Source organism: Acidovorax sp. SUPP2539 (assembly GCF_030158975.1).
Taxonomy (GTDB): Bacteria; Pseudomonadota; Gammaproteobacteria; order Burkholderiales; family Burkholderiaceae_C; genus Paracidovorax.
Window position 1 is genome coordinate 393,389 of record NZ_BQXJ01000004.1, and the last position, 57,671, is coordinate 451,059.

The 57,671-nt window shown below is 63.5% G+C and carries 44 protein-coding genes (2 of these 44 running past the window's edge); 37 read left to right on the plus strand and 7 right to left on the minus strand.

Features of this window, described 5'->3' with window-relative positions:
- Nucleotides 1-364, minus strand: the 5' end (the start) of a protein-coding gene (locus AVTE2539_RS16490) for an acyl-CoA dehydrogenase family protein (RefSeq protein WP_284412507.1). It extends 764 nt beyond the left edge of the window; only the first 364 of its 1,128 coding nucleotides appear in the window; the start codon lies at nucleotides 362-364; its stop codon lies beyond the left edge, outside the window.
- A gap of 389 nt (nucleotides 365-753) precedes the next feature.
- Between AVTE2539_RS16490 and ssuD the strand changes: the two genes are divergently transcribed.
- The 14 genes from ssuD (at nucleotide 754) to AVTE2539_RS16560 (ending at nucleotide 20,015) form a co-directional block, all read left to right on the plus strand.
- Complete coding sequence (ssuD, locus tag AVTE2539_RS16495) at nucleotides 754-1,911, plus strand: FMNH2-dependent alkanesulfonate monooxygenase (RefSeq protein ID WP_284412170.1); 1,158 nt, start codon at nucleotides 754-756, stop codon at nucleotides 1,909-1,911.
- Nucleotides 1,908-3,107 (plus strand): acyl-CoA dehydrogenase family protein, encoded by a 1,200-nt coding sequence (locus AVTE2539_RS16500; RefSeq protein WP_284412172.1) that lies wholly within the window; start codon nucleotides 1,908-1,910, stop codon nucleotides 3,105-3,107. Before ssuD ends, AVTE2539_RS16500 begins: the two co-directional genes overlap by 4 nt.
- An 18-nt stretch (nucleotides 3,108-3,125) precedes the next feature.
- The gene (locus AVTE2539_RS16505; RefSeq protein ID WP_284412174.1) at nucleotides 3,126-3,440 is read left to right on the plus strand and encodes a hypothetical protein; all 315 of its coding nucleotides are present in this window, start codon (nucleotides 3,126-3,128) and stop codon (nucleotides 3,438-3,440) included.
- A 99-nt stretch (nucleotides 3,441-3,539) separates the two neighbouring features.
- Nucleotides 3,540-4,151: a hypothetical protein gene (locus AVTE2539_RS16510; RefSeq protein WP_284412176.1), complete on the plus strand. Its 612-nt coding sequence runs from the start codon at nucleotides 3,540-3,542 to the stop codon at nucleotides 4,149-4,151.
- Nucleotides 4,144-5,088 (plus strand): nucleotidyl transferase AbiEii/AbiGii toxin family protein, encoded by a 945-nt coding sequence (locus AVTE2539_RS16515; RefSeq protein ID WP_284412178.1) that lies wholly within the window; start codon nucleotides 4,144-4,146, stop codon nucleotides 5,086-5,088. Before AVTE2539_RS16510 ends, AVTE2539_RS16515 begins: the two co-directional genes overlap by 8 nt.
- A gap of 109 nt (nucleotides 5,089-5,197) precedes the next feature.
- Entirely contained in the window at nucleotides 5,198-6,061 is an 864-nt protein-coding gene (locus AVTE2539_RS16520; protein ID WP_284412180.1) for a DUF5131 family protein, read from the plus strand.
- A 36-nt stretch (nucleotides 6,062-6,097) separates the two neighbouring features.
- Nucleotides 6,098-7,381 (plus strand): three-Cys-motif partner protein TcmP, encoded by a 1,284-nt coding sequence (locus AVTE2539_RS16525; RefSeq protein WP_284412182.1) that lies wholly within the window; start codon nucleotides 6,098-6,100, stop codon nucleotides 7,379-7,381.
- A 92-nt stretch (nucleotides 7,382-7,473) separates the two neighbouring features.
- The gene (locus AVTE2539_RS16530; RefSeq protein ID WP_284412184.1) at nucleotides 7,474-8,223 is read left to right on the plus strand and encodes a three-Cys-motif partner protein TcmP; all 750 of its coding nucleotides are present in this window, start codon (nucleotides 7,474-7,476) and stop codon (nucleotides 8,221-8,223) included.
- A gap of 51 nt (nucleotides 8,224-8,274) precedes the next feature.
- A complete protein-coding gene (locus AVTE2539_RS16535) occupies nucleotides 8,275-13,155 on the plus strand; it encodes an AAA domain-containing protein (RefSeq protein ID WP_284412187.1) in 4,881 nt (1,626 codons plus the stop codon).
- The gene (locus AVTE2539_RS16540) at nucleotides 13,152-14,723 is read left to right on the plus strand and encodes a hypothetical protein (protein ID WP_284412189.1); all 1,572 of its coding nucleotides are present in this window, start codon (nucleotides 13,152-13,154) and stop codon (nucleotides 14,721-14,723) included. Before AVTE2539_RS16535 ends, AVTE2539_RS16540 begins: the two co-directional genes overlap by 4 nt.
- Nucleotides 14,724-14,740: 17 nt before the next feature.
- A complete protein-coding gene (locus tag AVTE2539_RS16545) occupies nucleotides 14,741-15,844 on the plus strand; it encodes a hypothetical protein (RefSeq protein ID WP_284412191.1) in 1,104 nt (367 codons plus the stop codon).
- 317 nt (nucleotides 15,845-16,161) lie between these two features.
- A complete protein-coding gene (locus tag AVTE2539_RS16550) occupies nucleotides 16,162-16,344 on the plus strand; it encodes an AAA family ATPase (RefSeq protein ID WP_284412198.1) in 183 nt (60 codons plus the stop codon).
- A gap of 15 nt (nucleotides 16,345-16,359) precedes the next feature.
- The gene (locus AVTE2539_RS16555) at nucleotides 16,360-18,132 is read left to right on the plus strand and encodes an ATP-dependent nuclease (RefSeq protein ID WP_284412201.1); all 1,773 of its coding nucleotides are present in this window, start codon (nucleotides 16,360-16,362) and stop codon (nucleotides 18,130-18,132) included.
- Nucleotides 18,133-18,134: 2 nt separating this feature from the next.
- Entirely contained in the window at nucleotides 18,135-20,015 is a 1,881-nt protein-coding gene (locus AVTE2539_RS16560) for a UvrD-helicase domain-containing protein (protein ID WP_284412203.1), read from the plus strand.
- A gap of 59 nt (nucleotides 20,016-20,074) precedes the next feature.
- Here the strand turns inward: AVTE2539_RS16560 and AVTE2539_RS16565 are convergent, their stop codons facing one another.
- Nucleotides 20,075-20,626: a hypothetical protein gene (locus AVTE2539_RS16565; RefSeq protein WP_284412205.1), complete on the minus strand. Its 552-nt coding sequence runs from the start codon at nucleotides 20,624-20,626 to the stop codon at nucleotides 20,075-20,077.
- Nucleotides 20,627-20,803: 177 nt separating this feature from the next.
- Nucleotides 20,804-21,571 (minus strand): hypothetical protein, encoded by a 768-nt coding sequence (locus AVTE2539_RS16570; protein WP_284412207.1) that lies wholly within the window; start codon nucleotides 21,569-21,571, stop codon nucleotides 20,804-20,806.
- A gap of 302 nt (nucleotides 21,572-21,873) precedes the next feature.
- On the opposite strand from AVTE2539_RS16570, the gene AVTE2539_RS16575 reads away from it, so the two are divergent.
- Nucleotides 21,874-22,125, plus strand: coding sequence for a PDDEXK family nuclease (locus AVTE2539_RS16575; protein ID WP_284412209.1), 252 nt, complete (start codon nucleotides 21,874-21,876; stop codon nucleotides 22,123-22,125).
- An 873-nt stretch (nucleotides 22,126-22,998) separates the two neighbouring features.
- Here the strand turns inward: AVTE2539_RS16575 and AVTE2539_RS16580 are convergent.
- Complete coding sequence (locus AVTE2539_RS16580) at nucleotides 22,999-23,481, minus strand: Hcp family type VI secretion system effector (protein ID WP_272563871.1); 483 nt, start codon at nucleotides 23,479-23,481, stop codon at nucleotides 22,999-23,001.
- A gap of 630 nt (nucleotides 23,482-24,111) precedes the next feature.
- Between AVTE2539_RS16580 and AVTE2539_RS16585 the strand changes: the two genes are divergently transcribed.
- The 19 genes from AVTE2539_RS16585 (at nucleotide 24,112) to AVTE2539_RS16675 (ending at nucleotide 50,072) form a co-directional block, all read left to right on the plus strand.
- The gene (locus AVTE2539_RS16585; protein ID WP_284412211.1) at nucleotides 24,112-26,097 is read left to right on the plus strand and encodes a serine/threonine protein kinase; all 1,986 of its coding nucleotides are present in this window, start codon (nucleotides 24,112-24,114) and stop codon (nucleotides 26,095-26,097) included.
- On the plus strand, nucleotides 26,097-26,912 hold the full coding sequence (locus tag AVTE2539_RS16590; RefSeq protein ID WP_284412213.1) for a PEGA domain-containing protein: 816 nt from the start codon (nucleotides 26,097-26,099) through the stop codon (nucleotides 26,910-26,912). The genes AVTE2539_RS16585 and AVTE2539_RS16590 overlap by 1 nt, the downstream gene beginning before the upstream one ends.
- A gap of 1 nt (nucleotide 26,913) precedes the next feature.
- Nucleotides 26,914-27,396 (plus strand): TssQ family T6SS-associated lipoprotein, encoded by a 483-nt coding sequence (locus AVTE2539_RS16595; RefSeq protein WP_284406363.1) that lies wholly within the window; start codon nucleotides 26,914-26,916, stop codon nucleotides 27,394-27,396.
- Nucleotides 27,397-27,423: 27 nt separating this feature from the next.
- Nucleotides 27,424-29,613 carry a type VI secretion system-associated FHA domain protein TagH gene (tagH, locus tag AVTE2539_RS16600; RefSeq protein ID WP_284412216.1) on the plus strand — a complete coding sequence of 730 codons (2,190 nt, stop codon included), beginning with the start codon at nucleotides 27,424-27,426 and terminating at the stop codon, nucleotides 29,611-29,613.
- Complete coding sequence (locus AVTE2539_RS16605; protein ID WP_272563866.1) at nucleotides 29,610-30,398, plus strand: PP2C family protein-serine/threonine phosphatase; 789 nt, start codon at nucleotides 29,610-29,612, stop codon at nucleotides 30,396-30,398. The genes tagH and AVTE2539_RS16605 overlap by 4 nt, the downstream gene beginning before the upstream one ends.
- A gap of 29 nt (nucleotides 30,399-30,427) precedes the next feature.
- On the plus strand, nucleotides 30,428-30,997 hold the full coding sequence (gene tssJ / locus AVTE2539_RS16610) for a type VI secretion system lipoprotein TssJ (RefSeq protein WP_284412219.1): 570 nt from the start codon (nucleotides 30,428-30,430) through the stop codon (nucleotides 30,995-30,997).
- Nucleotides 30,998-31,002: 5 nt separating this feature from the next.
- Nucleotides 31,003-32,337, plus strand: coding sequence for a type VI secretion system baseplate subunit TssK (tssK, locus tag AVTE2539_RS16615; RefSeq protein WP_284402176.1), 1,335 nt, complete (start codon nucleotides 31,003-31,005; stop codon nucleotides 32,335-32,337).
- Nucleotides 32,338-32,345: 8 nt separating this feature from the next.
- Nucleotides 32,346-33,686, plus strand: coding sequence for a DotU family type VI secretion system protein (locus AVTE2539_RS16620; protein WP_284402174.1), 1,341 nt, complete (start codon nucleotides 32,346-32,348; stop codon nucleotides 33,684-33,686).
- Between the two features lie 2 nt (nucleotides 33,687-33,688).
- Entirely contained in the window at nucleotides 33,689-37,315 is a 3,627-nt protein-coding gene (gene tssM, locus AVTE2539_RS16625; RefSeq protein WP_284402172.1) for a type VI secretion system membrane subunit TssM, read from the plus strand.
- Nucleotides 37,297-38,016, plus strand: a complete 720-nt coding sequence (tagF, locus tag AVTE2539_RS16630) for a type VI secretion system-associated protein TagF (RefSeq protein WP_272563861.1) — start codon at nucleotides 37,297-37,299, stop codon at nucleotides 38,014-38,016. The genes tssM and tagF overlap by 19 nt, the downstream gene beginning before the upstream one ends.
- Nucleotides 38,017-38,090: 74 nt before the next feature.
- Complete coding sequence (gene tssA, locus AVTE2539_RS16635; RefSeq protein WP_284412222.1) at nucleotides 38,091-39,098, plus strand: type VI secretion system protein TssA; 1,008 nt, start codon at nucleotides 38,091-38,093, stop codon at nucleotides 39,096-39,098.
- 313 nt (nucleotides 39,099-39,411) lie between these two features.
- Nucleotides 39,412-39,951 carry a type VI secretion system contractile sheath small subunit gene (tssB, locus tag AVTE2539_RS16640; RefSeq protein WP_272563859.1) on the plus strand — a complete coding sequence of 180 codons (540 nt, stop codon included), beginning with the start codon at nucleotides 39,412-39,414 and terminating at the stop codon, nucleotides 39,949-39,951.
- An 18-nt stretch (nucleotides 39,952-39,969) separates the two neighbouring features.
- On the plus strand, nucleotides 39,970-41,466 hold the full coding sequence (gene tssC, locus AVTE2539_RS16645) for a type VI secretion system contractile sheath large subunit (protein ID WP_284412224.1): 1,497 nt from the start codon (nucleotides 39,970-39,972) through the stop codon (nucleotides 41,464-41,466).
- A 195-nt stretch (nucleotides 41,467-41,661) separates the two neighbouring features.
- Nucleotides 41,662-42,456 carry a type VI secretion system accessory protein TagJ gene (locus AVTE2539_RS16650; protein ID WP_284412226.1) on the plus strand — a complete coding sequence of 265 codons (795 nt, stop codon included), beginning with the start codon at nucleotides 41,662-41,664 and terminating at the stop codon, nucleotides 42,454-42,456.
- Nucleotides 42,457-42,464: 8 nt separating this feature from the next.
- A complete protein-coding gene (gene tssE, locus AVTE2539_RS16655) occupies nucleotides 42,465-42,989 on the plus strand; it encodes a type VI secretion system baseplate subunit TssE (RefSeq protein WP_284412228.1) in 525 nt (174 codons plus the stop codon).
- A gap of 66 nt (nucleotides 42,990-43,055) precedes the next feature.
- Entirely contained in the window at nucleotides 43,056-44,930 is a 1,875-nt protein-coding gene (gene tssF / locus AVTE2539_RS16660) for a type VI secretion system baseplate subunit TssF (RefSeq protein WP_284412231.1), read from the plus strand.
- Nucleotides 44,927-46,057 carry a type VI secretion system baseplate subunit TssG gene (gene tssG, locus AVTE2539_RS16665; protein ID WP_284412234.1) on the plus strand — a complete coding sequence of 377 codons (1,131 nt, stop codon included), beginning with the start codon at nucleotides 44,927-44,929 and terminating at the stop codon, nucleotides 46,055-46,057. Before tssF ends, tssG begins: the two co-directional genes overlap by 4 nt.
- 37 nt (nucleotides 46,058-46,094) lie before the next feature.
- Entirely contained in the window at nucleotides 46,095-48,860 is a 2,766-nt protein-coding gene (gene tssH / locus AVTE2539_RS16670; protein ID WP_284412236.1) for a type VI secretion system ATPase TssH, read from the plus strand.
- A gap of 207 nt (nucleotides 48,861-49,067) precedes the next feature.
- On the plus strand, nucleotides 49,068-50,072 hold the full coding sequence (locus AVTE2539_RS16675; RefSeq protein WP_284412238.1) for a DUF2325 domain-containing protein: 1,005 nt from the start codon (nucleotides 49,068-49,070) through the stop codon (nucleotides 50,070-50,072).
- 139 nt (nucleotides 50,073-50,211) lie between these two features.
- On the opposite strand, the gene putA is transcribed toward AVTE2539_RS16675, so the two are convergent.
- A complete protein-coding gene (gene putA / locus AVTE2539_RS16680) occupies nucleotides 50,212-54,012 on the minus strand; it encodes a trifunctional transcriptional regulator/proline dehydrogenase/L-glutamate gamma-semialdehyde dehydrogenase (RefSeq protein WP_502868936.1) in 3,801 nt (1,266 codons plus the stop codon).
- A 65-nt stretch (nucleotides 54,013-54,077) separates the two neighbouring features.
- Here putA and AVTE2539_RS16685 point away from each other — a divergent pair, with 65 nt between their 5' ends.
- The 3 genes from AVTE2539_RS16685 (at nucleotide 54,078) to rlmD (ending at nucleotide 56,465) form a co-directional block, all read left to right on the plus strand.
- Nucleotides 54,078-54,554, plus strand: coding sequence for an Lrp/AsnC ligand binding domain-containing protein (locus tag AVTE2539_RS16685; protein WP_272563850.1), 477 nt, complete (start codon nucleotides 54,078-54,080; stop codon nucleotides 54,552-54,554).
- 112 nt (nucleotides 54,555-54,666) lie between these two features.
- A complete protein-coding gene (locus tag AVTE2539_RS16690) occupies nucleotides 54,667-54,981 on the plus strand; it encodes a hypothetical protein (protein WP_284406375.1) in 315 nt (104 codons plus the stop codon).
- Nucleotides 54,982-55,025: 44 nt separating this feature from the next.
- A complete protein-coding gene (gene rlmD / locus AVTE2539_RS16695; RefSeq protein WP_284412242.1) occupies nucleotides 55,026-56,465 on the plus strand; it encodes a 23S rRNA (uracil(1939)-C(5))-methyltransferase RlmD in 1,440 nt (479 codons plus the stop codon).
- A 34-nt stretch (nucleotides 56,466-56,499) separates the two neighbouring features.
- On the opposite strand, the gene AVTE2539_RS16700 is transcribed toward rlmD, so the two are convergent.
- Both AVTE2539_RS16700 and AVTE2539_RS16705 read right to left on the minus strand, forming a co-directional pair.
- Nucleotides 56,500-56,880 carry a hypothetical protein gene (locus tag AVTE2539_RS16700; protein ID WP_284412245.1) on the minus strand — a complete coding sequence of 127 codons (381 nt, stop codon included), beginning with the start codon at nucleotides 56,878-56,880 and terminating at the stop codon, nucleotides 56,500-56,502.
- Between the two features lie 157 nt (nucleotides 56,881-57,037).
- A protein-coding gene (locus tag AVTE2539_RS16705; RefSeq protein WP_284412247.1) for a Bax inhibitor-1/YccA family protein crosses the window boundary here: on the minus strand, nucleotides 57,038-57,671 show its 3' portion. It continues 59 nt past the right edge of the window; the window shows 634 of its 693 coding nt (coding positions 60-693); its start codon lies beyond the right edge, outside the window; the stop codon is at nucleotides 57,038-57,040.

Sequence of the window (57,671 nt, forward strand, 5' to 3'; positions counted from 1 at the left end):
ACTCGCGCCAGCCCGCGTGCACGCTGGACACGGTGCGGTCGTCCAGCGGGTTGAGCGCGTTGCCCCAGAACCAGCGCCGCCGCGCCGTCTGCTCGAACCACGGCTCCCACTGCGCGGGCCGCGCGAACAGGCGCACGGTGGCCAGCATCAGGTGATGAAAACCGAACACGTGCGCGATGGAGCTGTCGGCCTGCGCCAGCAGCCGCACCACGTCGAGCGTCTCGCGCCAGTCGGCGCCACCGCCGCCGAACGCGGCCGGAATGCTCAGCGCCAGCAGGCCGCTCTCGCGCAGCGCGTCGCGCTCGGCCTTGGGCGTGCCGCCGCGCTCGTCGCGCTCCACGGCGGTGGCGGCAAAGCGCTGCATCAGGCCCTGCGCGAGCTCGCGCGCGCTGGCCGCGGGGGGCAGGGAAAGGGCGGAATTCACAGTAGGACTCACGCGGTGCCTCGTCGTTTTCTTGAAGGGGTGCTCGTTGCGGCGCGGCATGCAGGCAGGGCTGCTGCGCCAGCAGCATGTTGACGGCGCACCGGCACCGCTTCAACGACGCGATCGGCATATCGATCCTCGCTTTGCTTCTGTGGCAGCAACACACGCAGGGCCCCGTGCCTGGCGTGGCCGGGATGCAGCACCGTTGGTGATCGGCTGCTGCTGCAGCAGCAGAAACGGCGCCCTGCGCGCCGTTTGCGCAGGCGGATCCACTGGCACGCAAACTGCTGAACCGCTGGCTCGACGACAGGCAATGCCAAGGCGCTTCCATGCAACTCTTCTGGTTTCTTCCCACCCACGGCGACAGCCGCTACCTGGGCACCTCGCGCGGCGCGCGCACCGTCAGCCACCACTATTTGCGGCAGGTGGCGCAGGCGGCCGACGAGCTCGGCTACGAGGGCGTGCTCATTCCCACAGGCCGCTCGTGCGAAGACGCGTGGGTGGTCGCGTCGGCGCTGGCGGCGCAGACCGAGCGGCTCAAGTTCCTGGTGGCCATTCGCCCCGGCATCATCTCGCCGACGGTGTCGGCGCGGCAGGCCGCCACGCTCGACCGCTTCAGCGACGGGCGCCTGCTCATCAACGTGGTAACGGGCGGCGACCCCGACGAGCAGCACGGCGACGGCAGCTTTCTCACGCATGCCGAGCGCTACGAGGTGACCGACGAGTTCCTGCGCATCTGGCGCGGCGTGGCGGCCGGCGAAACCGTCAACTTCTCGGGCCAACACCTGCGCGTGGAGAATGCGAAGACGCTGTATCCGCCGGTGCAGAAGCCGTACCCGCCGCTGTGGTTCGGCGGCTCGTCGGACGCGGCCATCGCGCTGGCGGGCGAGCAGGTCGACGTGTACCTCACCTGGGGCGAGCCGCCGGCCGACGTGGCCGACAAGATCGCCCGGGCGCGCGCCGCGGCGGCGCGGCACGGGCGCACGCTGCGCTTCGGCATCCGGCTGCACGTGATCGTGCGCGAGACCAGCGAGGCCGCCTGGCGCGCGGCCGACGAACTCATCTCCTACGTCACCGACGACACCGTGGCCGCCGCGCAGAAGGCCTTCGCGCGCTTCGACTCGGTGGGCCAGCAGCGCATGGCCGCGCTGCACGGCGGACGGCGCGACCGGCTGGAGGTGTCGCCCAACCTGTGGGCCGGCGTGGGCCTGGTGCGTGGCGGCGCGGGCACGGCGCTGGTGGGCAGCCCCGAGGAGGTGGCCGCGCGCATCCACGAGTACGCCGCGCTGGGCGTGGAGACCTTCATCTTCTCGGGCTACCCGCACCTGGAAGAGGCCTACCGCGTGGCCGAACTGCTGTTTCCGCTGCTGCCGCTGGACCTTACGCGCCCGGCGGGGCAAGCGAACATCACCGGCCCGTTCGGCGAGGTGATCGCCAACGACATCGTGCCGCAGCCGGTCCCGGCGCGCGGCAAGGTGGCGGCATGAAGCACTTCGGGGCCGAGGCCGGCGACGAGGCCGTGCCCTGGCACGCGGCCGCGCAGCGCGTGACGCAGGCGCTGGCGGCCACCGCTGTCGAGCGCGACCAGCGCGGCGGCGTGCCCAAGGCTGAGCGCGACCTGCTGCGCGAGAGCGGCCTGCTGATGCTCAGCGTGCCGGCGCAGCTCGGCGGCCTGGGTGCCAGCTGGCGCCAGACGCTCGACGTGGTGCGCGGTTTTGCGCGCGTCGACAGCGCGGTGGCGCACGTGTTCGCCTTCCATCACCTGCTGCTGGCCACCACGCAGCTATTTGCGCGGCCCGCGCAGTGGCAGCCCTGGGTCGAGCAGACGCGCACGCAGCGCTGGTTCTGGGGCAATGCGCTGAACCCGCTGGACAAGGGCACGCGCGCGCGCAGCGTGGGTGGCGAGGGCGGTGGCCACCTGTTCACCGGGCGCAAGAGCTTCTGCTCCGGCGCCGGCGACTCCGACATGCTGGTGGCTTCAGCGCTCGACGCCGACGACCGGCTGCTGATCGGCGTGGTGCCCACGCGGCGCGAGGGCATTGCCGTGCTGGGCGACTGGGACAACATCGGCCAGCGCCAGACCGACAGCGGCAGCGTGCTGTTCGACGAGGTGCGCGTGGAGGCGCACGAGCTGCTGCGCGACCCCGGGCCGCTGTCCACGCCCTTCGCCTGCCTGCGCCCGCTGCTGGCGCAGCTGATCCTCGCCAACATCTACCAGGGCCTGGGCGAGGGCGCGCTGGCCGAGGCCAAGGCCTTCACCTTGCAGCAGGCGCGCCCATGGCTCGCGTCCGGCGCATCGGCCGCCAACGAAGACCCGTACGTGCTGGCGCACTACGGCGACTTCTGGCTCGCGCTGGAAGGCGCGCGCAGCCTGCTCGACGGCGCCGCCGCCGCCTTCGACCAGGCCTGGCTGCGCGGCGATGCGCTCGATGAACACGAGCGCGGGCAGGTCGCCGTCGCGGTGGCCGCGGCCAAGGTGGCGAGCACGCGCGCCAGCCTCGAGGTGGCGCACCGCATGTTCGAGGTGACCGGCGCGCGCGCCACCACTGCCGCGCTGCGGTTGGACCGCTACTGGCGCAACCTGCGCGTGCACACGCTGCACGACCCGGTCGACTACAAGGTGCGCGAGCTCGGCGACTGGGCGCTGAACGCGCGCCTGCCGGTGCCGAGCTTCTATTCCTGAAGACCGACAGCCGATGCCATGAAGGGCCTGCGACGCGATGTCGCAGGCCCTTTTTTTTTGGCGCGTGCGTGTGCGGCTGTTGCTGCACAGGCGGCAGCTTCTCGCGCGTGTTGCTGGCTGGCGTTCATTCGGTGCACGCATACCGATGTGCGCGCGGCAACTAAGGCCGCCGGGCTGCTGATCGATCAGCAACCAAACCGCAGCCTGCTGGCGATACAGCATGCGCCGCAACTGCGATTTTTGGCTAAGTCGTTGATTCCAAAGAGAAAAGAAAGTGGCACGCGATTCGCATACATCGAGCGTGCCGCGAATTGCTTGCGGCTTCTGAACTGAGGTCATATATGCTTTGCGTGGGATAGGGGCTTCAAGAGCGCGAGCAGGCAAGCTGCCGAAAAACGCTAAAATGCATGGAATTTCAATGAAAAATTAGCCATGCCTGCCACCCTCCAATCTCCTGCTGCCTCTTTGCGAGGCGCTGCTGCGCACCTCGCTGGCGAGCTTCAGGCGGGGCGCGTTTACCGCCGGGAGGATCTCGCGCGCCTGTCCACGGCGGTGGACCGGCATCTGCGTGAGCTGGTGGCTACCGGTAAGCTGAAGAAGCTGGCCCAGGGCCTGTACCACGCACCGAAACAGTCCAGCTTTGGTCCGCTGCCACCGGCCGATGAGCAGGTGGTGGGTGGCTTTCTGCGCGACAAGGATTTCTTGGTGTTCTCTCCTTCGGCTTACAACGCCGTGGGTTTGGGTACAACCCAGCTTTACAACCGAACGCTGGTTTACAACCACAAGCGCCACGGCGTTTTCAAGCTCGGCAACCGGCAGTTCGACTTCCGGATGAAGCCGCGCTTTCCCAGGAAGCTGACGCCGGAGTTCTTGTACGTGGACCTGCTGAACAACCTGGACGAACTGGCGGAGGATCGCGATGCGGTCTTGCGCCAGGCGCGCAGCAAACTGCTTTCATTCGATCCCAGTCGCTTGCAGCGCGCAGCAGACAGCTTTGGCAGCGTGGCCACTCGCAAGCGCCTGCGGGAGTGGACGGGTGGCTGAGTTCCTGCACGAACGACGGGACTTCGATCAGTTGCTGGCAGTGGTCGCCGACGAGCGTGGCGTTGATCCCGTGCTGGTCGAGAAGGACTACTGGATCATGCATTGCTTGTGGGGCCTTCAGGTGCAGGGCTTTCAGTTTGAGCTGAAGGGCGGCACGTCCTTGTCGAAGGGCTTCGGTGTCATCCACCGCTTTTCGGAAGACATCGACATCCGCATTGAACCGCCCGACGGCATGGACGTGAAGACGGGACGCAATCAAGACAAGCCTGCACATGTTGAATCACGGCGTGCGTACTACGACGCGCTGGCAGCCCGGATCTACATCCCGGGTATCGACAGCGTAGAGCGTGATACCCAGTTCGACGACGACAAGATGCGCAGTGCCGGCATTCGCTTGATCTACGCATCGCGTGTTCCCGCGCTGGCTGGTGTCAAAGATGGCATCCTGCTGGAACTCGGGTTCGATGACACCGCCCCGAATCGGCCAGTCACGATCTCGTCGTGGGCGCTGGATGTGGCCGTGGATCGTGGGGTGGCAGCGGAGAACAATCGTGCAATGGCCGTACCGTGCTATGCCCCCACACACACCTTCGTCGAGAAGCTGCAGACGATCTCCACCAAGTACCGTCGACTGGACGAAACCCAGGCATTCCCCGCCAACTTCCTGCGGCACTACTACGACGTGCATTGTCTGCTGGGGCTGGAGGAGGTTCAGGCGTTCATGAGGACGCCCGCTTACCAGGAGCGCAAGGCGCTGCGGTTCCGCACCGGCGATGAACAGGCCATTGCCCGCAATCCGGCTTTTGTGCTGGCCGACACTGGGCAGCGCCAGCGCTTTGCGCAGGAATACCGCAAGACAGCCGCGCTGTACTACCAGGGACAGCCGGATTTCGATGTGCTGGTGGATCGGATCCATCAACACATTGATGTCATGTGAGGGCGAGGAATTGACACGCCAATTTGCGGACTCCGTGCCTTCCCATCACAGCACGGCTGTGCTGTACAAAAAGACAGTGCATTGTTACAATGCACCAAGAGAGTGAACAATGGGAAAAGACACCAGTATTGAGTGGACGCACCACACCTTCAATCCATGGTGGGGTTGCGTGCGCGTGTCCGATGCGTGTGACCATTGCTATGCCGAAACCTGGGCGAAGCGCCTCGGGGAAGACGTTTGGGGCGCAAAATCGGAGCGGCGTTTTTTTGGAGATGCCCATTGGAAGGAGCCCCTGAAGTGGGACCGGGAGGCCAACGAGAGCAAGACCAGGCGGCGCGTGTTTTGTGCGTCCATGGCGGACGTCTTCGAGAACCGCAAGGATCTGGTTCTGCATCGGCTGCGCCTTCTGGACCTCATCGCGGCAACACCACATCTTGATTGGCTGCTCCTGACCAAACGAATCCACTTGGTGCGCAAGCAACTGCCAAAGGGCTATGAGCTGCCTTCCAATGTTTGGCTGGGCGCGACCGTCGAGAACCAGGATGCCGCAGTCAAACGGCTGAAGTATCTTTTGGAGTTCGATACGCCGGCCGTCCGCTTCTTGTCATGCGAGCCTCTGCTAGGACCCCTGGATCTACGCCAGTGGTTAAAGCCGGGCGAGGGCAGTACGCGGGTGGACTGGGTGATTGCTGGCGGTGAGTCGGGGCCAGGTTCGCGTCCCATGGATCCGCAGTGGCCGGAAGACCTCCGCAAACAATGCAATGCAGCCGGCGTCGCGTTCCATTTCAAGCAATGGGGGCATTGGGCACCCCTTGAGCAAGCCGCTGACGCCGTTACGGGCCGTACCCCGATCCACATCGTCAGACGCGATGGCTCAGAGGTCAAACTCGCCGCTGTCGGAAAAGGCAAGGCTGGCCGCTCCTTGGGCGGCCGCCATTGGGATCAGTTTCCGAGCCCGAGAAACACGGTATAGCGTCGATCCACTTCAGTACTGCAGAAAGGCTTGCGCTTGGCAGAGAGTCACTACGATTGGAGGAACGGACCGGCAGAGATCGATCCGCACAGTGTGACGAAGCATGAGGTGCTAGTCGGCTACCTGATTCGGTACTTCGAGCAGCGCACACTCAATGCGCGGGGACGAGAGCGGCTGCGCATCACGCTGGTCGATGGATTCTGTGGGGGCGGGCTATACACGCTCAAAGGGCGAGGCACGGAAATCCTCGGATCTCCGCTTCGCATGCTGGATGCGGTTCGGGAGGCCGGTGTCCGAGTCAATGCCCAGAGAACGAAGCCCATTGAGTTGGATGTGCGGTACATCTTCATCGACAAGGATGCCCGCGCGTTGTCGCACCTGAAACAGGTATTGCACGATAGAGGATACGGCGCGCAAATCGGCCAGTCGATCCACGTCATTCATGACGACTTTGCCTCGGCATCGCCGACGGTTTTTCGGTTGATCCAGGCTCATACGCCCCTGGCCCACACGGCGCTTTTCTTTCTGGACCAGTACGGGTACAGCGAAGTGCCGGCGCCCCTGATTCAGCAGATATTTGCCGAGTCGCCGAAGAGCGAAGTGGTCCTGACGTTCCATGTCTCGGCTTTCGCTACCTACACCAACGATGAGTTCACAGACAAGGTCTCTGGCAAGCTGGCCATCGACATTCGCTCGGCGTTGGGGGGGAGAACGATCGAGCAGATCAAGGAAGAGGACTCGGCGGACTGGCGGCGCTTTATTCAGGCCGCGCTGTACCAGGCATTGGTGAAGGATTGCGGAGCGGAGTACTTCACGCCCTTCTTCATTCGTGGGGAAGGGAGTGGTCAAGGAGAATATTGGCTTGTGCATCTTTCGCGGCACCCGCGGGCGCAGGATGTCATGAAGCAGGTGCATTGGGAACACCAGAACCATTCCATTCACTACGGCGGCGCGGGCCTTGACATGCTCGCGACCCACATGATGGGTTTCCGTCAGGAGTTCGAAGGGGGATTCGTGTTCGACGATGCAGCACAGAATCTGTCCGCCGATGTGTTGCCTCAGCATTTAGCGAAGAACATTTTCAACCGGGCGCAGCCTGTGCAGATCGGCGAGCTCTATGCCTCGACTTGCAACACGTCACCGGGCACGTCGCTCATGTACAAAGACGCCCTTCAAAGGTTGTCTGGCGAGAAAGACATCGTCATTCGGTCCGAAGACGGAACGGTCCGACGGCTTGCACGGTACATGCGGGATACGGACTGGGTCGAACGAAACCGGCAGGGCTCCCTGTTCGTCGTTTCGCAAAGGGGTAGGTTGTGAGTTTTTACCTCGCTCACAACGATGACCCTTTGCCACATCTGCCGGTGGAATTGGGACGAGCCGGCGAGGGTGTTGGCCGGTGGGTGCCAGAGATGAAGCACACATTTCTGGCCAAGTACGTGGAGGGCACGAGAAGGGCGCGGGAGAAGTTCAAGCAGCGCGTGTATGTCGATCTGTTCTGTGGTCCAGGGCGCATTCAGGTCAAAAGCGAACCGATGACCCGTCCTGGTGGCGCACAGATCGCATGGCTGCATTCGCTTCGGGACAACGTGGCCTTCACCTCGTGTCTCGTCGGCGATCTGGACGCGTCGCGGGCATCGGCCTGTGCGGAGCGGCTGCAGGCGATGGGCGCGACGGCAACAGCTTTGCCGGGGGCGGCTGAGTTCACGGTGGATCAAGTGCTTCCCATGATTCCAAAGGGCGCTCTGTGTCTTGTGTACCTTGACCCCTACAACCTGCAATACCTGTCGTTCAGCGTGATCGAGAAGCTGGCGCGGCTAAAGTTTGTTGATTTCGCAGTCCATTTCAGCACCATGGATCTGCGGCGCAATGTACTGATGGAATACAACCCGGAGCGTGCGCGCTTTGATGCAGCGGCGCCTGGCTGGCGTGACCATATCGACCCGGTGGCATTTGTGCGCGGTGACGCGGACGAAGCGTTCTTTGAGTACTGGTGTGGGCTGGTGCGTGGTCTTGGGTTTTCGATTAGTCGGCGCATGCCACTGGTGCGCGACGAAGGAAATAGACCATTGTACCACTTGGTGTTTTTCAGCCGTCATGAACTGCCCAATAGGATCTGGGGCGACGTGGCTCAAGGTCCGAACCGTGAGTTCGACTTCTAGGTAAGGGCGGCACTCCTCAATTTTTTTCTGCCGAGTGCGGCGAACATAAGAATGAAGATCGACATCATCAGCAGTGACGGCATCCACGCCTCGGAGAAGGAGGCGCTGGAGCGCATGCGGCAGGCATTCAATGCGTCTGAGTTCAGCCTGAAGTGGCAGGGTTACGCCGGTTTCATGATGATGGACACGACCTACCGGGATCGCGAGATCGACCTGGTGCTGCTCACCCATGATCGCTTGCTGCTCATTGAGCTCAAGAAGTGGCGGGGCAAGATCGAGCCGATGCAAGACCACTGGCTGCGCGACGGCGACGACATGGGGCGCTCTCCAGTCAAAGTGCTCGCCGACAAGTGGAAGATTCTCTCGTCCAAGATCCGCAACCGCCTCACCGAGCCGGCCAGGTCCGTTTACATCGACTACCGCGTTGTGATGTGCGGAACAGCAGATTTCTCAGCGATCCCGGATGATGAAAAGGCCTTCGTCCTGACGCTTGACCAGTTCCTGAAGATCGCCAAGCAGGGCGGCTATCGACAGGAGTTTGGCAACCCCTGCGCAGGTAAGCCCAATCAGCATCTGCAGACCTTCACGCAGTTCTTCCGTGGCCGGGACTTCAAGCCCGCGGGTTTTTCGTTCGGCAACTTCCAGATCGTGGGCGAAGCGACTTTTCCGCATCCGCAGGGCCTGTACAAGGAGTACAAGTCGGTCAAGAAGGACGACCAGCGGCACGAAGCCTTGCTGCGGCGCTGGGACTTCTCCGCGCTTACCGGCATCGCCGACACCCTTGATGAGCGGGCGCGCATCGCGCTGCGCGAGCACAAGGTGCTCGGTTTCATCCATGAGCAGTGCGAGCAACTGGATGGTGTGGTGCTGCAACCGCTGTCCCATCCCACCAGGGACGACATCGACGCGGACTTCTGCGAACTCTACCGACTGCCCTCGCGCCAACTGCGGCTCAACGAGTTCGTGCACCGCCACGGGCAGGACCTGTCGTTCGTGGACCGCCTGTCCTTGATCAAGGTGCTGCTGTCGCACTTTGCGGAGCTGCACGATGCCGGTGTGGCGCATCGCGATGTCAGTGACCACAGCCTTTGGCTGGAGCGGCCGTCGAAGGTGTCCATCTCCGGCTTCCTGACCGCCTACTTTCCCGAGGCGGGCTCGGTCGGGCCGCTGCGAGACAACCTGCGTGCGGGCAAGGCCGTGCTACCCGAGGATTCCGAACTGGGCGAGGGCGAAGCGAGCGACGCATTTCGGGGCGATGTCTACCTGCTCGGCGCGGCCGTGCACCACGTGCTTTTCCTGCGCCTACCGCGTCAGATGGAAGGCTTGTTCCTATGGGAGCCTCCGGAGGGGACCGACTGCGATCCCGGCCTGGCCGCCTGGTTCGCCCGAGCCATGGATTGGGTTCCATCGGCGCGCTTTGCGAACGCCCGCGTCATGCTGGACGCCTTGAACGCTCTGCCGGTCGGCCGATTGTCAAGGGCCGAGGTCGATCTGCACGCCTTCGAGGCCTACCGCAGCGAAGTCATGCCGATGGTGGCCTATCCACTTGAGGAGAACATCAAGCAGGGCCACAGCCATCTCTACCGCTCGACCGTGGGCGGACGCCCAGTGTCGGTGAAAGTCTGGTACGGACGCCGACCCGATCCGAAGCGCCCCGAGGAGACGCATGCGCTGAAGATGTTCCTGGACAAGGCCCGCCTTGTGCAGAGTCAGCCCTGCGCCTCGCTGGCGCCAGTGGTGGACTTCGGGATATCGGACGCGGGTACCTTCCTGGTCCAACACTGGGTGGAGGGGCAGGGTCTGCTGGAAGCCGGTGCAACCCGCCCGGCGGCGCGCGAGATCCTCGCGCTGTGTCACCAACTGGTCAAGGCCACGCTGCATCTGCATGGGCTGGATCTGCAACACGGCGACCTGCACCCTGGAAATGTCCTGATCGACGGTACAGACGTGCGCTTCATCGACGCCATCGACATGGTGCAAGGTGGCGCTGCCGGTCCTCACAACCCAGCTTATGCGCCCGTGGACCACGAGTCAGTGTCGCCCGAGCAGCGCGATTGCTATGCCGTGGCAAAGATGTGTGGGGAACTGCTGGACGGTGTTGCGTCCTGGGAGGGGATTGATGCACTCCCCTTGCGTGAGGAGATCCAGCGCTGCCTAGACAGAGAACTGCGTGTGCATGCGCTCGACCGCATCGACGACGCTCTCGCACGGTTGCTTCATCCGCCATTGCTCGACACCGGGCCGCGGCTGGTCGTTCAGATGCGCCAACTCACCTCGCGCACGCCGTTGGCAGGCGACAACGGTGCGTTCCATGTGGGGGTGGCGATCGAACGGGTGCGCAATAGCCGGCAACAACCCCACGTGGAAGTGTCGCTGTCGGGGGTGCGTCGGCGCCTGCTGATCCTGCTCAAGCCTACGACGCTCGACTTTGCGTCGCTGCGCGTGCACGACATGCCACACAGCCAGTTCGTGCGCATGGCCACTCAGGCAACCGCAACGCTGAAAGCAGAAATCCATTTCGAGCCCGCGCCGGCCGACGATGCCAGCGACTTGCTCACGACGCTGGAGGCGATAGCGGAGGTCCGCGAGGCCATCGACGCCGTCCGCTACCAGCTCCTCGGCCTTGACGCGCCCGAGGAGGAGGTTGACGCCGGCGAAGAGGATCTGGGCGTGCCACGCGCCGCCCCTCGGACCGAGGCGTTGTGGCGAGCTATCCTCAATGCCGAAGAGGCTACGCTGCCCGAAGTCGAGATCGCCGCGCCGGTGGCGCGAGAGCTGGGGCGCCGCGACAAGCTGCGCATTCCGTACCGCAAGGAAGGCGAGGCGCTCGACTACGAATCCGACGCGAAGGTCGAGGCCTTGCAGGAAACCAATGGTGAACTGGTGAAGGTCGGCGACATCGACATGCGCGAGACCACCCAGGCCATCCTGGTGATCGACAACCCGCGCATCCGCATGCAGACCGGCGTGGGCGATCGCATCAAGCTGCGCAGCCAGCAGGATCTTTCCTCGTTCCGCCGCCGGCATCTTGCCGTCACCCGCATCCTGGGACGCGAATCGGTACTGCCCGACCTGGTCGACTATTTCGATCCGGTGCAATGCCCGCTGCCACAAACCCTGCAGGCCTCCCCCACCGACGCAGAGTTGGATGCCTACAACCGTCACAACGAGTCGGGGCAGTTGGTGTTCTCCCTCAATCGGCAACAGCGGGATGCCTTTGCGAAGCTGTGGTCCCAGGGGCCACTGAGCCTGCTGCAGGGGCCGCCGGGCACGGGCAAGACTTCCTTCATCGCATCTTTCATCCACTACGCGATGTCCCACGGCGCACAGAGCATCCTGCTGGCAAGCCAGTCGCACGAGGCGGTGAACAACGCGGCCGAGAAGGTCATCGAGCTGTGCCAGCGCACTGACCTGCCGCTGGACGTGGTGCGCTTCGGGGCCGAGGGCATGGTGTCCGAGCAACTGCGGCCGCACCATTCGGCGTCCATCCTGCAAGCCTACCGCGATCTGTTCCGATCCGAGATGCGCCAGCGCGTTGTGGCGCTAAGTCGCAACCTGGGCTTGCCCAGTGCATTCGTGGAGGATTGGTTCGACATCGATTTCCACCTCGGACGCCTCTTGAGAGACATCGAGCGGCTGGCGCGCAAGCGCTCGGAAGCCAATGCGACGGGAGAGGACATCGCGTCTGGGGCAGCGCGCATCGGGCAACGCACCGAACGTCTGCGCACCTTGGCTCGCGAGAAATTCGACGTGCACGAGGTGGCCGATCCAGCCGAGACGATTGCCCAGCTACGGCGCGCCGCGATGGAGGCCCACGGCGTGACCTCGGCCGATGCCGTGTCCAAGCTCGATCAGGTCATGGCGATGGCCCAGGAATGGGTAGACCGGTTGGGCACGCTGCGAGGCAATTTCGAGGAATTCCTCGCCAAGACGCGCTCTCTGGTGTGCGGCACCTGCGTGGGCCTGGGGCGCTCCCAGTTCGGGGTGGCCCGCAACCGCTACGACTGGGTGATCGTCGACGAGGCGGCCCGGGCCACGCCGGGCGAACTGGCCGTCGCGATCCAGTCGGGGCGCCGAGTGTTGCTGGTTGGGGACCACCGGCAGCTGCCGCCGCTCTACACCGAGCCGCTGGTGCGCCGGATCTCCGCGGACCTGCAGTGGCTGGACCGATCCGTGCTCACCCGCAGCGACTTCGAGCGTGCCTTCGAGTCCGACTACGGCCGCCAGGTCGGTGCGACCCTGCAGACCCAGTACCGCATGGCGCCGCCGATCGGCGAACTGGTGTCTGCCTGTTTCTACCCGGTGCCGCTGCAGCCCGGCCGCGGTGATCCGCCGCCATGGTTCGATCAATTGCCCGAACGTATCGGCGCGGTTGTGACCTGGGTCGATACGTCGGACGCCGGGCGCGAATCCCACGACCGGCCCAGGACGCCCGGCTTTGACAACCTCTATGAGGCGCGCGAGATACTGGATCTGCTGCGCTCGATCTGTACCAGCGGACCCTTCGTGCAGTCCCTGATGGACCACTGCGCCGAGGACGAGAAGCCCATCGGGGTCATCTGCATGTACGCCGCGCAGGAGCGCCTGCTGCAACGCATGCTCAGCGAACAGGACTGGGCCACCGGCTACCGGCGCTTGATCAAGATCGACACCGTCGACAGCTACCAGGGCAAGGAGAACCGGATCATCATCGTGTCCACCACGCGCAACAACGGCCGCTACGAGCAGGGTTTCCTGAGCAGCAACGAGCGGGTGAATGTGGCGATCTCGCGCGCCATGGATCGCCTGGTGATCGTCGGCGCAGCCCGCATGTGGCGCGAGCGCCACCAGCGCTCCCCCATGGGACGGGTCCTCGCGCACATCGAGGCGCATCGCGACGACAAGGCGTTCACGATGGTCCAGGCATCCGCCTTGGAAGGGAGTCCGGCATGATCACGCTCGAGGAACAACAGCTGCACGAACACCTCGCAGTCGATGAGATCACGTTCGCCATTCCCGCGCAGAGCTTCGCGATCTCGTGCGCCATCAGTGCCGAAGAAGCGCTGCCGGTGGTGACGGAGTTCGCCCTGCGCATCGCTTACGTCTGCGGCACGCTCAGTCCCGCGCAGATCCAGGATTTCTTTGGTTTCTCGAAGAAGGAAACCGATGCGGTGCTCAAGTCCTTGCTCGATGAGCGGCTGCTGCAATGGAACGACGAGCACCTGGAGCTCACTACTTACGCGCTGGCGCGCTTCCAGGACAGCTCGGACAATCTGCCGCGCTTCTTCAAGATCCAGGACTGGAGCGCCGAAGTCGTGTTCGACCTGATCAGCTTCAGCCCGGCGGGCCGGCCGAGCCGCCTGAAGCGGGTGCGTTCGCAGATCGAGCTGGCGACACGCAACCTGGATAAGCAATCGCGCACGCGGCAGTACGCGGAGCAGTCCTTCCAGCAGAACTTCCGCCAGATCTGTACCAGGGAGAAGGCTGAGATCTACAAGATCAGCGCCATCGACGCCGGCGAGCGCTTCAGCATTCCCCTGCAGTGTACGTTCCACCTCGATCTGAGCGGGCAGACGAGCATTCGGCGCGACATCGATGATGAGAGCTTCGGCAGCCGGCTGGAGATCGCCGAGGCGATCACCGACGCGCTGGCCAGCCAGGAGCGGGGCGACAACGAGCGCTTGCGGGACTTCATCCAGACCTTCGATGACACTCTGCTGCAGCGCTACGTGACAGGGGATGCGTTCGATCTGCGCCGTTACGCCCAAGAGGCCCATCTGACGCGGTCCGTGCGCCCTGAGGACGACCGCGTCACGCCAATGCTGGGCGCGCTGTACCTCCCACGCAATGCCGCCTTGCTGCTCGAACGCATTCAGGCTGCGATGGCGCAGCCGAACTCACGGGTTGAGCCTGAGCCGCCTTCCACGGAAGGGGCTGAAGCCGACACCAAGGAGGCTTCAGAAACGACGCATCCTGCGCAGTGGGAGGCCCTGTGGTGGGCGCCGCAGTCGCCGTTGTGGGCGCGCACGCGCAGTGCGCGCGACCTGGCGCAGAAGATCGACGGGCTGCTGGCCCCCCAAGGCGGCGAACGCACGTCGGCTGGGCTGCAGGTCGTGGTACCGACCGCACGCCGCCCCCCAAGGGAGCGCCTGGCCGTCTACCAGGACCAGTTCAACCGCCTGCTAGCGGCAGATGTGGTTTTGATGGATGGGAGCTTGGAGCTGTTGATCGTGCCGGACGTCTTGGTTTGTGCCATGTTTCATTTCAACTTGGCTCACAACGCGACGGCCGTGCCGATCGGTTTCATGTCGTCCACCCCTGAGCACATTGCATCCGCGGGGGCGCTGGTTTCAGCACGAATGCGAGGCCGCTCGGACAGCGTCACTGCGGCGCGCGAGGAGGGCGGTGCGGCTCTGATCGACGGTCTGGCGCAACTGGTGGCACGTCTGACACCGCCGCGCGAAGTTGACGCGGACGGGTCCACAAAGGGTGGCCGCGCTCGACTGACGCTGAAGAAGTAGCGAGAGAACGCTGGTTCATGACCCTCAACCTGGAATACGTGGAAGAGACGACGCAAAAGCGCCTAGCGCTCAGCGCGGGGGAACTCGTGCCGCTCGGCTTCGATGACCTGGTAGTCCTCCACGGAAAACTGCGCGAGCCCATCGTTTTCCCACTTCGAATCCGGGGTGCTCGAGTTGCTTCAACGGAATTCGAGCACTTGCAGATCGCGGAGAAGCTCAACGTCAAGGCGGAACTGCAAAGCCACCTTGGATCCACAGTACTGGGCCTGGTCAAGGGCGGATGGTTGCCCTCGGGACTGATCCTGGATGAAGACACGCTCTTGTTGCCGGATCGGTGCACGGTGGCGGCGCTGCGCAGCCGATTCGTCGGGGGCGAACCCAAGGAGGGAGTGCCGCCGGACTTCCTCGACTTTGCTCGCAACAAGGCTCTCAAAGTCAATCCCATGCTGTATGCCATGGAAGGTACCTCAGGTAGCCGCAACCCCGACGCTGCAGAACTGTCGGCGTTGTACGACCGAGCGGCACTCAAAATTGGAGAGGCCCTGCCCAAGGCTGTCATGTTTCCGGGCAAGGAAGATGCGCTGCAGGGTGTCCTTGGATTGCTGCGAGATCAGGCGCAAGGATTTGCCGCGCGGCAGCGCTTCCTTACAAAGGCGGCTCCCCTGCTAGCCACCCCCGTCGGTCGCAAGCGACTCCCTGACCTATGGCAGCAACTGCTGGAACTTGCCGAACGGCATGGCGTGGCACGCGCATCGATGCTGGTGTGCGCGCTTTTCAGTGCTAGCGCCGCGCACCCCGCGATGAATCCGGCCATGGGGGTCCTGAAGCCACGCCGCCAATACACGGAAAGGAATGCCTTCAACGCATTGGCGGATCTTCGTTCCTTGGACTTGTTGATCGCTGCAGGGACAGATTTTCCAGACAAGAGGGTGGCACTCCTAACAGAAGACCGAGCGCTGGCCCTGTACTGGGTGGGCATGCAGACGCACAGCCATCGCAGGGATGGGACCAGCATCCACTACGCCATGAACCCGCACACTGCAATGTTCGCCCGCCTGAGCGATCAGGAGGTACAAACCGTGCTGAAAATGCTCTCGGATGGTGGACGGGCTTCGGCCTAAGGCCTCAATGCTCGACAACGGCCTGAAGAAGGCCGCGGCGCTCCAAAGAAGTTCACACTTCGTTCCCGTGAGCTGATTCGCCGTCAGCCTCGCGATGGAGTGGGGGCAGTGCTCGCACGACTCCAGCCACCGTATATTGGTGGCGGTGGTGCCACGTGTTCAGGCCATCCTGGCACCTGGAATCTCGATGAGCCGGGACCAGGTCCCCGACTTCCGGCACATCCTCATTTCAGGGAAATCCCGTTTGGGCGTTTGGGCGCCTTGTGACTCGGTCATACTGGACGCCGAAATTACATTCGGCTACATCCATATTCCGCATGCATATCGAGCGATTGCACCTGAGCGGCTTTCGGTGCTTCGGCCCACAAGAAAGCACCATTGCGCTGAAGCGCGACCTCACCGCATTCATCGGCGTCAACGGCGCCGGTAAGACCGCAGTCCTGTTGGCTTTGGCTCGGCTCTTTGGCGTGACCTCTGACCAACGTCGCCTCCGCCGATAGGACTTTCACATTCCTGTGACCGAACTCGTTCCTGCACCGCAGCGTAGCCTGTACGTCGAGGCCGTCGTTGCGTTCCCTGAGCTCGACGCGAACGCGAACCTCGCAGCGGTGCCAGAGTTCTTCCAGCAAATGGCCGCCGACGAGCAGGGCCACCTCAAGTGCCGCCTGCGGCTGCAGGCGACCTGGACGGACGATGGCTCGCTGGAGGGCGCGGTGGAGCAGAAGCTGCTGGCAGTGCGCACCTTTGGAGCATTCAAGGAAGACGAGTGCTTCGAACTGAAAGCCGTGGACCGGGCGAGGATTCAAATGATTTACGTACCGGCCACGCGAGACGGCGGCTCTCAGGTCACGGCCTTCCTCAAGGGGCGCCTGTGGCGCGCTATCAACTGGTCGCAGGGCGTCAAGGATGCACTGGTCCATGCTGGAGCAACGATGAACGGCGTCTTCGTCGGGGAAGCAGCTGTCGGTCGCATCGCCGCGGCCGTCAGTCATCGTTGGCAGCAGGTCCATTCCGCGGGCACGGACACCACGCCGGCCTTTCGGCCTGTGGACGTGCGCTGGCAGGAGTTTGTGCGCAGAGTGGAAGTCATGTTCTACCCCGATGAGTCGGGTCGTGAGCGTGGTCTCGACGACCTCAGTGATGGGCAGCGCTCCCTGTTCCACCTTGCCATGACGGCGGCGATCCTTGACGTGGAAGCGCAGGCAGCGGCCGATCCGGCCGCTGCAGGCTTCCTGGTCGACACAGTGTCGCTTCCCGTCCTGACACTGATCGCGGTGGAGGAGCCTGAGAACACACTGGCACCGTTCTACCTGTCGCGCATCGTGGGTCAGATCCAGGAACTCACTCACGGCCATCGGGCGCAAGCCATCCTGTCGAGCCACTCCGCGAGCATCCTGTCGCGCATCGAGCCCGAGGGCGTGCGGCATTTCCGCTTGAATTCGGTGGACCGCACTGCCATGGTTCGCGCGCTGCAATTGCCTGTTGGCGTGGAGGAAGCGTCCAAATTCGTGCGTGAGGCGGTCAGGAGCTATCCAGAGCTCTACTTCTCCCGTTTCGTTGTGCTGGGCGAGGGGGCTACCGAAGAGGTAGTGTTGCCCAAACTGGCGGAAGCGATGGGGTTTCCGATCGACCGGTCGTTCGTGGCCATCGTCCCGCTTGGTGGACGACACGTTAACCACCTGTGGCGGTTGCTCGCGGATCTCGACATTCCGCATGCGACCTTGCTCGACCTGGACTGGGGCAGGAGCGGAGGAGGGTGGGGGCGCATAAAAACGGCCTGTCAGCAACTGTTGGCCTGCGGCTTCTATCCACGCCAGGTATTCGGCACAGAGCTTCACCCCGAAGGACCATTGGCAAATTTTGCTGTGTTCGATCAGAACGCTGCGGGGAATGTGCAGGGAATGAGCATCGATGGGTGGCTCAATTGGTTGCGTCAATTGGGCATCTTCTTCTCAGCCCCGCTCGATCTGGACCTCTCGATGTTCAACGCCTTTCCCATTGCGTATCAGGCGCTGGAAGCTGGCGAGCGCGGACCTTCTGCTGCTGGCAACCCCAGAGAGGCCGTGCTTGGCGAGGATGGGGTGCATGCCTTGTACGACGTGAATTGGGATTTTTCACTTCGCTGGTACCGCTATCTGTTTCTCGGTCGAGGCAAGCCAACGATGCACGTACGGGTGCTCTCGACCGTGCCGGCACAGCAACTCGCCGCAGGCGCCCCCGAGGAACTGCGGGCGCTGCTGAACTACGTGCGCGCCAAGCTCGAACCCGTGGCGCCGGGCGGCGTGTGACGATGGGGCGCGTTGCACCGGACGCATGGCGCCCGCGAGGCATCCCTGATCTCGAGCCCCAAGCCTGGCGGGCACTCAGGCATGTCGGCTCTGCGTCGGTCGTTGCCGGTCCGGGTTCCGGAAAGACCGAGTTCCTAGCGCAGCGGGCCGTCTATCTGCTGGAGACGGGGCTGTGCCCGCCGCCCTACCGGGTGCTGGCCATTTCATTCAAGGGCGATGCGGCAGCGAACCTCGCCGCTCGCGTGCGTCAGCGTTGCCCGCCGGAACTGGCCAGCCGTTTCGTGTCGATGACCTTCGATGCTTTCACGAAGGGATTGGTGGACCGCTTCCAGTCTGCGATCCCCGCGTCGCGCCGGCCGACCAAGCCCTACGACATCGCCTTTCCGACACGACGCCAGATGGAGGGTTTCCTGGATGGCGCACGCTTGGCGGCACCGCAACCTTGGCAGTTTGAAATCGCGGGACTTGGCCCGCTGACCTTCGAGCCGGAGGTTGTAGGCAGTCGGATTTTGGAGATCGAACGGGTTGCACCTCAGAACGGCATCGAGTTTGCTATCGACCGCTGGTGGTACCAGCAACTGGTCGGAGCAGCACGCTCCACGCTGACATTTGTCGGTATCAACCGCCTTGCGGAACTGCTGCTGCGATCGAACCCGCACATTCGCACGGCAATGCGAACGACCTACCCATTCGTGTTCGTGGACGAGTTTCAGGACACGACCTACGCGCAGTACGACTTGCTCCTGTCCGCCTTTGCGGGCCATGCGATGGTCACGGCCGTCGGGGATCACAAGCAGCGGATCATGGGGTGGGCGGGCGCGCGAACCGATGCCTTCGAGAGGTTCGAGGCCGACTTCCGGGCGCAGCGATTTCCGCTGCTATTCAACTTCCGCTCATCGCCGGATCTCGTGCGCATCCAGCACGTGGTGGCGCGCGCGCTGGATGCCGGTGCTGTGCTAACCCAGGCGCAGGCCGTGCGCCAAGTGGATGGCGATGTGGCCCAGATCTGGGCCAGTCGCACGCGTGAGGCCGAGGCAAGCCATCTCGCACGATGGATTGCATCCGATATGGCGCAGCGCGGCAAGCAGCCCCGCGACTATGCGTTGCTGGTGCGTCAGACAGCGGACGTTTTCGAAGGAGAACTGAGCGAGGCTTTTGCGGCTGCCGGAATGAGCATACGCAATGAAAGCCGCTCGCTGGGACGCACGACGGTGCAGGATCTGCTGGCGGACGAGATCAGCCAGGTCGTGCTTGCATTTCTTCGGTTGGGAGCAAGCCGACGAGAACCTGACGCGTGGCAATGTGCTTCCGGTGCGCTTCAGATCCTTCGTGCGCTTGATCCCGATGATGAAGCGGGCGCAACCCGGAGCGAGGCGAAGCTCGCAGGCTTCCTGGCGGACTTGCGCAGCGATATGGCCGCTATCTCGCCGAATCGAGCGAGCGCGGTGGATCTTGTTGTCAAGGTGTTCGAGTTTCTGGACGGAGATGCCATCTCGCGGACGTTTCTGCAGTACGCCCATGGCGATTTGCTACAGATCATGGCCGAAGCCTTCGCGCAGCACTTCGGGAACAGCGCTCAAACGACACAGGACTGGCCGGCTTGTCTCGCCGCGTTCGCTGGTATCGGGCAAATCCCTTTGATGACTGTGCACAAGAGCAAGGGCCTCGAATATGACACCATCGCGTTCCTGGGTCTAGATGATCGAGCTTGGTGGAGCTACGTTCCCGGCAATCCGGAGGGTATCGCCACTTTCTTTGTCGCTTTGTCGCGCGCCAAGCAGCGCGCGATTTTCCTTTTCTGTCAGGAGCGGGGGCAGCGCGAGAAGGTAGCGGACCTGTTCGCATTGCTTGCACAGGCTGGTGTACAGGAGATCGCGATTTAACATGCGCGAAGGTACTTCGCGCGTTCGGTCGGTGGCCATGCGCCACAGCGATTGGCCGTCTAGAAATTCGATTCGTACCTCTTGTGGATGCGCCGTTCCAAGCGGATGGCCAGCTTGTCATTGCGCTCCAGCTCACGCAGTTCCGATTTCGGCAGCAGCACTTCGTGCTGCAGGGCGCGTTGACCGGCATTCAGGATCTCGAAGCGTCGTCGGGTGAGGAAGAGGAACTGCTTGACGTCATTGTCATCGACTAGTTGTCTGCGGATGTTGTCGACTTGCCGGTTCTTGTAGGTGCGACTCGCATCTGGCAGAAAACTGATGTGGGTGAACGGCCTCACGCGTGGAACGACATCAAGCAGTTCCCCTTCTGGCGATTGCCAAACGGCATGAAACTCTGCCTCGATGAAAACCCCCGGTAACTCCCAAATCGCCCAACCAATGATCTGCTGCCCACCGTGTCTGGCGGCCTGCTCTGAAACGACATTGAAGCAGTCGTTATGCGGTTTGTTGAGCAACGGGCGGCACGGCGTTATCAGGGGTGCCGTGTCTGCAACCAAGTAGGCGCAGAATTCCTGGGCATGGGAAGCCGAAATGTTTGCGGCGATGAGCATCTACAGGTCTTCAATCTTTGAGGGCATATTACCCAAGGAGCTGTGGTCCCTAATCGACGAGTCCTATTCGGTCCAGAAGGAAATTTCTGGACGGCCTACATATGCAGGCTGCACTCAGAGCTCCGAAGTTGAGGGCTGCGCCTTGCATCTGCGATGGAGCCTCGGTCATGAACAGTTTCACGTGAGTGATTTCGTGGAACCGCCATCTTCCTCATCGTCGAAATCAAGGTCCGTTATCGCTGGGTAGAGAAGGCTGTTGCGGTTCGGGCTGTAGCGCGCACCTTCATGCGCGCCGTTCTCGAGCGCCTCTCGCTCCCAGCCTTGCGCCACAAGGTGCTCGATCAGTTCGCGCGTCAGGTCTTCCGCACCGTCCTGTCCGAAGATTGTGTGGGCCCTCTTGTCGAACGACTGTGCTCTGTCGATTGCTTGGCGCAGCTCTTGGAGCGGATAGCCAAAAATGACCCGTCTTCCAATCTCGGGGTGGTCGGTATCCACTGCAAAGCTTTCGCCGTTGAGCGCAAAGCTGCCGTCCCAGTCGATTTCAATGTTCCGCCCGGCGTCCCTGATATTGCGTGGCAATGCTTCCCCTTGCCAGATCAAGCAAATGGCCATGTCCTCATTGGCGTCGAGCATCCACGCATCGCCTTGGCTGGTAAACAGCACCAGCGGCACTGTCACCATTTCCGGTCCGGTGATGATGATCCTGGTCTCGCCCGCGTGAGCGGCGCGGACGATGATGTCCAGCTCTGCGTTGAGCTTGCCAAAGCCAGCTCGTTCCTCGGTTTCCTTCAGGCAGAGCGTGACGTGGTGCCAGTGGTCGTAGCCCGCACTACGCGCAACGCGGTTCAGCAGGTCGGCATGCTTGCCGCCTCCTTTACGCTGAAGCTTCTTAGCTTGCTTCTTGAGATCGTCCACTGTAGCGGTGGACGTGGAGATGTATCGCATGACAGATTCCTTGTCTGTGACGCGAATCAACGGTGCCCACTGCCGGAATTCGCCACAGGGTTGGGAATCGGCCAAGGATGGATTCAACGTTATCCCGTGAGGGTTCGCCATGGTGGGCAGCAGGCGACAACGGTTCGCCGGCTTGCATCTTACAGCAGCATGAGTTGGGCGCACCACCTGCCCAGCCTTGAGGCTGTGGGGCTGTGGGGCTGTGGGGCTGTGGGGCTGTGGGGCATGGTCGGCTTCCGGCCTTGCATTCACTAGGCACCAGACCCTGCCTAAGGTCGTTGGGCTTGTGCCGAGTGACTGAGAAAATACGAACCTGGCAGAAGACAGCATGGGCGCGGGGGCTGTTCGTAAGCAACAGCGGTTTCACCGAAGATGGCTTGGCCGCCTTCGGACGCGGGAAGCGCGTCGTCTGCATGGATGGTGTCGACCTCTTCGACGCGCTTGATCGCGAACTGCCGCCCAACCTCGCGATCGACCGAAAGGTTCGGCGTGCGGCGGAAACCGGCGTTCCGTTCGAGAGGATTCGCGACCTCTTCTCGCGTTGATGCTGCAACTGTAAGCCGCGCTACGCGAACCCGGCATCTCGCGGCTTTCAACGGGTCACATTCGCGCTCTTTGTGGGGTCACGACAGATGCTCAGGCGAGATTCAGCGCGTAGTGGCGAGCCATGTCGAAGTACTCCGCCATACGCTCGGCTATGCCTTAGTTTTCGAGCTACTTGCGTGGGGTAATTTTGGGGTAGTTTCATCGCCAAACCGTGCCAATCCACGCCCATAGTGCGTTCCGGCGTAGAACTGCGTAGATGCACTAAGTGACTGTCAGAGAAGGAAAAATCACTCCTTCCGCGCTAGACCGCATTTGCCTACCTACACAATGGGCGTGTGCGCCAGTAGAGCGTCATGACGTTTGCCTCGGTCTTGACAGTTCTAAGGAATGATGAAGGTGCGATTCGGCCCTTCTTATGGTTCCACGCCGGGGTCTTCGATCGGTATGATCGAGGCCGATTGATGATCGTGTCGCCAGAGTCGTCTCCCCGCGAATCGCTGCATCTCCCGCGCCAGAAAAAGATGTTCAGTTCTGACGGTAAAAGTGACGGTAAAGGCCCTTCTCAGTCAACGCCAATCCCTTTAACCATGCGGGTCTGCGTGACCTGTTGATGATCGAGTGGGAGTGAACTGGCGGCCCCTCGATGACATATGGAGCGAATGTCCCATTGCCAGGGGCATCTAAACCGCTGGCGGTTGGTTCTGATTTGCGTCTTTGACTTTCATTCGGGGCGCAATTTATAACGGTCAGACGTGTATGGATATAGCCCACGATAAGGTGGGTCCGACTCCGAATAATGGATCGCTGAAGAAAAAAGCAAGCCATAAAAAAAGCCACACGAATGTGGCTTTTTTTGTTGGACAAGAAGGGTATTAGGCTTCCTTGTTTTCCTTGATGTTGAAGCCCATTTGGCTTTCCGCACCCTTGCCGCCTTGGTTGGTTTGTTCCCAGTACTGGGTCTTGACCTTGGCTGCCTGAAAAGCATAGTTCACCAGGACAGAGTCGCTGCCATCGGTACCGCTGACGGTCACGCTGGTCACCATCACGTCGGTCAGGGTGATCTTGCCGAATTCGATTTGCGTGCCACCGGCCTTGCAAAGAGAGATTTCCACTTGGCCCAAGTGCTTGCCGGTGGAACAGTGCTTGAGCACGGCCGGATAGCACTTGTCGATGGAGGCCACGATGTTCAGGTCATGGAAAGTGACCTTGCCGGCGCCGGCACCACCGCCGCTGGCCATGGAGTTCGGCTGGGTGGCACCCCAGGTGAACGAGTTGATGTCAGTCCAGCCCTTGTGGTTGGAGTCTTGCGACTCACCGCTGGCGCCTTCGACCTTCATGAACATATCGACTGACATTATTGCTTCTCCTGTAGTTGCGATGTTTGGTACGCAAAGTCAATGAAAAGTCTGCGGGCCCTTCAACAGACGGGACGCGCTGACCTGAAGAAACAGTCACTGTGTAGAAAGGCAGCAAGAGGAGAAGATAAATGCCTGTGCGGGCGATCTCCCTCTGGACCGCGATTGCGATGCCGATCCGTGATCTGTTTATCTGCCGGCGATCATAAGAGTGCCGCGTGTCATTTCGGTGATACAAGTTCGGACTAATTGGCGCCTCAAAGAAACAGAAGAAACAATTTGTTTTGTGGTTTGAATTGGCTTCAATAGGTAACGGGTTTACCGCATGTGAAGGTAGACTCGCCACTTCCAAAAAATGGGCGTGATGACAAGGGGTCTTGTTTTGGATGCTGCGATCTGAGGGGTCTACAGCGTCCCGGGCCTATCGCTGTTCTATGATGCTGCGGCAGCACGCCAGGGCTAGGCCCGGGTCGTGCGTGCAGGAACCCCGTCCACAATCCCGCTTGGCCTGTTTGGCGGCAAGTGCCCCTGCTTTTCATCTCTGCCTTGGGGCTCGGTGCGCAGGGCACTCAGAGTTGACTTGATTCGTTCTTCAACTTCCACGACATAGATGCGCAAAAGCGTGAAAACATGCACAAGGAAATAAGTGGTTCGGCGAACTGCCTGGCTCCCGGTGTCCAGGTTGGTGAATACCGACTGAGCGATGTCATTGGAGAGGGCGGCTTCGGCATCGTCTACCGGGCCAGAGACTTGAGTCTTGATCGCATCGTGGCGATCAAGGAGTACATGCCATCGACGTTGGCGGGCCGCAAGGAGTCCAATCAGATCCACGTCCGCTCCCAGCACCGCGGTGCTTTCGATGCGGGGCTGCGCAGTTTCATCAACGAAGCGCGTCTGTTGGCGAAGTTCTCGCATCCTGCGCTGGTGCATGTCTATCGCTTCTTTGAGGCGAACGGTACTGCATACATGGTCATGCAGTATTACGAAGGCCAGACTTTCCGGACGTTTTTGAACCAGCAGCCGAAGGCCATGGACGAACAATGGCTGTCGACCATCATCGCCCCCATCCTCGATGTGCTGGAGATGTTGCACGCTGCGGACTGCTACCACCGGGACATCGCGCCGGACAACATCTTCCTGCAATCTTCCGGCATGCCGGTGCTGCTGGATTTCGGTGCAGCGCGTCGAATCATCGGGGACATGACCCAGGCCCTGACCATGGTCTTGAAGCCGGGCTTTGCGCCCATCGAACAGTACGTCGATGACGGCGCCATGCCTCAAGGCGCCTGGACGGATATCTACCAGTTGGGCGCGTTGCTTTATCTCTCGATCACCGGTCGCCCGCCCGCGACGTCGGTGGCTCGGATGATCAACGATCCGGTGTCCACCCTCGTGCCTGAAAACTGTCCAGGTTTCAGTGCCAGATTCCTCAGTGGCGTGCACCACGCTTTGGCGATCAAACCGCAGGACCGCCCGCAGTCCATCGGCGATCTGCGGCACCTCCTGGGTTTGAAGACGGTCACCTTGTCGTGGCCCAGCTCCGGTTTGATGGGTCTCAGTGTGGCCGAGGAAAGTGATCCTTCGATGGATGCGCCCGTGCACGTCCCATCGGCGTTTGCGGCTCCAGCGGCGTTTGCGGCTCCAGCGGCATTTACTGCGCCGCAGCTTCCTGCTGAGGCCGTTGCGCCGGTCGCTCCTCACCCTGATGCGCGGCATGGCGCCGTGCCCAGCGAAGCACATGCCCCTGTTGTGTCCGGCTTGGACACCGCACACCAGCACCGCCCATCCACCGAAGTTCGGCCCTCCAAGGCGGCCAGTGCGCCGGTGCATGCGCCGCCATCGCCCTCTGCAGAGTCATCTGCCAAAGCGCATTCCCGGAAAACCAAGCCTGCAGCCAGCCAGCAAGGTGCCGGGCACACTCCGCTCACCAAGCGCCCCGTGTGGCTGATTCCTGCATTGGGCTTCGCTGCGTTGGTTGTTGTGGCAGGCGGCGCATGGTGGATCACCAGCGGTGATGACGCCGCAAAGACAGCGGCCGTGGCCCAGGATGCCCAGGAATCGGACCAGTGGATGCTGGCCGCCCGCATCAATACGCCCGATTCGTTGCGGACTTATTTGAGTCTCTTCCCCAATGGGGCGCACCGTGCCGAAGCCGAACAACGAATCGCTGCGCTGACGTCGGCCGTGGCGCCGGCCTCCGCTCCCGTGGCGCAGCAGGCCCCGGCTTCGGCGCCCGTGGTCGCCGCATCGGCACCCATGGTGGTGGCGGATGTTGCGCCCGCGAAGGTGCCTCCCGCATCCGTGCCAACGCCGGCGGCTTCGGCCCCGGCAGCGCCGAGTGCTCTGCCCACGCCTGAAGAGGCGGCGCGTGTGCCTGCGCAGGCGACCCGCACGGCAGATGCCGAGAACAAAGGCAAGATTATTTTGCGCGTCATGCCATGGGGGAACGTGTCGGTCGACAGGGTTCCTGCCGGAACGACTCCACCATTGACCCAGTTGACCCTGTCCGAGGGGCTTCACCGCATCGACATCTCCAACCCGGTGGCACCCACCGTGACACAGATGGTGTTGGTGAAAAAGGGCGAGTCGGTCGTTTTAACGCACAAGTTCGAATGATGCATTTCAGGCCATTCATTGCGCTTGGACGCGTTGCTTGTCTGGTGGCGCTGATTCACGCGCCGTTGCTCCACGCCGCTGCAGATTGCGACGAAAAGGCTGCACCAAGCAGGGCTGAAACGTCCCCGGTCAACACCGGGCGGCAATATCTGGGTCAAGGCATTGCGCTGTTTGACGCCAAAGATTTTCAGACCGCCGAGCGGGCGTTTCAATCGGCCTTGTTTGCCGGCCTTCCGGATGGACAGGAGCGCGCGTCGGCGCATAAGTATTTGGCATTCATCTATTGCACGAACGGAGAGGGCAAGCGCTGCGAATCGGAATTCGACGCGGCGTTCGCGGTACGCCCTTCGTTCAAGATCGATGGTTATGAACTCAACAACACGCCCTGGCGCAGCGCTTATTTCCGTTCGCAGGCACGATGGGCCACCCGCTGCGGTAAACCGGTGCTGGATGCCTCTGCAGACCCTGGGACAACACCGGGCACTGCCCGTGCCGCGGATGCGGTCGCCGCAGCCGCGGTTCCCGCATCCCGGGTGACTGCCGCTCAGACATCGAATTCCGTGCCGGTCAGCGCGCTGTTCAAGACCGCAGAGAAAGACGCCGCATTCAATGTCCGCATTCGGCTGTCGCCCTGGGGCCAAGTGCAAGTCGATGGCAAGGCGATGGGGGTGAGCCCTCCATTGACGCAGTTGAAGTTGCCGGCTGGCTCCCATTCGCTGGAGTTGTCTAATCCAGGCTTTGAAACCGTTAAGAAAGTGATCACGGTCATCGATGGTGAGACGTTCACCATCGAACATGATTTTGATGCGAGGTAGCATGAAATACAGATTTCCTTTGATTGTTGGCCAGTGCATGCTCGGCCTGTTGCTGACTGCCTGCCAGACGCCCCCCCAGGGCGCGGCGACGCCGGGGGCGGATGCCGCAACCCAGCAGCCTGCCGTGCCTGAACCTGCCAAGCAAGATCCGGTGGCAGCCAAGGAACAAGCGCTGGCGCGTGCTTTGGATGTGTACGCAGATGGTCGTTACGACGATGCGATTGCTGCGTTGACCCCTTTGATCGGCGCTCCTGAACTGCCACTGGCCTCCCAGGTGAAAGTGCTCAAGTTCATCGCTTTCAGCCACTGTGCGATGGGCAGGCTCAGGCAATGCCGTCAGCATTTCGATCTGGCGCTCGAACAAGATCCCACCTTTCAGCTGACCGAGGCGGAAAAGGGGCACCCCGTTTGGGGCCGGGAGTTCAATGCGGCGCGCGCTGCGGCAGCCCGTGCAAAGCAGCGCAGCAATCGAAAAGCCCCTTAAGCAAAGCGGATCAGTCAGGCACCGTCCATGGATAAAGTCGAACTCAGAGTCGTTCAACAGGCCGATCTTGCAGTAGATCGGACTTGGTCTGCAGTTTTCGGCGTTGCCGGAGGCACCATCGGCCGAGGAGGGCAGAACAAGTTGGTGCTGCCCGACTCCGATGCCAGTGTGGCCCGCGTGCATGCGATGGTCCGCATGGAGTCCGAGGCGGCTTTCATCGCTAACCTGTGCGAACGCCGCTCCATCACTGTGGCTGGACAAGAGGTGCGCTCTGGCGAAGAGGTGCCGTTGGCGATCGGTGATGAAGTGGTCATCGGCCCTTATCGCTTGTACGCGTTGCTGCCAGGGCAAGCCTTGCCTGCACCAGCGGCGCCAGCTCTCGTGCCAGCCGTCAAAGCAGACGTTGCGCCGGTCGCACCCCTGCAGGCCCCCGCTGCCGCTCCGCAGGCGCCTGCAAGCGGCCTCCTGGAGGAGTTGCAAGCTCCGGCTGATGCGGGCGACAGCAATCCTTTTGCCATCCTGGGCCTGGTATCAAATCCCATGGATGCATCCGCCGACGCAGAACGGCCGGCCGTGCCTGCGTTCATGGCGATGCCGCAAGAAGAGGCGGGCACTGCCGAGCTGCCTTCAGGTGTGGCAGCCGAGCCTCTGGTCTCCGATGCGTCCCGGGACGCCGGTGTGCAAGTGCCTGTAGTGCCGGCAGACCTATCTCCGACCGCAGGGGTTGCCACTGCGCCGCTGCCTTCCGGATGGGACGACACCCCCTTGCCTCGGAGCGCGCCAGCAGTTGCGCATCGTGCACTGGTCATTCCGGACGATTTCGATCTGTTTGCACAGGACCCGAAAAAGCAGGCGCAAAAGGGCGACCCTTGGGCCGGCGGCTTGCAGACGAAGAGTCTGACGGACGTCGCCAATCTTCGCCATGACGAGTTGCTGAAAGCGTTGCCGGTCTCCGGACGCTTCGAGCATCAGATGGACAATCCTGCCCATACAGGCCTGCCCAAGGCGCTTGAACCCCGCAACGAGTTGGACCCGTTGCGTCTGTTCCAGCAGGACCGCGAAACGCCAGCCCTTCAAGACAATTCACTCGCAGTGCCTGGATGTGATCTATCGCAGGCTTTCAGCATGCCGAAGAGCGCGATGGCTGGAAGCGGTATGGACGAGCGTCTTCCCGTGGGGGCGTTGGGAATCGAGGCCATCAGCGTCGATGCGGCGGTGTCCTCCACGACAGCCAAGGTTGCGCCTGTCGATCTGGCGATACCGGTACCGAACGAGCCTTTGGTAGCGCCTTTGCCAGGCCTTCGCAAGGTGGAAGGGCTGAACCTGGACAGCTTCGGAGGCGGATTGCCTGCAGCGGATTCCGATTGGCTGCCTCCCATCGAGCCGGTGTCTCCGGTCTTGGAAAAAAGTGCAGTCCCGCCGGCCTTCTTGGAGGATCGGCCAGTGCAACACCGGGACGAAATCATGTCCTTTGCGGCACCTGTGGAGCCGCTTCCGCCATCCAATTTGCCTGCACCTGCACCTGCACCTGCACCTGCACCTGCACTCTCGCCTTCGCCTTCTTCCGACTTTCCTGCACCGGCTACCTTGCCAGGACTGGCGGCCATGCCTCCCGCGGAGTTGAGCGCGTTGGTCACCGCTTTTCTGGACGGCGCCGGGGTGTTGCCGAAGAAACTGGAGCCCACGCTCACGCCGGAGTTCATGCGATCTTTTGGCGAGGCGTTCCGTGTCGCGGTGCAGGGAACCATTGACTTGCTGGCAGCCCGCTCCGAGATCAAGCGGGAGTTTCGCGCGGGCGTCACGGTGATCGCCTCCGGTGCCAACAACCCGCTGAAGTTCTTGCCAACACCGGATGGCGTCATCATGCAGATGATCGGGCAGAATTTTCCGGGGTTCATGCAGCCAGTTCCGGCCATGAAGGACGCCTACCAGGACCTGTGTGTGCACCAGTTGGCATTGATGGCCGGTATTCGGGCGGCCTATGCCGAGGCGCTGGCGCGCTTTGACCCGGTCGAGCTGGAAAAGCAGGCTGCTTCCATCGGCGGGATGCTTGGAAAGGTTTCCTCCATCGGCCGCAAGGCGGCTTTGTGGGACGAGTACAAGAAGAACTTCGATGCCATCCGCCGGGATGCGGAGGACGATCTCACTGCCTTTTCTGGCCAGGCTTTCCTGGAAGCCTATGAGAACGCGGAAGCCGCTGCAAAGGCCAAGTTGTGATTGCACATGTTGTTGGCGATCAGTATCGGTTCCGTCTCACCGCAGCGTCGCTCTCGGACAGGGGCTCGCGCGCGACCAATGACGATTTCCTGGGAATGGTGGATGTGGGAGGCCGCGGGTTTTGCTGCGCATTGGCCGATGGGGCTGGCGGCCACGGCCACGGCGGATTGGCTGCGCGGCTGACGGTCAACGCGGTTCTGGATGGCTTTCGCCACAACCCGCTGTTCGCGCCCGCAGGCCTGGCCTCGTTGATTTCGCTGGCCGAGCACACGGTCGCGGTGGAGCAACCGTTGTCGGTTTCCCGCCGGCATATGAGTGCCACGGTGGTCCTGCTGTGCCTGGACTTGGCCAAAGGCCGTGCGCTCTGGGCGCATTGGGGCGATTCACGCCTGTATTGGTTCAGGGACCAGCGAGTGCATCGCATGACGGAAGACCACAGCGTGGTGCAGCAGTTGCTGCACGCGGGGGTCTATCGCAACGAGGACCCTCGGGATCTTCCGAACCGAAGCGTTCTTGCGGGCGCCATCGGGGCCGAGTCGCAGATTCCTCCCACGGTGCTTTCCAAGGCCGTCGATCTGGTTGCAGGAGATGCCTTCCTGCTGTGCTCGGATGGGCTTTGGGAAGGCATTCATGAAGACGATATGGAAGAGGCATTGCGGCTCAGCCAGAACCCGGAAGATTGGCTGGAGCACATGGAGGCCACGCTGCGTGCGCAGGGGAAGCCGCATCAGGACAACTTCAGCGCATTCGCCATTTGGGTGTCACCCAGTGAAGACGGGCTGTGAAAACAGTTCTACCAACAAAGGAATCGACGATGCTTGATCGGGTTTATGGATTGCGCCGTGCTTTGCTCGGAGGGGCCGTGGGTGTCGGTGTACTGGGCCTTGCCGGATGCGGTGTCATCAGTTCGATGAATCGCCCCCAGGAAGCCCCTACTGCCGTTCCGCCGGCCATTTTCGAAGTGGTCGCCGATGCCAAGCTCAATCCCGATGTGCATGGCGCTCCCAAGCCTATCTTGCTTCGGATGTACGAATTGCGTGCCACCGCGGCGTTCGACAAGGCCAGTTTTCTAGACCTGCAAGAAAAGGATGAAGCGCAACTGGCAAGCGACTTCGTGCGACGCGAAGAGTTTCTGGTGGTGCCCGGAGAGCGGCGCGTCTTCGAGCGCAAGGGAAGTGCCGAGGTCCGTGCCTTTGCATTTTTCGCGGGCTACCGTGACCTGGAGAAAAGCACCTGGCGCGCCACTGCGCCGGCACCCAATTCGGTGGAGATGCGCCGGCGCTGGTGGGGACTGGGTGAGACCGAACGCTTGAAGCCCGTACGCTATTTGGTCACCGTCTCCCAGGACGCCGTCAGAGTTCAAATCCAAGAAAAATCGCAGTAACTATCATGGTCTGGCAGCGCAAGGTCGTATGGGCGGAGGGCATGTTCTTGCGCCCTCAGCATTTTCAGCAGCAAGATCGATTCACCGATTTTCTGGTGCAGGCACGCACGCTGCCCACGCAGTTCTTCTTCTGGGGGTTTTCGAGCCTCGTCCTGGATACGGAGCTTCTCGCGCTGGGCAAGATCGGCTTGATCTCTGCCGAAGGGGTGTTGCCGGACGGCACGCCTTTCAGCTTTCCCCATCATGACGAGCCCCCGCCTGCGTTGAGCATCGGCAAAGACGTCAAAGACACGGTCATTCACCTGGCTTTGCCGATGCGCCGGCGCATGGCTGCTGAGGTGTCCCTGGGGTCAGAGCCGAGCGCGCTCGTGCGCTATGCCGCAGAAGTGATCGAAGTGGCGGATTCCAACGACGTCGGCGCGCAGGCGGCCGAGGTGCAGGTCGGACAGATCAAGCTCGCACTGCGTGCATCGCAGGACATTGCCGATGGCTGGGTCAGCCTGCCGTTGGTGCAGGTGGTGGAGCGCCGCGCAGATGGCTCGCTGCTGTTGGACCCCACCTTCATACCCACGGTCGTCACCAATGCCGACATGTCCAACCTCGCAGTGTTCTGCCGTGAGCTGTTTGGCCTGCTGCGCCAGCGTGGCGCAGCGTTGGAAGAGCGCTTGACCCAGCCGGGTCGTGGCGGCGTGGGGGAGGTAGGCGACTTCCTGATGCTCCAGTTCCTGAACCGCTGGGAGCCGGCGGTGGAACACTGGGTTCGGATCCGCGCCATCCATCCGGAGCGGCTGTTCGATGACCTTCTCAAAATGGCGGGCGAACTGGCCACTTTCACGCGCGACCAGCGGCGTCCTGCGCCCATGCCTGCCTATGACCATGACGATTTGCGAAGCTCTTTCCTGCCATTGATGCTGGAGCTGCGGCGTGGCCTGTCTTCGGTGCTGGAGCAAAACGCCATCCAGATCGAACTGCAGGAACGCCAGTATGGCGTGCATGTTGCACTGATCCCGAGCACCGAGCTCTTGACCAGTTGCGACTTCGTGTTGGCGGTGCATTCGCAGGCGACGGTGGAGTTTCTGCGGGCGCACTTTCCGACCCAGATCAAACTGGGCCCGGTGGAGCGCATTCGGGACTTGGTCAATCTGCATTTGCCTGGCGTCACTCTGCGGTCCCTGCCGGTCGCTCCCCGCGAAATTCCCTACCACGCCGGTTACTCGTATTTCGAGTTGGATACGGCGCACGATCTGTGGCGCCAACTTCAAAACTCCGGCGGCCTAGCCTTGCACGTCTCCGGCGAGTTTCCTGAACTGCAGCTTGAGATGTGGGCCATTCGCCGTTAAGAACCGATATGTCCATTCAAACCTCTGGCAATGTATTTGCCTTCGATACCGGCACCGGAACTGCCGCGCCTCGGGCTGGGGCCTCGGCACCCCAAGCCTCTGGCGGCGCGGTGCGCGAAACGGCGCTTCCGGATGTCGTCAGCGGGGGCAACCCCCTCGTGGCTGCCTCCAACACGCTGCTGAATCTGATCCCTCAGATCCGGGCCATGGCCACCAATGGCGACCCTGGCGGATTTCAGCAGTTTCTGCTGGAAAACATCCGGCAGTTCGAAAGCCGGGCCGGCAACACCGGCGTTCCGATGGAGACCATCATCGGCGCCCGGTATTGCATCTGCACGGCGATCGACGAGGCGGCGGCGCAGACCCCTTGGGGTGGCTCGGGTGTCTGGCCCAAGTACAGCCTTCTGGTCGCGTTGCACAACGAAACCTGGGGCGGTGAGAAGTTTTTCCAGCTGCTCTCGAAGCTGGTGCAAACGCCCAACCAGCACATTGACCTCATCGAGTTGATGTATTTCTGCCTGATGCTGGGTTTCGAAGGCCGGTACCACGTCGTCGAAAACGGCAAGAGCCAGTTGGAGAGTCTCAAGGCCCGTCTGCTTCAAGTCATCGAAGGGGCGAGGGGGGACCGCAGCGGTGCCTTGTCGCTGCATTGGCGTGGCGTTCAGCGCGCGGCGGTGCCGCCTTGGACGTTGATTCCTTTTTGGGTAGCGGCCGCACTGGCCTTGCTGATCGCGTTTTTGATCTTCCTCTGGTTCAACTACCGCTTGGCATCGCGGTCCGACGATCTGTTCGCTTCGATCAACGGCATTCGCCTTCCGCAGGCCCCTGCTGTCATCGCCGCTGCGCCCAAGCCCAGGTTGCGCCAGTTCCTGGAGCCCGAAATTCGAGAGGGCCTGGTGGAGGTCAACGACCTAGCCGACCGAAGCATCATCATCCTGCGCGGTGATGGTTTGTTCGATGCCGGGGCCACGGTGGTAAAGCCTCGGTATGTCGGCGTGATCGAGCGCATTGCCGCCGCGTTGAACGAGGTGTCCGGGAAAGTGGTGGTCAATGGTTACACCGACAACTCTCCCATTCGCACCGCTCGGTTTCCTTCCAACTGGCATTTGTCCCAGGAGCGTGCGCAGGCCGTCACCACCATGCTGACGAAGAGCGTCTCCGATGGGCGCCGGTTGCATGCCGAAGGCCGCGCAGAAAGCGATCCGGTGGCGCCCAACACCACACCGGAAGGCAGGGCGCTCAATCGCCGCGTGGAGATCGTTTTGCATGTTGCCCCGCAGACCCGTGACAGCGAGCTGCAGATCACCCCGGGTGCCAATCCCCGGGGCGGCGCCACCAATCAAAAATAAGCATGTTCCGCAAGATATTCGATTTCCTGTTCAACCGGTTCACGCTGGTCCTGCTGGGACTGGTGCTCTTGAGCTTGGTCATCTGGTTCATCGGACCGCTGATCTACATCAAGCCTTACCAACCCCTGGAAAGCCCTCAGGTCCGTGGATGGTTGATCTTTGCGATCTTCGCGTTCTGGTTCTTGAAGCTCTTGGTTCAGTGGTGGCGTGCGAAGCAGATGAACGCTCGCCTGCTGTCCCAACTGGCCCGGTTCGGCACGGGTGACCGGCCGGCTGAAAAAGCCGGTCCAGGGGAAGAAGAAGTCGCCGAACTCGAAACCCGCTTCAAGGAAGCGATCAGCGTTTTGAGCAAGACGCGCTTTGGACAAACGGAACAAGGCTGGTTCGGACGGCTGAATCGCCGCTACATCTACCAGTTGCCCTGGTATCTGATCATCGGCTCGCCCGGCTCGGGCAAGACCACGGCGCTGGTCAATTCCGGTCTGGATTTTCCGTTGGAGGCCCAGTTCGGAAAGGCTTCGATTCGGGGCGTGGGTGGCACGCGCAATTGCGACTGGTGGTTCACCGATCAGGCGGTGCTTCTGGACACCGCAGGACGTTACACGACCCAGGAAAGCGATGAGACCCAAGACAAGGCCGCCTGGGGCGGATTCTTGTCCTTGCTGCGCCGATTCCGGGGGCGGCAGCCTGTCAATGGCGTGCTGGTCACGTTGAGTGTTCAGGAGTTGCTGAGCAGCACCGACGCGGAGCGTGAACGCTTGGCGCGGCTGATTGGCATGCGCCTGGGCGAACTGTGCGAAGAGCTTGCGATCAAGTTCCCCGTGTATGTGCTGGTCACCAAGACCGACTTGCTGGCCGGGTTCAACGAATTCTTCGGCAACATGAATCGCGAGGAGCGGGCTCAGGTCTGGGGGTTCACCAGCCCATACAACGAAGGGGGTGTGCAAGAGGAGCCGGCAGCCCGCTTTCGCGCTGAATTCGACGAGCTGGCAGGGCAGATCAATCGCCTGTTGCCGCAGCGCCTGCTCTCCGAGCCCGATCTGGCGCGCCGGGGCCTGATCTATGGCCTGCCGCAGCAGTTCGTCGGTTTGCGCGATGTGTTGCAGGAAACGCTTTCCACCATCTTCGCATCGTCCCGGTTCAAGGAAAAGCCGCTTTTCCGGGGCGTGTATTTCACCAGCGGAACGCAAGAGGGCATGCCGTTCGACCGGGTGCTTTCGGCACTCTCGCGCCGGTTCGCGGTTCCTTCCCCTGCAGGGGCTTCGGTGGGTGCCAAAAGCGGCAAGAGCTATTTCATTGAAACGCTGCTCAAAGGCGTGATGTTCAATGAAGCGGGCTTGACTGGCCGCAATGCCAAGAAAGAACGGCAGTTGCGCCTTGCCCAGGCAGGAGGGCTCATTGCCCTGGTTCTGGCCCTGGTCGGTGTGACCGTCGCCTGGACCGTCAGCCACGACAACAACGTGGCCTACATCGGAGAAGTGAAAGACCGGGTTCCCGCGCTCAAGCAGGCGGTCAACGATGCCCGCGATGCCGACCCCGAAGACATGGTGAGCTTGCTGCCGCTGTTGAACAATGCGGAGTCCCTGGCCGTGAGCCAACGCTACGAGGGCGACTCCGCCCCGTTGAGCTGGCGCCAGGGCTTGCTGCAGGTGCCCAAGGTCCAGACGGCTGCGGATGCCACCTACATGCGCCTGCTCGAAGATGCTTGGCTGCCGCGCCTGTCCCGGCATTTGCGCCGGTCGCTGCAGCAGACGTCCACGAGCAACCCGGAGGCGAGCTTCGAAGCGCTGAAGGTCTACCTGATGCTGTACGAGCCCGAGCGCTTCAATGCCAAGGCCATCCGTGCATGGATGGTCAACGATTGGGAAACGTCTCTTCCGCCTGGTTTGGTGCAATCCGGCGTCGTCAATCAGCTCGCGCATCACCTCGACAATCTGATGGAAGACCGCGCGCTGGTGGCCCCGGTGCCGATGGATCAGCAGCTGGTGGCCGAAGTGCGCCAGCGGCTGGCCCAGATGTCGCCGGCACAACGGGCCTACAGCCGGCTCAAGCAATTGCTGCTCACGGGCAATTCGTTGCCGCCCGAATTCACGGTGGTTCGCGCCAGCGGTCCCGAGGCGCCGCAGGTGTTCTCCCGCCGCAGTGGCCGTCCGCTGACCCAGGGCATTTCCGGCCTGTTCACCTATGACGGGTACTACGGGGCGTTCGCACAGGAACTGCCCAAGGTCACGGCGTTGTTGTCCCAGGAGGAAAGCTGGGTGCTGGGCAAGGCCGATGGGCGGCGCAGTACGGCCAACGAAGTGCTGACCGGTCAGCTGGCGCTCGAGGTCAAGCGGCTTTACCTGATGGAGTACGCCAAGCTCTGGGAGGACTTCCTGGCCGATGTGCGCCCGGTGCGCATCGCCTCCCTCGATCAGGCGGGAGAGCAGGCTCGCCTGTACTCTGCCGCCAACTCCAGCCTGGAGCAGTTCATTCGCGCCGTCGCGAAGGAAACCACCCTCGGCCAGCGCCCTTCCGCTGGGGGCGGAACCAGCAGTTGGCTGGGCGAGAAAATCAACCGCATCAAGGAAGAGCAGGAGCAGTTGAGCCGCCTGACCGGCAAGCAGGTGAATGTGGCGGGGCTGACCTCCAGCGGTACGCTGGAGGCGGATCTGGTCGATTTCCGCTTCCGCGAGTATCGGCGGCTGGCTACTTCGAACGGTTCGGGCCCTTCTCCCATGACCGCGAGCCTGCAGGTGCTGAACGAGGCGGCGGCGGTGATCGCATCGGCGAGGCAGCAGGTCAGTGCCGGTGGCACGGTGCCGCCTTCGCTTTCTGCCACGCTGGAACGGGTGCGCACGGAAGCCAAGCGCGTGCCGCCACCCCTCAACGTCATGTACGAAGATCTGGCAGGAGCCACTTCGGCTTTCGTGGGGCGCGACGTGCGCGCCGCGGTGGGCGGAAATCTCAACGCCACGATCGGCGCCTTTTGCCGGCGCGCGATCCTGGGTCGCTATCCCTTCACGCGCAGCGCAGGCCGCGATGTGACGACGGATGACTTCGCCCGCCTGTTCTCCGTGGGCGGCACCATGGATGAATTTTTCCGCACCACGCTGCAGCCGATGGTCGATATTTCCACCAATCCCTGGAGCTTCAAGCAGGGTGTGGACGGTTCGCCCGTGGGCGGCTCTGCCGCGCTGGCTTCGTTCCAGCGCGCCTCCGTCATTCGGGATGTCTATTTCCGGGCCGGCGGCAAGGCCCCCTCGATCCGGCTGGACATCAAGCCCTTGGAGATGGATGCTGCCATCACGCAAATGGTGCTGGATGTGGATGGCGAAGTGCTGCGCTACCAGCACGGGCCTCAGATTCCGAAGTCGGTGAACTGGCCGGGTGCTCGTGGCACGGGGCAGGTCCGGCTGCAGTTGACCGGATCGGGGGCCGAAAACACCGGCTTGGTCACCGAAGGACCTTGGGCATTGCATCGGTTCTTCGACCGGGCGCAGATTCTGCCTGGCAACGCACCTGAGCGCTTCATCGCGGCTTTCAATATCGATGGGCGGCGCCTGCGATTCGAAATCACCACAGGCAGCGTGCTGAATCCTTTCCGTCTCAAAGCCATGGAGGAGTTCGAGTGTCCTGGCAACCTGTGAGTCAAGCGTCGCCGCAAGTGCAGTCCCGCATCGCCTGGTTTGGAAAGCTGCCGGGGCAGGGCGATTTCGTGGGACGCAGGATGCCCCGCGCCATCGGTGACGAATGGGACGCCTGGTTGAGCCGCGGGCTGGAGCAATTGCGCGCGCAGGGCCCGGGGCAATGGGAGCCTGGCTTCATTCAATCGCCGCTGTGGTTCTTCATTGCCAGCCTGGGCGGGAAGACCTTGCCGGTGTGCGGCGTGCTGGCCCCGAGTGCGGACCGCATCGGGCGGTGCTATCCCATCACGGCAGTGGCCATCGCCACCGATCGGACCAGCGCTTTGGTATCCGACCCGACGCTGGAGCGATTCTTCTCTGGTACGCGGGACGCCATCATCGAGGCCCGCAGGCTGGCCCTGCCTGCGGAAGAGCTGGATGCACGGCTTTCTTCGTTGCCATGGCCGTTTCACGCAGACAAGCCTGCACCTGCACCAGCGGCTGCGCCTTCGATGGCGGGCATCCTGGCGGACCTGGGGCTGAGCCCATCGTCCGGTGGCGGCACCGTCAATGGCCGGCCCTGGAGCGCCGGGCGCGATATCTTGCGCTCGCAACAGGCGCGCAGCGTCTGGTGGTCCGATGCGGCGGGGGGCAGCGAAATGGTGGAGCACGGAGGTGCCTTCGATGGCCATCTGTTCTCTCGGCTTTTCAAAAAGGCCCCCTAGCCATGTCGGTGCCCTTCTTTCTTCTTTTATTGAGCCCGAGCGAGCATCTTCAATGCGAACTGACAGGTATTTGAATGATCGATCTTGACGCCCTGCTGGAGCCCACCAGCGATGCACCACCTTGCGGTGAGGACCTGACGTACGACGCCGAGTTTCTTGCCCTGGAAAACGCCGCGAATGGCAAGCCGGAGCAGCAGTTCGGCGAGACCGTGATCCCGGCGGAGCCGCCGGACTGGCGTGACGTGGAAAAGCGCTCCACGGCGCTCCTGTCTCGCACCAAGGACATCCGGGTGGTGGCGAAGCTGTCCCAAGCCCTGACCAACACGCAGGGCGTTCGCGGCATGTCCCAGGGGGTGCAGCTGATGTCTGTCATGTTCAGCCAGCATTGGGATCACCTCCATCCGCTGCCGGAAGACGGCGATCACTTCATGCGGATGAATGCGGTGGCTTCGTTGAACGACGTGACCGGGCAACTGCGGGATCTTCGCCAACAGGATTTCTTGCGGTCTGCTGCAGGTGCGATCAATGTCCGGGATGCGGAGGCCCTGGCGCGCGGCACGGCAGCCGAGGGCACCATCAAGATGTCGCTGGATCAATTGCGTGGCGCCGTGTTCGACGCCTGGCGGCAGGGCAACGAGACGCTCCGCGCGTGGGTCGTGGCCAGCGAGGCTTTCGATTCGATGCAAGCCATCTTCCGCGATCGACTCGACGCGGACCAACGACCCGATCTGGAGCAGATTCGCGGCGTGTTCAGCGTGCTTCGCGATCTGATTCCCAAGGATGCCGATGCTGCCGCGCCGGTGTCGGACGCGGTGGACGAGGCGGGGGGCGTACCTGCTGAAACTCTTGTGGCTGTCGCAGCCAACCAGGGATTTGCGCTGCGCACGCGGTCCGATGCCGTGTCGCGCCTGATGGAGATTGCTGAATTTCTGGAACGCACCGAGCCTACCAATCCTGCTCCCTTGCTGATCCGAAGGGCCGTGCGGCTGATGGGCCTGGACTTTCTGGACATTCTTCGCGAACTGTCTCCAGACAGCGTGGCCCAAGTGGAAAATATCACTGGGGTGAAGAGCCCTCTGTAAACGTTTTGTAGCATTTAGTCGCGAAGGGCTGGAGATACTTGCGGGACGGAGAGCAGTGCGGATACTGCAGCCTGTCCAAAGTTCCATTCATGGGTTGAAGCCTGGATCCGCGGACCTTCTCTGCGGTATGTTCCAGTAGCGGAGTGGTAATCCAGCCGACCAAGAACGGTGATGCGGCGTGCCCGAAGAAATGGGCGTTCCATTTTGTTATGAATTTGTAAGTTGGTGTTGTTGCGAAGTCGTTGTAATTGCGATGCCTTCACAAGACCCTACGCTCACGTTTTATAAATCCTAGGAAAAGAGAAGTTACATCATGACACTGAGCAAAACGGGCAAGAGTGGTCAGAAATTCATCGCTCGCAATCGCGCGCCCCGGGTCCAGATCGAATACGACGTGGAAATCTACGGCTCTGAAAAGAAAGTGCAGATCCCGTTTGTGATGGGCGTGATGGCCGACTTGTCCGGCAAGCCTGTCGAAGCATTGCCGGAGATTGCCGACCGCAAATTCCTGGAAATCGACATCGATAATTTCGATGCGCGGATGAAGTCCATCAAGCCCCGCGTCTCTTTCAACGTGCCCAATACCCTGACCGGCGATGGCCGCCTGCACATCGAACTCACGTTCGACAGCATGGAGGATTTTTCGCCCGCGGCCATCGCCCGCAAGGTCGGTGCGCTCAATTCCATGCTCGAGGCACGCACGCAGTTGCACAACCTGCTGTCGTACATGGACGGCAAGCAAGGGGCCGAAGAATTGATCAGCAAGGTCTTGAAGGATCCGGCATTGCTCAAATCGCTCGCCGCCATGCCCAAGCCGGCCGACAGCGCTGAACCATCGACGGACGTGAAATAAGCGAGGAGTGACCCGACCATGAACGCACGCCAAATGGAAGCGGCACCAGCCGCCCAGACACTCGAAGGCAACGAATTCGCTTCGCTGCTGCAAAAAGAATTCAAGCCCAAGACCGATCAGGCACGCGAGGCCGTCGAAGCCGCGGTACAGACCTTGGCCCAGCAGGCCCTGGCGGCCTCCGCGACGCTGTCAGATGACGCCTATCAAACGGTGCAGGCCATCATTGCGGAAATCGACCGCAAGCTGTCCGAGCAGGTGAACCAGATCATTCACCACAGCGAATTCCAGCAACTGGAAGGCGCATGGCGCGGTCTGCACCATCTGGTCCACAACACCGAAGTGGACGAGATGCTCAAGATCCGCGTGATGAACATCTCCAAGAAGGAATTGCATCGCAACATGCGGCGCTACAAGGGAGTGGGCTGGGATCAGAGCCCCATCTTCAAGAAGGTGTACGAAGAGGAATACGGTCAGTTCGGTGGCGAGCCCTTCGGCTGCCTGGTCGGCGACTACCACTTCGACCACAGCCCGACCGACGTGGAATTGCTGGGCGAACTGGCCAAGGTGTCCGCCGCGGCGCATTGCCCCTTCATTTCCGGCGCCTCGCCCGCCATGATGCAGATGGAATCCTGGCAGGAACTGGCCAATCCCCGCGACCTGACGAAGATCTTCACCAACACCGAGTACGCCGCCTGGCGCAGCCTGCGCGAGTCCGATGATTCGAAGTACATCGGCCTGGCCATGCCGCGTTTCCTGGCGCGCCTTCCCTACGGCGCCAAGACCAACCCGGTGGACGAATTCGATTTCGAAGAGGAAACCGCCAGCGGCGATCACAGCAAGTACTGCTGGGCCAACTCGGCCTATGCGATGGCCGTGAACATCAACCGCTCGTTCAAGTACTACGGCTGGTGCACGTCCATCCGCGGCGTCGAGTCCGGCGGTGCGGTGGACAACCTGCCTGCCCACACCTTCCCGACGGACGATGGTGGCGTGGACATGAAGTGCCCGACCGAAATCGCCATCAGCGACCGCCGCGAAGCGGAGCTCGCCAAGAACGGCTTCATGCCCCTGGTGCACCGCAAGAACTCCGATGTGGCCGCATTCATCGGTGCACAGTCGCTGAACAAGCCGGCCGAGTACTACGACGCCGACGCCACGGCCAATGCCAATCTGTCCGCGCGCCTGCCTTACATGTTTGCCTGCTGCCGCTTTGCGCACTACCTCAAGTGCATCGTGCGCGACAAGATCGGATCGTTCAAGGAGCGTTCCGACATGGAGCTGTGGCTGAACGACTGGATCATGAATTACGTCGATGGCGATCCAGCCAATTCGTCGCAGGAAACCAAGGCCCGCAAGCCTCTGGCGGCTGCCGAAGTGCAAGTGGAAGAGGTCGAGGGCAACCCGGGTTACTACACCTCCAAGTTCTTCCTGCGTCCGCACTACCAACTCGAAGGCCTGACTGTTTCGCTGCGCCTGGTTTCGAAGCTGCCGTCGGTCAAGCAAGCCGGCGACTGATCCAGCGCTCTTGCGACAGGCGTCGGGGGTCATGACTCCCACGCCTGTGGATTCACCACCGCGCTGACTTTCGATGGGCGCAGACCACGGGGTGCCTGACATGGCATCGGCCCTGGTCTCGCGCCGGCTTCCCGCCGGGAGGATGCATCGGCGGCGCTGTCTTCATGCCTTTTCGTTCAAGGTCCCATCCGTCCCATGATCTTTGATTCCAAGCTTCCGTTGGATACGCAGCTGAGTTCGTTGAAGGAGGCCATTCGCAAGGATCCGGCGGATGCGTCTCTGCGCGTTTACTACTTTCAGATGCTGGTGCTGTTCGGCGAGTGGCAGAAGGCGCTCGACCAGTTGCAGATCTGCGCGCAACTGGACAGCAAGACGGCGCCGATGGCCAAGGCCTACCGCGAGGTGATTCTTTGCGAAGTGGCTCGGCGGGACGTGTTCGCTGGCCGGCGCACACCACAGATTCTCGGGGACCCTCCGGCCTGGCTGGGCTGGATGGTCGAGGCGCTCCAGTGCGCGGCGGACGGCCAGGCCGAAAAGGCCGCCGAACTGCGCAGCAGTGCCTTTGACGAGGCACCTGCTTCGCCGGGTGAATTGGACGGAACCCCCTTCGAGTGGCTGGCGGATTCCGATGCACGGCTGGGCCCGGTCTGCGAGTTGTATGCCAACGGCGGGTACTACTGGGTTCCTTTCACCGCGATCCAGCAGATCAACTTCGAAAAACCGCAGGACTTGCGCGATCTGGTCTGGTCGGCCTGCGAGGTGACGCTGGTCAACGGCGGGCAGATGCTCGGCTTCATTCCCACCCGGTACCCGGGCTCGGAAAGCGTGGCGTCCGATGGCGTGCGCTTGTCGCGCACCACCGAGTGGAGCGATCTGGGGCAGGAGCAGGTGGCTGGCCTCGGCCAGCGCGTGTGGATTTCCGAGCAGGCAGACCATGCGCTGCTGGACGTGCGCCGCATCAAGTTCACGGCCGAATCGACCCAGGGCTGATCCGATCCATGGCGACCACGCGCCCCAATGACAACTTCGGCAACGGAAAGGACCGCCTGCAGCCGGCCCTGCTGGACCGCCTGACGGACCACGAGCCCAGCAAGCGCACCGAGCGTGCCGATGCCGTCTATGTCACCGAGGCCCGCCTGCGCCAGGCCTTGTTGCGGGATCTGAACTGGTTGCTCAACGCTTCGGATGCGACCTCGCACATCGACTTCGACGGCCTTCCCGAGGCAGAACGGTCGGTGATCAACTTCGGCATGACGCCACTGGCAGGCCAGTTGCTGTCCGAGCTGGACTGGAAGGACATCGAGAAAGCCATCCGCAAGTCCATCCTGGCCCACGAGCCCCGCATCCTTCGCGACACGCTGACGGTGGCCCTGGCCCCCTCCAGCAAGCTGTTCAGCCACCACAACACGCTGCAGTTCGAAATCCGCTGCCAGTTCTGGTCCGCGCCTTATCCGATGGAATTGCTGCTCAAGACCAGCCTGGACCTGGAAACCGGGCAGGTGGTCGTCTCTGATTTACGGTGAAGTGATCCAGGCCATGCATATTTGCGCCATCCGACCGGTCCTCCATGTGCCGGAGGGCATGTCCCGATGAATCCTCGCCTTGTCGAGTACTACAACCGGGAACTCAGCTATCTGCGGGAACTGGGTGCCGAATTCGCGGCCGCCTTTCCCAAGGTGGCGGGGCGCCTGTCGCTGCGCGAACTGGAGGTGGCCGACCCTTATGTGGAGCGCCTGCTTGAGGGGTTCAGCTTCCTGACCGCCCGCATCCAGATGAAGATGGATGCGGAGTTTCCCCGGCTCTCCCAGCGCATTCTGGAAATGGTTTGCCCGCACTATCTGGCCCCCACGCCGTCGATGGTGGTGGTGCAGATGGACCCCAGCGCGAGCGAAGGGAGCCTGGCCGATGGCTACACGCTGCCGGTGGGCAGCGTGCTGAGGGCGCGCAAGACGGCGGAGGAGCAGACGCCGTGCGACTTCCGCACCGGGCACGAGCTTACTTTGTGGCCAATCGATCTCACCCAGGCCCGACTCGGCGGCCCGCCGCTGGACCTGCCGCTGTCGCGGCTGCGCCTGCCCGAAGAGCCTGCGGCACACCTGCGCATCGACCTGTCCACCCGTGGAGCGCTGCGGTTTTGCGACCTGCGCATGGACCGGCTGGAGGTGCACATCTCGGCAGGCGATGCGGTGGCATCGCACCTGCAGGAGCTGATCCACGAGTCGCTGATCGGCATCGTGGTGCACGATGCGCAGGACCCCTCGCGGGTCTGGGCCCACCTGCCGGCCGATGCCCTGCAGGCAGAAGGCTACGAGCAGTCGCAGGCCCTGCTGCCGTACTCGCACCGCAGCTTCCAGGGGCACCGGCTGCTCCATGAGTATTTCGCGTTCCCGGCGCGGTTCCGGTTCTTCTCGATTCGCGGGCTGCAAACCGCACTGGCCAAGGCCGAGACCAAGGCCGTTGCGATCACCTTGCTGCTGCGCCGTGCCCAGCCTGCGCTGGAAGCCCAGGTGGATCGGCACAAGTTCCTGCTGCACTGCGTGCCCGCGATCAACCTGTTCGAACGCCCGGCCGACCGCATCCATGTGGCGCCGAACGTCAACGAATACCACGTGGTGCCCGACCGCACCCGCCCTCGGGATTTCGAGGTCTACAGCGTTCTGGGCGTGACCGGCCACCGCGAGGGGCAGCTCAACGACCGCGAGTTCGTGCCGCTGTTTTCTTCCATCCATGGCATCCGGTCCAGCGACCAGGCCTACTTTGCTGCGCGCAGGGAGCCTCGCCTGTTTTCGGAGCATGCGGCGCGCTTCGGCCCCCGCACGCAGTACCTAGGCAGCGAGGTGTTCATCTCCCTCGTGGATCAGCGGGAAGCCCCGTTTTCGGACGATCTCAAGCAGCTGAGCGTGCGCACCCTGTGCACCAACCGCGACCTGCCGTTGCTGATGGGCGGGCGCAGCAGCGAGGGCGACTTCACCACGGTGGAATCCGTGCCGGTGGACCGCGTTCGCACTGTCGCGGGCCCCACGCGGCCCACGTCCAGCGTGGCTGAGAACGAGATCACCTGGCGCCTCATCTCGCACCTGTCCCTGAACTACCTGGCGATGACCGACCTGTCGGAAGAAGAGGGCGCGGCCACGCTGCGCGATCTGCTGCGGCTGTACCTCGACCTGGGCGACAAGGACCTGTCTGGCCAGGTCTCCAGCATCAAGGGCGTGGGCATTTCCGCCATCACCCGCCGCCTGCCTCAGCATGGGCAACTGGTGTATGGCCGTGGCGTGGGGGTCTCGGTCGGCGTGGACGAAAGCTCGCTGGCCGGTGTCAGCCCCTGGCCGCTGATGGCCGTCCTGGAGCGCTTCTTCGCGCGGCACGTGGGAGTGAACAGCTACACCGAACTGGCCCTCGATTCGCGCCAGCGCGGCCGCATCGCGCAGTGGCGCGTGCGGCCTGGCCAAAGGCCCTGCACATGAGCCGTTTGCCCACGCTCGACGCGGGCGACGCCCGGCAGGCGCGGATTGCACGGCCGGCGAGCGAGGCCGGGGTGGCGCTCTTTTGGCAGAAGCTGAAAGACAACCCGCACGAATTCGATCTGTTCTTCACGTTGCGGCTGCTGCAGGCCCGCCAGCCCGAGTTTCCCCGGTTCGGCCGGGCACTGCGGCCCCAGGGCGAGTCTCTGCGCCTGGGCCAGGACCCGTCGCTGGCCTTTGCGCCGGCGACCCTCGCGGAGGTCCTGCCCGCTGTGGCGGGCCAGCCAGAGCGGCTGATGGTGTGGAATTTCGGGCTCTACGGGCCCAACGGGCCGATGCCCACACACCTCACGGAGTACGTGCGCGAGCGCCTGAGGCAGTACGACGACCCGACGCTGGCGCGCTTCTCGGACATCTTCCACCACCGGCTCTTGCTGCTGTTCTTTCGGGCCTGGTCTGACCCGCAGCCGACCACCTCGCTGGACCGGGCGGGCGACGACTCCTTCGGCCGGCACGTGCGCAGCCTGGTGGGGCTGGGCGAGCCCACACAGCGGTCCCGCGACGCGGTGCCGGACCACGCCAAGCAGTACATGGCGGGCCACCTCACCCGCTGGACGCGCAACCCGGAAGGCCTGACGGCGGCCATTCGCCTGTATTTCGGCGTGCCGGTGGAGTTGATCGAATACGCGCTGCACTACCTGGAACTCGAACCCCGCCAGCAGACGCGGCTGTCGCGCAATGCCTGCAATTCACAACTGGGCGTGGACACCGTGGTCGGAAGCCGGGTGCCCGATGCACAGAGCAAATTCCGGTTGCGGATCGGGCCGCTCACGCTGGCGCAGTACGAACGCTTCCTGCCTTCAGGCGAAGACTTCCAGGCGCTGGTGGACTGGGTGCGCAACTACCTGGGCATCGAGTTCGCGTGGGACTTCGAGCTGGTGCTGCGCCGCGAAGACGTGCCCCCCTGCCAGCTCGGCGGCGCCACGCGGCTGGGGTGGACGACCTGGTCACTGTCGGCGCCCGCCACCCGCGATCCGGACGACTTCCGCCTGGACCCCGAGCACTGGCTGACCCTGCGCAAGGGCGCTGCCCGCCGCTCCACCTCGCCGCCCACATCCGCGCACACCTGATGCGTTCCCTTTTTAAAAACTGACTCACCGAGGTCCCATGTCTGAAATTAGCCGGCAAGCCCTTTTCGGAAAATTGAATCCCCTGCTGTTCAAGTCGCTGGAAAGCGCTACGGTGTTCTGCAAACTGCGCGGCAACCCGTATGTGGAGCTGGTGCACTGGCTGCACCAACTGCTGCAGGAAACCGATTCCGATCTGGTGCGCGTGTTCCGGCACTTCGAGATCGATGCCGAAAAGCTCGCGGCCGACGTGCTGCAGAGCCTGGACCGTCTTCCTCGCGGGGCCACCTCGATCAGCGATTTCTCGGCCCAGATCGAGACCGCCATCGAGCGTGGCTGGGTCTATGCCACGCTGATGTTCGGCGAGTCCCAGATCCGCAGTGCCTACTGGCTCTCCGGCATGGTGCGCACGCGTGCGCTGGCCAATGAATTGCGGGCCATCTCCAGCGAACTGGGCCGCTTGACGGAGCCGGCCTTGAGCGACGCGTTCGCGCGGCTGCTGCCCGATTCGCCGGAATCGCGCCTGGGCGCGGCAGACGGTTCCGGCCTCTCGGGCGTGCCCGGCGAGGCCAGTGGTGCCACAGGCCCGGCCGGCACGGGGCGTGGCGAGGCGTTGCAGAAATACACGGTCGATCTGACCGAGCGCGCGCGCCAGCAAGAGCTGGACCCCGTCACCGGGCGCGACGAAGAAGTCCGCCAGATGGTCGACATCCTGATGCGCCGCCGCCAGAACAACCCGATCCTCGTCGGTGAGGCTGGCGTGGGCAAGACGGCCGTGGTCGAAGGCCTGGCGCTGCGCATCGCGGCGGGCGATGTGCCGCCGCCGCTCAAGGACGTGCAGCTGCGCGTCGTGGACATCGGCCTGCTGCAGGCCGGCGCCAGCATGAAGGGCGAGTTCGAGAACCGCTTGCGGGCCCTGCTGGACGAGGTGCAGGCCAGCACGGCGCCCATCGTGCTCTTCATTGACGAAGTCCATACGCTGATCGGCGCGGGCGGGCAGGCCGGCACGGGCGATGCGGCCAACCTGCTCAAGCCGGCGCTCGCGCGCGGCGTGCTGCGCACCATCGGCGCCACCACCTGGGCCGAGTACAAAAAGTACATCGAGAAAGACCCGGCGCTCACCCGGCGCTTCCAGCTCGTGCAGATCCACGAGCCGGACGAAGCCAAGGCCGTGCTCATGCTGCGTGGCGTGGCCGCCAAGCTGGAAGGCCACCACCGCGTGCGCATCGGCGACGACGCGGTGGCTGCCGCCGTCAGCCTGTCGCACCGCTACATCCCCTCGCGGCAACTGCCGGACAAGGCGGTGAGCCTGCTGGACACCGCCTGCTCGCGCGTGGCGATGGGCCTGCATGCCACCCCGGCGCGCCTGGAGGCCGTGATCCGGCAACTGGAGTCGCTGGCGGTCGAAAAGGACATCGTGCAGCGCGAGCTGGACCTGGGCGTGGGCGAGACCGAACGCTTCGACGAAATCAATGCGTCGCTGGCGCGGCTGGAGGCGGAGCATGAGGTGCTCAAGGCCCGCTTCGAAAGCGAAAAGGCCATGGTGCAGCAGATCGTGGACGTGGAGGCTGCCGTGCTGTCCCGCCGCGTGGCCAAGGAAGCCGCGGCCCAAGCTGCGCCGCACGCCGAAAGCGTTGCGCAGGGCGGCACCGTGGCACCCGCCGATGCGCAGGGCCCGGCCGATTCGGCACCGTCGCCAGCGCAGGGCGACGGTACGGACCCCGCTGCTGTCCAGCAGTTAAGTGGCCTGCGCGGTGAACTGCTGCGCATGCAGGGCGAGGACCCGCTGCTGCAGCCCGTGGTCGATGCCAGCGTGGTGGCCGCCGTGGTGGCGGAGTGGACCGGCATTCCGGTGGGCCGCATGGTGCGCGACGAAGTCAAATCGGTGCTCACGCTGGCGGACACGCTGGAAAAGCGGGTGATCGGCCAGCGGCACGGCCTGGAGGCCATCACGCGGCGCATCCAGACCGCCCGCGCGCAGCTGGACAACCCGGGCAAGCCCATCGGCGTGTTCCTGCTGGCAGGTCCGTCGGGCGTTGGCAAGACCGAGACCGCGCTTTCGCTCGCCGAGGCGCTGTACGGTGGCGAACAGAACCTCATCACCATCAACATGAGCGAGTTCCAGGAAGCGCACACGGTCTCGACCCTGAAGGGCGCGCCGCCCGGCTACGTGGGCTACGGCGAAGGCGGTGTGCTGACCGAAGCCGTGCGCCGTCGGCCCTACAGCGTGGTGCTGCTCGATGAGATCGAGAAGGCCCACCCCGACGTGCACGAGCTGTTCTTCCAGGTGTTCGACAAGGGTTGGATGGAAGACGGGGAAGGGCGTTACATCGATTTCAAGAACACGGTGATCATCCTGACCTCCAACGTGGGTTCGGAGCTGATCGCCGGCATGTGCCGCGACCCCGATCTGGTGCCGCCGCCCGAGGCCCTGGCCAAGGCCGTGCGCCAGCCGTTGCTCGAAAAGTTTCCGGCTGCGTTGCTGGGCCGGCTGGTGGTGGTGCCGTATTTCCCCATCTCCGACGCGATGCTGGACCAGATCATCCGCCTGCAACTGCAGCGCATCCAGACCCGCATCCTGGAGCGGCACAACGCGCAGTTCACGTTCGACGAGGCCGCGGTGCAGCTGATCCGCCAGCGCTGCAGCGAGGTCGAATCCGGCGCGCGCATGGTGGACGGCATCATCACGCAGAACCTGCTGCCACGCCTGGCCATGCAGTTCCTGCAATCGTCCGTGGACGCGCACGTGATCCGCCAGATCCAGCTCAGCGCATCGGACAGCGATTTCGAGATCGTGTTCGGTTGATGCCGATGCTCCATGGCCCCGGCGCAGGGGCCATGGAGGCTGGCGCCGGCCCCAGGGCTACCGGCAAGGAAGAGGGAATGGTGCTGGCGGCAGGCGCTCGCACGCCGGTGAAGGCCGCGCGGCATTTGCAGTCTGCAAAGGACGCCGTTCATTCGTTCGAACGGATGCATTCATCGCAAAAAAAGCCTGGCTACGCGAGCACGCCCGTTGGCTGGCAAAAAACGACCCTTCGGACGGAGAGTCCGGGAGTCGCCCCACGATGAAACCGATTGGGGGCTGACCGGATTGGCGGTGGATTATGAGAAGAACCACCGAAGACCCTGGCCAGCGATTGACGCCAGTGTATCATTAAATGAGAATGGTTATCAATCAAATGTGCCGCGATCGCAGCGGCACCTCAGCAGTTCACTGCGGGTCGAGCAGGGCGCAGCCGGGTGCGCCGCGCTGGACATCGGGCTCGTCCCGCATCGGTTTGAAAAGGGAGCGCAGATGACCGACACGCCGTTGGAAGATCTCATCGAGGAACACCGAGTCCTTCTGGACGGGTATGGGCGGGCTCAGATCCGCTGCAGCCGTCTGCTGGCGATGCAGGCTGCAGAGATCGAGCGCCTGCAGGCCCAGTCCATCCGCCTGCGGGCACGGGCCATCGTGGCTGAGACGGCGCTGGCATTCGCCCGGGAGGAGGCCGCCGAAGGGAATGCCGCGGCGCTCCAGGGCCCTGCGCGGCGGCGTGCCATGGGTCGGCAGATCGAAGCCCTGGGGCAGCGCATCCATGAGCTCATGCGCGAGGTGCTGCATTGGCAGTGGCGGGCCGCGCGTTCCCATCACACCATGCCATTGCCTGCCATGGCGTTGCGGGCGGTGGCGACCGAGGGCCTGTCGGCCCGGCCAGGACGCATGCGGTCCGTGGTTTGCATTGCGCCGGATGCCGCGGGCAGCCTGATCGCGCAGCCGGTGGGCCGCAAGCCGGAAGCGGCGGTGGAAGAAAGCGCTGCCGCATTGCCCGGCGGAAATGCGGCGCTGGAAGCCAGCCTGATTGCCGCCGACTTCGTGATCTGCCAGACCGGCTGCGTCGGCCATGACGACTATTGGCGGGTGCAGGACCACTGCAAGCGCACGGGCAAACCGTGCGTGCTGGTGGACCAGCCCCAGGTCGTTCAGATCATGCGGGGGCTGGCGCATCCGCAGGACGAGCCCGTGCTGCAGTGGTAGGCCAGCAGCCCACGCACCGCGGGCTTCGGACGGGCGCGACCGTTAGCGGCTGACGATCGGTTGCTATGAAATTTATAGCTATATGCCCTAGTCGATCATGTGCTGGAGGCCATTTTGACTATCAGCCTCTTGTCACGCATCAGGCCATGGTCATCAGGCTGGCGTTGCCGCCGGCCGCTGCGGTGTTCACGCTCAGGGCGCGTTCGATCACCAGCCGCTCCAGCGGCACCACGGTGCCCCCCGCCGCCAACGTGGTGATGCCTACGATGGGACCCGGCCTCTGCGCCATCTGATGGCACAGCGCCGCCAGTGCCTCGGCGCTGCCCTGGTGCAGCACGGCGTCCAGCGCCACGCTGGGGCTGCGCCAGTCGTTCGCCAACGCCACGCGCGTCTGCACGCTGGCGGGCAGCCGGGCATGCAGGGCGCTGGCTTCGGCCACCGGCCACACCGCGCTGCCCCCGACGGCCAGCACTGCCGCCAACTGGGTCAGGCGATCGCTGTCGTTGTCGGCCAGGCAGAGCGTGCGGGCGCGGGGCGCCAGCGTGTACTGGTTGCGCTCGCCCGTGGGGCCCGGCAGGGTGCAAGCCAGGCCGGCCACCGCGGCATCGGCCAAGGCCGTGCAGGTCGCGGCCAGCGTGGCATGGCCTGCGCCCGGTGCCCAGTCGGCCAGGGCCTGCAGCGGGGCCTGCAGCACGGCGCGCGCAGCGGCGTCCGGTGGGGTGGCGGCCGTGCTGTCGATGGCGGCACGCGCGGCGTCGGCCGGATGCTGGGACAGCAGGCGCAGCAGGTACAGCGGCCCGCCGGCCTTGGGGCCCGTGCCCGACAGGCCCTCGCCGCCGAAAGGCTGCACGCCCACGACGGCGCCCACCATGTTGCGGTTCACATAGACATTGCCCGCGTGCGCGCGGCGCACCACGCGCTCCACCGTCTCGTCGATGCGCGTGTGCAGCCCCTGCGTGAGGCCGTAGCCCGTCGCGTTGATCTGGTCGAGCAGGGTGTCCAGCCCATCGCTGGCGTAGCGCACCACGTGCAGCACGGGGCCGAACACTTCGCGCTTGAGTTCACCGATGCTGGACAGCTCGATCAGCGTGGGGGCGACGAAGGTGCCGCGTGCCAGCACCTTGGCATCCACTGCTGGGCGGAACACGGCGCGGCCTTGGGCGCGCAGCGTGGCCACGTGCTCTTCGATGCCGGCGCGGGCCTCTTCGTCGATCACCGGGCCTACGTCCACCGCCAGCAGGCCGGGATCGCCCACGGTCAGCTCGGCCATGGCGCCCTTGAGCATGGTGATCACGCGGTCGGCCGCATCGGCCTGCACGCACAGCACACGCAGGGCGGAGCAGCGCTGGCCGGCGCTGTCGAAGGCCGAGGCCACCACATCGCCCACCACCTGCTCTACCAGCGCGGAGGAGTCCACGATCATCGCGTTCTGCCCGCCGGTTTCGGCAATCAGCGGAATCGGGCGGCCCTGCGCGTCGAGCCGTCCGGCCACGCTGCGCTGCAGGATGCGCGCGACTTCGGTGGAGCCGGTGAACATCACGCCCATCACACGGGCATCGCCCACCAGCCGGGCGCCGACCGTCTCGCCACGCCCTGGCAGCAGTTGCACCGCACCGTGCGGCACGCCCGCTTCATGCAGCAGGCGCACGGCTTCGGCCGCGATCAGCGGGGTTTGCTCGGCGGGTTTGGCCAGCACGGTGTTGCCGGCGGCCAGGGCGGCGGCCACCTGTCCCATGAAGATGGCGAGCGGAAAATTCCACGGGCTGATGCAGACCACCGGGCCGAGCGGGCGGTGGGTTTCGTTGTCGAAATGGCCCTCGGTCTGCACGGCGTAGTAGCGCAGGAAGTCCACCGCCTCGCGCACTTCGGCCACCGCGTTGGCGCAGGTCTTGCCGGCCTCGCGCATCAGCAGGCTCATCAGCTGAGGCAAGCCCACCTCCAGCAGGCCGGCGGTGCGCCGCAGCGCAGCAGCCCGTGCGTTGGGCGCCGTGGCGGCCCAGCCGGGGCCGGCATCGCAGGCGGCCTGCAGCGCGCAGTCCACGTCGGCATCGGTCGCCTCCTGCACGTGGCCCACGACATCGGTGGGGTCCGCGGGGTTGCGCACGGCCAGCGTCGTGCCTGCATCGGCCACCGGGCCGTCGATGAGGGGCTCGGCCTGCCAGAACTGTTGCCTTTCAGCGGTCAGTGCATTCGACAGCCGGGCCAGCACGGATTCGTTGGACAGGTCGACTCCCGCCGAATTGGCGCGGCGGGTCCCGTACAGGTCCTTGGGCAGCGGAATGCGGGGATGGGGCAGGGCAGTGGTGCCTTCCGCCGCGGCGGCGGCATCCACCGTGGCGACGGGGTCGCTGACGAGCGATTCCAGCGCCAGCGTGGTGTCAGCCACGCGGTTCACGAACGAGGTGTTGGCACCGTTTTCCAGCAACCGGCGCACCAGGTAGGCGAGCAAGGTTTCGTGCGTGCCCACCGGCGCGTAGATGCGGCAGGGGCGGCCCAGCTTGCCGTCCGATGGTGCGCCCACCACCTGCTCGTACAGCGGCTCGCCCATGCCGTGCAGGCACTGGAACTCGTACTGGCCGGGCTGGTACCCGGAGCCTGCGAGTTGGTAAATGGTGGCCAGCGTCTGCGCGTTGTGCGTGGCGAACTGGGGGTACACCACGTCGGTGGCGGCGAGCAGCTTGCGTGCGCAGGCGATGTAGGAGACGTCGGTGTGCGCCTTGCGGGTGTACACCGGGTAGTCGGACAGGCCGTCCAGCTGAGCGCGCTTGATCTCGCTGTCCCAGTAGGCGCCCTTGACCAGGCGGATCATCAGTCGGTGCCCGGTGTTGCGCGCCAGGTCGATCACCCAGTCGATCACGTGCGGACAGCGCTTCTGGTAGGCCTGGATGACGAAGCCGATGCCGTTCCAGCCCGCCAGCGACGGGGCGCGGCACAGCCGCTCCAGCAGGTCGAGCGACAGCTCCAGCCGGTCGGCCTCTTCGGCGTCGATGTTCAGTCCGATGTCGTACTGGCGGGCCAGCTCGACCAGTTGCAGCACCTTGGGGTACAGCTCGTCCATCACGCGGGCATATTGCGCCCGGCTGTAGCGCGGGTGCAGCGCCGACAGCTTGATCGAGATGCCGGGCCCCTCGTACACGCCGCGGCCGGCGGATGCCTTGCCGATGGCATGGATCGCCTCCACATACGAACGCAGATATCGCGCCGCATCGTCGGCGGTCAGCGCGGCCTCGCCCAGCATGTCGTAGGAGTAGCGAAAGCCCTGTGCCTCCATCGCGCGGGCGTTGGACAGCGCCTGTTCGATCGTTTCACCGGTGACGAACTGCTCGCCCATCATGCGCATCGCCATGTCCACGCCCTTGCGGATGAGGGGCTCGCCGCCCTTGGCGGTCAGGCGCCGCAGCGCGGAAGTCAGGCCGCGCTCGCTGTGCGTGGCCACCAGCTTGCCGGTGAGCAGCAACCCCCAGGTGGCGGCGTTCACGAACAGCGAGGGGCTCTTGCCCAGATGGGGCTCCCAATCGCCCGAGCGGATCTTGTCGCGGATCAACGCGTCGCGCGTCGCACTGTCGGGAATGCGCAGCAAGGCCTCGGCCAGGCACATGAGCGCAACCCCTTCCTGGGACGACAGGGCGAACTCCTGCAGCAAGCCCTGCACGATGCCCGCCCGTCCGCCAGCGCTCTTGCGGTGGCGCAACGTGTCGGCCAGGCGCAGGGCCAGCGCCTTGATGTCGCCGGACACACTGCCCGGCAGACGCGCCAGATCCAGAAAGGGGGCCAGCGCCTGCGGCTCGGACCGCCGGTATGCGGCGGTGATGGCGTGGCGCAACGGATGGCTGTCCAGGGGGCGGGGCGCGAAGGCGAAATCGTCGGTTGCGGGTGCGGCAGAGTCGGCGGAGAGGGACATGGCGGCGTAGGAAGACCAGTGAGCTGGAGGTCTGTGCATCATGCAAGCGATTAATTTGAATTACTTTCCAAAAAAACCCGATAGAACAGAATAAAAATCCAAAGATGCAAGACGCCGAACCCTCCCTGGATCGCATTGATCGCCGCATCCTCAAAACGCTGCAGGAAGACGGACGCATCGCGAACCTCAAACTGGCGGAACGCGTGGCGCTGTCGCCCACGGCCGTGCTGTCCCGCGTGCAGCGCCTCACCCGCGACGGATACATCTTGGGTTACGAGGCGCGGCTCAATCCGCTCAAGCTCGGGGCCGGGCTGCTGGTGTTCGTGGAGGTGCTGCTGGACCGCACGACCCCCAACGTGTTCGACCAGTTCAAGGCGGCGGTGCAGGTGCACCCCGAAATCCTGGAGTGCCACATGGTGGCGGGCGGGTTCGACTACCTGCTCAAAACCCGCTCGGCCGACATGACGGCCTACCGCGAATTTGCCGGCCATGTGCTCTGGCAACTGCCGGGCGTGCGCGAGACGAGAACCTACGCCGTCATGGAAGAGGTCAAGCACTCCACCCACCTGAATCTGGGCTGAACGGGGCGCTGTCTGTCGCACCGGGGCTCCCATCGCTGATCCGCCGTGGCATGAAGTCCGCAATAATCGGCGCCATTCACCTGCGATAACGCACCGAGGAAGGGATCCCACCATGCCAGCCATCCGCTATGCCGCCGCCGCGCTTCTGGCCGGCTTTTTCTCCCAGGGCGCGTCTGCCGCCTGCTACCTCGTCTATGGCGCCGACCAGCAGGTGCTCTACCGCTCGCAACGGCCTCCGGTGGACCTGGCCCGCCAGGTGCACGAAACGCTTCCCCGCGTGGTTCCCGGAGGCACGCTGGTGTTCACGCTGGACAACTATGGCTGCGAATTGGAGATCAACCGGCTTCCTGTGTCTGCATCCATGGGCGGCGCTTCGGTGCAAGCGTTGCCCGCCACACCGCGCCGCGCACGCGCCGATCGCAGTTGACGCCTCGCGCCGGGAAGGGCGGCCCGGCCTGAGACAATCGGGGGATGAGCGACCCCACAGAAACACCGATCCCCACGAACGAATGGCCGCAAGGCTGGCTGGAAGTCACGTCCATGGACATGGACGCCCAGGGCGTGGCCCGCAAGCCCGACGGCAAGGTCGTCTTCATCGACGGCGCCTTGCCCCACGAACTCGTCACCGCCAATACCCACCGCAAGAAGAACAACTGGGAGCAGGCCAGCCTCACGGCAATCCACCGCGAATCGTCGCAACGCGTGCGCCCGGGCTGCCCGCATTTCGGCCTGCATGCCGGGGCTTGCGGCGGCTGCAAGATGCAGCACCTGCACGTGGCTGCCCAGGTGGCCGTGAAGCAGCGGGTGCTAGAGGACAACCTCTGGCACCTGGGCAAGGTCAAGGCCGAGACCATCATGCGGCCCATCGAAGGCCCGGCCTGGGGATATCGCTACCGTGCGCGCCTTTCGGTCCGCTACGTGATCAAGAAAGGCCAGGTGCTCGTCGGCTTCCACGAGCGCAAGAGCCGCTACGTGGCCGACATGGAGGTCTGCCCCGTGCTTCCCCCCCATGTGAGCGCCATGCTGGTGCCGTTGCGCGCCCTGATCGCCTCCATGGAGGCCCGCGACACCTGCCCCCAGATCGAACTGGCCTGCGGCGACCACGTCACCGCCCTGGTCCTGCGGCACCTGGAACCCCTGAGCGCGGACGACCTGGCCAAGCTGCGAGCCTTTGCGGCCGAGCAGGGCGTGCAATGGTGGCTGCAGCCCAAGGGGCCCGATACCGTGAAGCTGCTGGATGCCGAGAGCGAGCAGCTGTCCTATGCCTTGCCTGATTTCGGCATCACCATGCCGTTCAAGCCCACGGACTTCACGCAGGTGAATCCGCACATCAACCGCGTCCTGGTGTCGCGTGCCTTGCGCCTGCTGGACGCGCGCAAGCAGGAGCGGGTGATCGACTGGTTCTGCGGCCTGGGCAACTTCACGCTGCCCATCGCCACGCAGGCGCGCGAAGTGCTGGGCATCGAAGGCAGCGAGGCCCTCGTGGCCCGTTCGCGCGAGAACTACCGGTACAACCAGGCCTTGGCCGCCGAAGGGCAGCCCCTGGCCCCGACGGACTTCGTCGCGCGGAATCTGTTCGAAATGACCCCGGAGATGCTGGTGGCCGATGGCGTGGCGGACAAGTGGCTGGTCGATCCACCCCGCGAAGGGGCCTTTGCCCTCGCAAAAGCCCTGGCGGACATCCACCAGGCACGCCTGGGTGCCGAAGAGGCGCCTGCGCTGCCGGCAGGGGCCGAAGGGTGGGTGCCGCCCCAGCGCATCGTGTACGTGAGCTGCAATCCGGCCACGCTGGCACGCGATGCGGGGCTTCTGGTGCACCAGGCGGGCTATCGGTGCGTGGCCGCGGGCGTGGTCAACATGTTCCCCCACACGGCGCACGTGGAGAGCATGGCGGTGTTCGAGCGCGCCTGACGGCGCCGTCAACGCTGGCTGACCAGTGTGGCGGTCAGCTGCGGTTGCGGGAGGCGGCGCCGGACTCGCCGGACTCCCCGGCTTCACTGCCGCGGCTGGCGCGATCGGGCTTGGCCTCCAGCTTGCCCAGCACCGAGGGCGAGCCCTCGAGCTTGTTGTCACGCATGTATTGATCCATGTCTTTCCAGCCGGCAAAGACCGAGGCCTTGGCGGCCTTGGGGTTCAGCGTGAAGCAATCCTCCAGGCCGCGTAGCGCATGCCGGCAGGCGCCGCCGATCGCCTTGGCTTCGGCCTCCTTCTGAACCACTCGGGGATCGGGTCCCAGGCCCGGAATCTCGCAGCCGGACAAAAGCACCAATGCCAGGGATGCAGCGGCGTAGCGCGGACGGAGGAGGGGGGCTGGAAGATAAGCCATGTGATTTGGATTATCGGCACGGCGCCTGGAGGATTGAGGGCGAGGCCCTGCTTTTACGTGGAATATTCCCGAACGCATTGATGCAACACCCCTTGCACCATGGAAAAAGGCCTCTTGCGAGGCCTTTTTTGCGTCAACGTTCAATCAGAGCAGCGCATCAATCGCGCTCGCCACCCGCGATGCCCAGCAGGGCCAGCAGGCTTTGGAACACGTTGAAGATGTCCAGGTACAGGGCCAGCGTGGCACTGATGTAGTTGGTCTCGCCACCGTCCAGGATCTGCTTGAGGTCATACAGCATGTAGGCGCTGAAGATGCCGATGGCGGCGACCGAGATCGCCATCATGCCGGCCGAAGAGCCAACGAACACGTTGATGATGGCGCCGACCATGAGCACCATCGCACCCACGAACAGCCATTTACCCATGCCTGACAGATCGCGCTTGATCACGCTGGCCAGGGTGGCCATCACGAAGAACACGCCTGCCGTGCCGGCAAAGGCGGTCATGATCAGGTCGGTACCGTTCTTGAAGCCCAGCACCATGCCGATCAGGCGAGACAGCATCAGACCCATGAAGAACGTGAAGGCCAGCAGCACGGGAACGCCCGCAGCAGAGTGCTTGGTCTTCTCGATCGCATACATGAAGGCGAAAGCGCCGCCCAGGAACACGATCAGCCCGACGCCGCCACGCAGCGACTGGGTGATGCCGGTTGCGACGCCGACCCACGCGCCCAGCACCGTCGGCAGCATGCTCAGCGCAAGCAGCCAATAGGTATTGCGCAGCACTTTCTGC

Excerpts from the sequence above, each read along its gene's own strand:
- ssuD (WP_284412170.1), top strand. The coding sequence starts at position 754 with ATGCAACTCTTCTGGTTTCTTCCCACCCACGGCGACAGCCGCTACCTG.
- AVTE2539_RS16500 (WP_284412172.1), top strand. The coding sequence starts at position 1,908 with ATGAAGCACTTCGGGGCCGAGGCCGGCGACGAGGCCGTGCCCTGGCAC.
- AVTE2539_RS16505 (WP_284412174.1), top strand. The coding sequence starts at position 3,126 with ATGAAGGGCCTGCGACGCGATGTCGCAGGCCCTTTTTTTTTGGCGCGT.
- AVTE2539_RS16510 (WP_284412176.1), top strand. The coding sequence starts at position 3,540 with ATGCCTGCCACCCTCCAATCTCCTGCTGCCTCTTTGCGAGGCGCTGCT.
- AVTE2539_RS16520 (WP_284412180.1), top strand. The coding sequence starts at position 5,198 with ATGGGAAAAGACACCAGTATTGAGTGGACGCACCACACCTTCAATCCA.
- AVTE2539_RS16530 (WP_284412184.1), top strand. The coding sequence starts at position 7,474 with ATGAAGCACACATTTCTGGCCAAGTACGTGGAGGGCACGAGAAGGGCG.
- AVTE2539_RS16535 (WP_284412187.1), top strand. The coding sequence starts at position 8,275 with ATGAAGATCGACATCATCAGCAGTGACGGCATCCACGCCTCGGAGAAG.
- AVTE2539_RS16540 (WP_284412189.1), top strand. The coding sequence starts at position 13,152 with ATGATCACGCTCGAGGAACAACAGCTGCACGAACACCTCGCAGTCGAT.
- AVTE2539_RS16545 (WP_284412191.1), top strand. The coding sequence starts at position 14,741 with ATGACCCTCAACCTGGAATACGTGGAAGAGACGACGCAAAAGCGCCTA.
- AVTE2539_RS16550 (WP_284412198.1), top strand. The coding sequence starts at position 16,162 with ATGCATATCGAGCGATTGCACCTGAGCGGCTTTCGGTGCTTCGGCCCA.
- AVTE2539_RS16560 (WP_284412203.1), top strand. The coding sequence starts at position 18,135 with ATGGGGCGCGTTGCACCGGACGCATGGCGCCCGCGAGGCATCCCTGAT.
- AVTE2539_RS16565 (WP_284412205.1), bottom strand. The coding sequence starts at position 20,626 with ATGCTCATCGCCGCAAACATTTCGGCTTCCCATGCCCAGGAATTCTGC.
- AVTE2539_RS16570 (WP_284412207.1), bottom strand. The coding sequence starts at position 21,571 with ATGCGATACATCTCCACGTCCACCGCTACAGTGGACGATCTCAAGAAG.
- AVTE2539_RS16580 (WP_272563871.1), bottom strand. The coding sequence starts at position 23,481 with ATGTCAGTCGATATGTTCATGAAGGTCGAAGGCGCCAGCGGTGAGTCG.
- AVTE2539_RS16585 (WP_284412211.1), top strand. The coding sequence starts at position 24,112 with ATGCACAAGGAAATAAGTGGTTCGGCGAACTGCCTGGCTCCCGGTGTC.
- AVTE2539_RS16590 (WP_284412213.1), top strand. The coding sequence starts at position 26,097 with ATGCATTTCAGGCCATTCATTGCGCTTGGACGCGTTGCTTGTCTGGTG.
- AVTE2539_RS16595 (WP_284406363.1), top strand. The coding sequence starts at position 26,914 with ATGAAATACAGATTTCCTTTGATTGTTGGCCAGTGCATGCTCGGCCTG.
- tagH (WP_284412216.1), top strand. The coding sequence starts at position 27,424 with ATGGATAAAGTCGAACTCAGAGTCGTTCAACAGGCCGATCTTGCAGTA.
- tssJ (WP_284412219.1), top strand. The coding sequence starts at position 30,428 with ATGCTTGATCGGGTTTATGGATTGCGCCGTGCTTTGCTCGGAGGGGCC.
- tssK (WP_284402176.1), top strand. The coding sequence starts at position 31,003 with ATGGTCTGGCAGCGCAAGGTCGTATGGGCGGAGGGCATGTTCTTGCGC.
- AVTE2539_RS16620 (WP_284402174.1), top strand. The coding sequence starts at position 32,346 with ATGTCCATTCAAACCTCTGGCAATGTATTTGCCTTCGATACCGGCACC.
- tssM (WP_284402172.1), top strand. The coding sequence starts at position 33,689 with ATGTTCCGCAAGATATTCGATTTCCTGTTCAACCGGTTCACGCTGGTC.
- tssA (WP_284412222.1), top strand. The coding sequence starts at position 38,091 with ATGATCGATCTTGACGCCCTGCTGGAGCCCACCAGCGATGCACCACCT.
- tssB (WP_272563859.1), top strand. The coding sequence starts at position 39,412 with ATGACACTGAGCAAAACGGGCAAGAGTGGTCAGAAATTCATCGCTCGC.
- tssC (WP_284412224.1), top strand. The coding sequence starts at position 39,970 with ATGAACGCACGCCAAATGGAAGCGGCACCAGCCGCCCAGACACTCGAA.
- AVTE2539_RS16650 (WP_284412226.1), top strand. The coding sequence starts at position 41,662 with ATGATCTTTGATTCCAAGCTTCCGTTGGATACGCAGCTGAGTTCGTTG.
- tssE (WP_284412228.1), top strand. The coding sequence starts at position 42,465 with ATGGCGACCACGCGCCCCAATGACAACTTCGGCAACGGAAAGGACCGC.
- tssF (WP_284412231.1), top strand. The coding sequence starts at position 43,056 with ATGAATCCTCGCCTTGTCGAGTACTACAACCGGGAACTCAGCTATCTG.
- tssG (WP_284412234.1), top strand. The coding sequence starts at position 44,927 with ATGAGCCGTTTGCCCACGCTCGACGCGGGCGACGCCCGGCAGGCGCGG.
- tssH (WP_284412236.1), top strand. The coding sequence starts at position 46,095 with ATGTCTGAAATTAGCCGGCAAGCCCTTTTCGGAAAATTGAATCCCCTG.
- putA (WP_502868936.1), bottom strand. The coding sequence starts at position 54,012 with ATGCACAGACCTCCAGCTCACTGGTCTTCCTACGCCGCCATGTCCCTC.
- AVTE2539_RS16685 (WP_272563850.1), top strand. The coding sequence starts at position 54,078 with ATGCAAGACGCCGAACCCTCCCTGGATCGCATTGATCGCCGCATCCTC.
- AVTE2539_RS16690 (WP_284406375.1), top strand. The coding sequence starts at position 54,667 with ATGCCAGCCATCCGCTATGCCGCCGCCGCGCTTCTGGCCGGCTTTTTC.
- rlmD (WP_284412242.1), top strand. The coding sequence starts at position 55,026 with ATGAGCGACCCCACAGAAACACCGATCCCCACGAACGAATGGCCGCAA.
- AVTE2539_RS16700 (WP_284412245.1), bottom strand. The coding sequence starts at position 56,880 with ATGGCTTATCTTCCAGCCCCCCTCCTCCGTCCGCGCTACGCCGCTGCA.